60 protein-coding genes and 1 tRNA gene (1 of these 61 cut by a window edge) are annotated in these 54,856 nt (G+C 67.7%); 25 read left to right on the top strand and 36 right to left on the bottom strand.

All coding sequences use genetic code 11. From position 1 onward, the window contains the following. From ON39_RS27785 to ON39_RS27760, 6 genes are all read left to right on the top strand, one after another. On the top strand, window positions 1-1,287 hold the 3' portion of the coding sequence (locus tag ON39_RS27785; protein WP_051187205.1) for an ABC transporter ATP-binding protein. Its footprint begins 423 nt before the window's first position; the window shows 1,287 of its 1,710 coding nt (coding positions 424-1,710); the start codon falls outside the window, past its left edge; the stop codon is at window positions 1,285-1,287. A 28-nt stretch (window positions 1,288-1,315) separates the two neighbouring features. Next, window positions 1,316-2,053, top strand: coding sequence for a lytic transglycosylase domain-containing protein (locus ON39_RS27780; protein ID WP_040738865.1), 738 nt, complete (start codon window positions 1,316-1,318; stop codon window positions 2,051-2,053). A gap of 111 nt (window positions 2,054-2,164) precedes the next feature. Further along, window positions 2,165-3,451, top strand: coding sequence for a phosphopyruvate hydratase (gene eno, locus ON39_RS27775; protein ID WP_040738818.1), 1,287 nt, complete (start codon window positions 2,165-2,167; stop codon window positions 3,449-3,451). 14 nt (window positions 3,452-3,465) lie between these two features. Beyond that, complete coding sequence (locus ON39_RS27770; RefSeq protein WP_040738817.1) at window positions 3,466-4,143, top strand: FtsB family cell division protein; 678 nt, start codon at window positions 3,466-3,468, stop codon at window positions 4,141-4,143. Then, on the top strand, window positions 4,140-4,691 hold the full coding sequence (locus tag ON39_RS27765) for a DUF501 domain-containing protein (RefSeq protein WP_040738816.1): 552 nt from the start codon (window positions 4,140-4,142) through the stop codon (window positions 4,689-4,691). The genes ON39_RS27770 and ON39_RS27765 overlap by 4 nt, the downstream gene beginning before the upstream one ends. After that, a complete protein-coding gene (locus ON39_RS27760) occupies window positions 4,688-5,635 on the top strand; it encodes a Ppx/GppA phosphatase family protein (protein ID WP_040738814.1) in 948 nt (315 codons plus the stop codon). The genes ON39_RS27765 and ON39_RS27760 overlap by 4 nt, the downstream gene beginning before the upstream one ends. 11 nt (window positions 5,636-5,646) lie before the next feature. On the opposite strand, the gene ON39_RS27755 is transcribed toward ON39_RS27760, so the two are convergent. Beyond that, window positions 5,647-6,102, bottom strand: a complete 456-nt coding sequence (locus tag ON39_RS27755; RefSeq protein ID WP_040738812.1) for an SRPBCC family protein — start codon at window positions 6,100-6,102, stop codon at window positions 5,647-5,649. A 202-nt stretch (window positions 6,103-6,304) separates the two neighbouring features. Here ON39_RS27755 and ON39_RS27750 point away from each other — a divergent pair, with 202 nt between their 5' ends. The 4 genes from ON39_RS27750 (at window position 6,305) to ON39_RS27735 (ending at window position 10,458) form a co-directional block, all read left to right on the top strand. Continuing rightward, window positions 6,305-7,771, top strand: a complete 1,467-nt coding sequence (locus ON39_RS27750) for a peptide MFS transporter (protein WP_040738811.1) — start codon at window positions 6,305-6,307, stop codon at window positions 7,769-7,771. A gap of 35 nt (window positions 7,772-7,806) precedes the next feature. After that, window positions 7,807-9,330, top strand: coding sequence for an APC family permease (locus tag ON39_RS27745; protein WP_246002769.1), 1,524 nt, complete (start codon window positions 7,807-7,809; stop codon window positions 9,328-9,330). A 25-nt stretch (window positions 9,331-9,355) separates the two neighbouring features. Beyond that, complete coding sequence (locus ON39_RS27740; RefSeq protein ID WP_040738807.1) at window positions 9,356-10,273, top strand: ribonuclease Z; 918 nt, start codon at window positions 9,356-9,358, stop codon at window positions 10,271-10,273. A 111-nt stretch (window positions 10,274-10,384) separates the two neighbouring features. Next, a tRNA-Leu gene (locus ON39_RS27735) sits at window positions 10,385-10,458 on the top strand. Window positions 10,459-10,573: 115 nt separating this feature from the next. On the opposite strand, the gene ON39_RS27730 is transcribed toward ON39_RS27735, so the two are convergent. From ON39_RS27730 to ON39_RS27720, 3 genes are read right to left on the bottom strand one after another with little or no spacing between them, the layout of a single operon-like run. Continuing rightward, entirely contained in the window at window positions 10,574-11,422 is an 849-nt protein-coding gene (locus ON39_RS27730) for an LLM class flavin-dependent oxidoreductase (RefSeq protein WP_040738806.1), read from the bottom strand. After that, window positions 11,423-12,613, bottom strand: coding sequence for an epoxide hydrolase family protein (locus ON39_RS27725; protein ID WP_051187203.1), 1,191 nt, complete (start codon window positions 12,611-12,613; stop codon window positions 11,423-11,425). It abuts the gene before it with no gap. Window position 12,614: 1 nt separating this feature from the next. Then, on the bottom strand, window positions 12,615-13,067 hold the full coding sequence (locus ON39_RS27720; protein ID WP_040738805.1) for an SRPBCC family protein: 453 nt from the start codon (window positions 13,065-13,067) through the stop codon (window positions 12,615-12,617). Between the two features lie 91 nt (window positions 13,068-13,158). Between ON39_RS27720 and ON39_RS27715 the strand changes: the two genes are divergently transcribed. Beyond that, window positions 13,159-13,686 carry a MarR family winged helix-turn-helix transcriptional regulator gene (locus tag ON39_RS27715; RefSeq protein ID WP_051187201.1) on the top strand — a complete coding sequence of 176 codons (528 nt, stop codon included), beginning with the start codon at window positions 13,159-13,161 and terminating at the stop codon, window positions 13,684-13,686. Window positions 13,687-13,955: 269 nt separating this feature from the next. Here ON39_RS27715 and ON39_RS27710 read toward each other — a convergent pair whose 3' ends face one another. After that, the gene (locus ON39_RS27710; protein WP_169335923.1) at window positions 13,956-15,638 is read right to left on the bottom strand and encodes an alpha/beta fold hydrolase; all 1,683 of its coding nucleotides are present in this window, start codon (window positions 15,636-15,638) and stop codon (window positions 13,956-13,958) included. A 562-nt stretch (window positions 15,639-16,200) separates the two neighbouring features. Further along, window positions 16,201-16,575: a VOC family protein gene (locus ON39_RS27705; RefSeq protein WP_040738804.1), complete on the bottom strand. Its 375-nt coding sequence runs from the start codon at window positions 16,573-16,575 to the stop codon at window positions 16,201-16,203. A gap of 67 nt (window positions 16,576-16,642) precedes the next feature. Between ON39_RS27705 and ON39_RS27700 the strand changes: the two genes are divergently transcribed. After that, window positions 16,643-17,008 carry a winged helix-turn-helix transcriptional regulator gene (locus ON39_RS27700; RefSeq protein ID WP_040738802.1) on the top strand — a complete coding sequence of 122 codons (366 nt, stop codon included), beginning with the start codon at window positions 16,643-16,645 and terminating at the stop codon, window positions 17,006-17,008. A 29-nt stretch (window positions 17,009-17,037) separates the two neighbouring features. On the opposite strand, the gene ON39_RS27695 is transcribed toward ON39_RS27700, so the two are convergent. Further along, complete coding sequence (locus ON39_RS27695; RefSeq protein WP_040738800.1) at window positions 17,038-17,427, bottom strand: winged helix-turn-helix transcriptional regulator; 390 nt, start codon at window positions 17,425-17,427, stop codon at window positions 17,038-17,040. Window positions 17,428-17,521: 94 nt separating this feature from the next. On the opposite strand from ON39_RS27695, the gene ON39_RS27690 reads away from it, so the two are divergent. Both ON39_RS27690 and ON39_RS46175 read left to right on the top strand, forming a co-directional pair. Further along, on the top strand, window positions 17,522-18,394 hold the full coding sequence (locus tag ON39_RS27690) for an alpha/beta fold hydrolase (RefSeq protein ID WP_040738799.1): 873 nt from the start codon (window positions 17,522-17,524) through the stop codon (window positions 18,392-18,394). A gap of 325 nt (window positions 18,395-18,719) precedes the next feature. Then, complete coding sequence (locus tag ON39_RS46175) at window positions 18,720-19,532, top strand: pentapeptide repeat-containing protein (protein WP_157195523.1); 813 nt, start codon at window positions 18,720-18,722, stop codon at window positions 19,530-19,532. Window positions 19,533-19,673: 141 nt separating this feature from the next. Here ON39_RS46175 and ON39_RS27680 read toward each other — a convergent pair whose 3' ends face one another. From ON39_RS27680 to ON39_RS27650, 7 genes are all read right to left on the bottom strand, one after another. Next, on the bottom strand, window positions 19,674-20,087 hold the full coding sequence (locus tag ON39_RS27680) for a DUF2690 domain-containing protein (RefSeq protein ID WP_157195522.1): 414 nt from the start codon (window positions 20,085-20,087) through the stop codon (window positions 19,674-19,676). A gap of 106 nt (window positions 20,088-20,193) precedes the next feature. Then, on the bottom strand, window positions 20,194-20,487 hold the full coding sequence (locus ON39_RS27675) for a hypothetical protein (RefSeq protein WP_040738797.1): 294 nt from the start codon (window positions 20,485-20,487) through the stop codon (window positions 20,194-20,196). A 92-nt stretch (window positions 20,488-20,579) separates the two neighbouring features. Continuing rightward, the gene (locus tag ON39_RS27670) at window positions 20,580-23,903 is read right to left on the bottom strand and encodes a WD40 repeat domain-containing protein (RefSeq protein WP_146251033.1); all 3,324 of its coding nucleotides are present in this window, start codon (window positions 23,901-23,903) and stop codon (window positions 20,580-20,582) included. Further along, entirely contained in the window at window positions 23,900-24,763 is an 864-nt protein-coding gene (locus tag ON39_RS27665; protein ID WP_040738794.1) for a hypothetical protein, read from the bottom strand. Before ON39_RS27665 ends, ON39_RS27670 begins: the two co-directional genes overlap by 4 nt. 6 nt (window positions 24,764-24,769) lie before the next feature. After that, entirely contained in the window at window positions 24,770-25,948 is a 1,179-nt protein-coding gene (locus tag ON39_RS27660) for a hypothetical protein (protein ID WP_040738793.1), read from the bottom strand. Window positions 25,949-26,073: 125 nt separating this feature from the next. Continuing rightward, the gene (locus tag ON39_RS27655) at window positions 26,074-26,562 is read right to left on the bottom strand and encodes a DUF6973 domain-containing protein (RefSeq protein WP_040738792.1); all 489 of its coding nucleotides are present in this window, start codon (window positions 26,560-26,562) and stop codon (window positions 26,074-26,076) included. A gap of 387 nt (window positions 26,563-26,949) precedes the next feature. Continuing rightward, entirely contained in the window at window positions 26,950-27,549 is a 600-nt protein-coding gene (locus ON39_RS27650) for a TetR-like C-terminal domain-containing protein (RefSeq protein WP_040738790.1), read from the bottom strand. A gap of 102 nt (window positions 27,550-27,651) precedes the next feature. Between ON39_RS27650 and ON39_RS27645 the strand changes: the two genes are divergently transcribed. Beyond that, the gene (locus tag ON39_RS27645) at window positions 27,652-29,103 is read left to right on the top strand and encodes a glycoside hydrolase family protein (RefSeq protein ID WP_040738789.1); all 1,452 of its coding nucleotides are present in this window, start codon (window positions 27,652-27,654) and stop codon (window positions 29,101-29,103) included. Window positions 29,104-29,107: 4 nt separating this feature from the next. Here the strand turns inward: ON39_RS27645 and ON39_RS27640 are convergent, their stop codons facing one another. From ON39_RS27640 to ON39_RS27600, 9 genes are all read right to left on the bottom strand, one after another. Next, entirely contained in the window at window positions 29,108-30,526 is a 1,419-nt protein-coding gene (locus tag ON39_RS27640) for an ABC transporter ATP-binding protein (protein ID WP_040738860.1), read from the bottom strand. Further along, window positions 30,523-31,290 carry an energy-coupling factor transporter transmembrane component T gene (locus ON39_RS27635; protein ID WP_083894721.1) on the bottom strand — a complete coding sequence of 256 codons (768 nt, stop codon included), beginning with the start codon at window positions 31,288-31,290 and terminating at the stop codon, window positions 30,523-30,525. Before ON39_RS27635 ends, ON39_RS27640 begins: the two co-directional genes overlap by 4 nt. After that, window positions 31,287-31,901, bottom strand: coding sequence for an MptD family putative ECF transporter S component (locus tag ON39_RS27630; protein ID WP_246002770.1), 615 nt, complete (start codon window positions 31,899-31,901; stop codon window positions 31,287-31,289). Before ON39_RS27630 ends, ON39_RS27635 begins: the two co-directional genes overlap by 4 nt. 11 nt (window positions 31,902-31,912) lie before the next feature. Next, entirely contained in the window at window positions 31,913-32,728 is an 816-nt protein-coding gene (locus ON39_RS27625) for an SDR family NAD(P)-dependent oxidoreductase (protein WP_246002771.1), read from the bottom strand. Further along, a complete protein-coding gene (locus tag ON39_RS27620) occupies window positions 32,725-34,278 on the bottom strand; it encodes a class I adenylate-forming enzyme family protein (RefSeq protein ID WP_040738786.1) in 1,554 nt (517 codons plus the stop codon). Before ON39_RS27620 ends, ON39_RS27625 begins: the two co-directional genes overlap by 4 nt. Window positions 34,279-34,281: 3 nt before the next feature. Next, window positions 34,282-35,508: a thiolase family protein gene (locus ON39_RS27615; protein ID WP_040738784.1), complete on the bottom strand. Its 1,227-nt coding sequence runs from the start codon at window positions 35,506-35,508 to the stop codon at window positions 34,282-34,284. A gap of 36 nt (window positions 35,509-35,544) precedes the next feature. Then, window positions 35,545-36,378 carry a dienelactone hydrolase family protein gene (locus tag ON39_RS27610; protein WP_040738783.1) on the bottom strand — a complete coding sequence of 278 codons (834 nt, stop codon included), beginning with the start codon at window positions 36,376-36,378 and terminating at the stop codon, window positions 35,545-35,547. A gap of 151 nt (window positions 36,379-36,529) precedes the next feature. After that, entirely contained in the window at window positions 36,530-36,976 is a 447-nt protein-coding gene (locus tag ON39_RS27605; protein WP_040738782.1) for a YybH family protein, read from the bottom strand. Further along, a complete protein-coding gene (locus ON39_RS27600; RefSeq protein ID WP_051187193.1) occupies window positions 36,945-37,568 on the bottom strand; it encodes an NADPH-dependent FMN reductase in 624 nt (207 codons plus the stop codon). Before ON39_RS27600 ends, ON39_RS27605 begins: the two co-directional genes overlap by 32 nt. Window positions 37,569-37,701: 133 nt before the next feature. Between ON39_RS27600 and sigJ the strand changes: the two genes are divergently transcribed. Both sigJ and ON39_RS27590 read left to right on the top strand, forming a co-directional pair. Continuing rightward, window positions 37,702-38,592 carry an RNA polymerase sigma factor SigJ gene (gene sigJ / locus ON39_RS27595; RefSeq protein ID WP_040738781.1) on the top strand — a complete coding sequence of 297 codons (891 nt, stop codon included), beginning with the start codon at window positions 37,702-37,704 and terminating at the stop codon, window positions 38,590-38,592. Window positions 38,593-38,800: 208 nt separating this feature from the next. Beyond that, a complete protein-coding gene (locus ON39_RS27590; protein WP_051187191.1) occupies window positions 38,801-39,220 on the top strand; it encodes a helix-turn-helix domain-containing protein in 420 nt (139 codons plus the stop codon). An 8-nt stretch (window positions 39,221-39,228) separates the two neighbouring features. Here ON39_RS27590 and ON39_RS27585 read toward each other — a convergent pair whose 3' ends face one another. The 3 genes from ON39_RS27585 to ON39_RS27575 form a co-directional block, all read right to left on the bottom strand. After that, entirely contained in the window at window positions 39,229-39,813 is a 585-nt protein-coding gene (locus ON39_RS27585; protein WP_083894720.1) for a CAP family protein, read from the bottom strand. 11 nt (window positions 39,814-39,824) lie between these two features. Continuing rightward, window positions 39,825-40,211, bottom strand: coding sequence for a hypothetical protein (locus ON39_RS27580; RefSeq protein ID WP_040738779.1), 387 nt, complete (start codon window positions 40,209-40,211; stop codon window positions 39,825-39,827). A 206-nt stretch (window positions 40,212-40,417) separates the two neighbouring features. After that, complete coding sequence (locus tag ON39_RS27575; protein WP_040738854.1) at window positions 40,418-40,903, bottom strand: tellurite resistance TerB family protein; 486 nt, start codon at window positions 40,901-40,903, stop codon at window positions 40,418-40,420. A 182-nt stretch (window positions 40,904-41,085) separates the two neighbouring features. On the opposite strand from ON39_RS27575, the gene ON39_RS27570 reads away from it, so the two are divergent. Next, window positions 41,086-41,976 carry a LysR family transcriptional regulator gene (locus tag ON39_RS27570; RefSeq protein WP_040738852.1) on the top strand — a complete coding sequence of 297 codons (891 nt, stop codon included), beginning with the start codon at window positions 41,086-41,088 and terminating at the stop codon, window positions 41,974-41,976. 1 nt (window position 41,977) lies between these two features. Here the strand turns inward: ON39_RS27570 and ON39_RS27565 are convergent, their stop codons facing one another. The 4 genes from ON39_RS27565 to ON39_RS27550 form a co-directional block, all read right to left on the bottom strand. Beyond that, the gene (locus ON39_RS27565; protein ID WP_040738778.1) at window positions 41,978-42,721 is read right to left on the bottom strand and encodes an SDR family oxidoreductase; all 744 of its coding nucleotides are present in this window, start codon (window positions 42,719-42,721) and stop codon (window positions 41,978-41,980) included. Window positions 42,722-42,753: 32 nt separating this feature from the next. After that, the gene (locus tag ON39_RS27560; protein WP_040738777.1) at window positions 42,754-43,512 is read right to left on the bottom strand and encodes an oxidoreductase; all 759 of its coding nucleotides are present in this window, start codon (window positions 43,510-43,512) and stop codon (window positions 42,754-42,756) included. Window positions 43,513-43,671: 159 nt separating this feature from the next. Then, the gene (locus ON39_RS27555) at window positions 43,672-44,484 is read right to left on the bottom strand and encodes an MBL fold metallo-hydrolase (RefSeq protein WP_040738851.1); all 813 of its coding nucleotides are present in this window, start codon (window positions 44,482-44,484) and stop codon (window positions 43,672-43,674) included. 5 nt (window positions 44,485-44,489) lie between these two features. Beyond that, window positions 44,490-45,053, bottom strand: coding sequence for an ester cyclase (locus ON39_RS27550; protein WP_040738776.1), 564 nt, complete (start codon window positions 45,051-45,053; stop codon window positions 44,490-44,492). Between the two features lie 122 nt (window positions 45,054-45,175). Here ON39_RS27550 and ON39_RS27545 point away from each other — a divergent pair, with 122 nt between their 5' ends. Beyond that, entirely contained in the window at window positions 45,176-45,868 is a 693-nt protein-coding gene (locus tag ON39_RS27545; protein ID WP_040738848.1) for a TetR/AcrR family transcriptional regulator, read from the top strand. A gap of 28 nt (window positions 45,869-45,896) precedes the next feature. On the opposite strand, the gene ON39_RS27540 is transcribed toward ON39_RS27545, so the two are convergent. Together ON39_RS27540 and ON39_RS27535 are read right to left on the bottom strand one after the other, a co-directional pair. Next, a complete protein-coding gene (locus ON39_RS27540) occupies window positions 45,897-46,385 on the bottom strand; it encodes a hypothetical protein (RefSeq protein WP_040738775.1) in 489 nt (162 codons plus the stop codon). Window positions 46,386-46,772: 387 nt separating this feature from the next. Continuing rightward, window positions 46,773-46,976: a hypothetical protein gene (locus ON39_RS27535; protein WP_040738774.1), complete on the bottom strand. Its 204-nt coding sequence runs from the start codon at window positions 46,974-46,976 to the stop codon at window positions 46,773-46,775. A gap of 225 nt (window positions 46,977-47,201) precedes the next feature. Between ON39_RS27535 and ON39_RS27530 the strand changes: the two genes are divergently transcribed. The 4 genes from ON39_RS27530 (at window position 47,202) to ON39_RS49050 (ending at window position 49,244) form a co-directional block, all read left to right on the top strand. Continuing rightward, a complete protein-coding gene (locus tag ON39_RS27530) occupies window positions 47,202-47,939 on the top strand; it encodes a glutamine amidotransferase (RefSeq protein ID WP_040738773.1) in 738 nt (245 codons plus the stop codon). Between the two features lie 169 nt (window positions 47,940-48,108). After that, complete coding sequence (locus ON39_RS27525) at window positions 48,109-48,528, top strand: Hsp20/alpha crystallin family protein (RefSeq protein WP_040738846.1); 420 nt, start codon at window positions 48,109-48,111, stop codon at window positions 48,526-48,528. A gap of 351 nt (window positions 48,529-48,879) precedes the next feature. Continuing rightward, window positions 48,880-49,035, top strand: coding sequence for a hypothetical protein (locus ON39_RS49055; RefSeq protein ID WP_157195521.1), 156 nt, complete (start codon window positions 48,880-48,882; stop codon window positions 49,033-49,035). A 41-nt stretch (window positions 49,036-49,076) separates the two neighbouring features. Further along, the gene (locus ON39_RS49050; RefSeq protein WP_157195520.1) at window positions 49,077-49,244 is read left to right on the top strand and encodes a hypothetical protein; all 168 of its coding nucleotides are present in this window, start codon (window positions 49,077-49,079) and stop codon (window positions 49,242-49,244) included. Window positions 49,245-49,285: 41 nt separating this feature from the next. Here ON39_RS49050 and ON39_RS27520 read toward each other — a convergent pair whose 3' ends face one another. Both ON39_RS27520 and ON39_RS27515 read right to left on the bottom strand, forming a co-directional pair. Next, on the bottom strand, window positions 49,286-49,900 hold the full coding sequence (locus tag ON39_RS27520; RefSeq protein ID WP_083894726.1) for a C40 family peptidase: 615 nt from the start codon (window positions 49,898-49,900) through the stop codon (window positions 49,286-49,288). Window positions 49,901-50,244: 344 nt separating this feature from the next. Then, window positions 50,245-51,156, bottom strand: a complete 912-nt coding sequence (locus ON39_RS27515) for a LysR family transcriptional regulator (protein WP_040738772.1) — start codon at window positions 51,154-51,156, stop codon at window positions 50,245-50,247. Window positions 51,157-51,242: 86 nt separating this feature from the next. Between ON39_RS27515 and ON39_RS27510 the strand changes: the two genes are divergently transcribed. Continuing rightward, entirely contained in the window at window positions 51,243-52,580 is a 1,338-nt protein-coding gene (locus ON39_RS27510; protein WP_040738771.1) for an aspartate aminotransferase family protein, read from the top strand. A gap of 202 nt (window positions 52,581-52,782) precedes the next feature. Here ON39_RS27510 and ON39_RS27505 read toward each other — a convergent pair whose 3' ends face one another. Together ON39_RS27505 and ON39_RS27500 are read right to left on the bottom strand one after the other, a co-directional pair. Next, the gene (locus ON39_RS27505; RefSeq protein ID WP_146251034.1) at window positions 52,783-53,328 is read right to left on the bottom strand and encodes a hypothetical protein; all 546 of its coding nucleotides are present in this window, start codon (window positions 53,326-53,328) and stop codon (window positions 52,783-52,785) included. Between the two features lie 89 nt (window positions 53,329-53,417). Further along, window positions 53,418-53,831 carry a hypothetical protein gene (locus ON39_RS27500; RefSeq protein WP_040738769.1) on the bottom strand — a complete coding sequence of 138 codons (414 nt, stop codon included), beginning with the start codon at window positions 53,829-53,831 and terminating at the stop codon, window positions 53,418-53,420. A gap of 326 nt (window positions 53,832-54,157) precedes the next feature. On the opposite strand from ON39_RS27500, the gene ON39_RS27495 reads away from it, so the two are divergent. After that, a partial coding sequence (locus tag ON39_RS27495) for a serine hydrolase domain-containing protein (RefSeq protein WP_040738843.1) occupies window positions 54,158-54,856 on the top strand: 699 nt, incomplete at its 3' end.

The raw sequence follows: 54,856 nt of genomic DNA, 5'->3' as shown, positions 1-54,856 counted from the left end.
CACAACCTGGTGCGCGAGGTCGCCGGACACGCCTCCCGCGCCGAGGTGCTCGAGACGCTGGAGCTGGTCGGCCTCTCCGCCGAACACCTACGCCGCCGAACCGCCGAACTCTCCGGCGGCCAGCAACGCCGAGTCGCCCTGGCCCGCGCCCTGATCCGCCGAACCGGCGTCCTGATCCTCGACGAACCCCTCGCCGGCCTGCACGGCGCACTACGCACCGACATCGCCCACCTACTCACCGAGATAGCCGCAGAACGCGCCACCGCCATCCTCCTCTCCGGCCACGACACCACCACCGTGCACGCGATCGCGACCGACGTGATCGAACTCGGCAGCGCGGTCGCCGTGCCGAGCCTCGTTCCCGACAGTCGTGCCCCCACAGAAGGAACGGCAGACAATGGGTGCCGGTCGCCGGAACTCGCTGCGCCGGTGCGAGTTACAGCGACTCGCGACAGGTTGCCCCGCGAAGTCCCAACACCGCTCAGTGCGGACTCGCGCCGGGGGTTTGCCGACGAGGTGCTCCGAACGGATTCCTCGGCCACGGCTTCCAGCCCACTACTACTGCGCGCCAACAACATCAACGCGCGGATCGGCGACCGGGAAATCCTGGCGGACGTCGACCTGGAGCTGGCAGCGGGCACCGCACTGGCCGTCGTCGGCGTATCCGGCGCGGGCAAGACGACCCTCGCCAGAGCCGTCGCCGGCCTGCACCGCACCGCGACGGGCTCCCTCGAACTGAACGGCACATCTCTCCCGCTCACCGGCCGCAAGCGAACAGCCAACGGCGGCAACGGCATCCAACTGGTGACCCAGAACCCACGCTCCGCACTCAACCCACGAAGAACCGTCGCCCAAACTCTCGGCCGCCCACTGCGCCGCCTCGCCGCGGTGCCGCGCCGCCGAGTGGCGCAGGAGATCGAGGCCCTGCTCGCCTCCGTCGAACTGTCCCCGGCGCTGGCCGTCCGCTACCCCCACGAACTCTCCGGCGGCCAGCGGCAGCGAGTCGCCCTGGCCCGCGCGCTCGCCGCGCGACCCACGGTCCTGATCTGCGACGAGATCACCTCCGCCCTGGATCACACCACCGCGGAGTCGATCATGACTCTGCTCGACCGCCTCCGCGCCGAGCGCGCCATGGGCCTGCTCGTGATCAGCCACGACATGGCCCTTGTGGCCGCCTACTGCCCGCGCCTGCTCGTGCTCGATCACGGCCGAGTGGTCGAATCGGGTGCGACCCGCGCCATCCTCGCGGCCCCCGCGCACCCCGCGACGCGCGAGCTGCTCGGCTGAGTTCCGCGCGCCGCCCCGCCGGATCTGGATGATTGGTGGAGTGCTCCTGAAGAAGACCGGCGCGTTGGCCGCCGTCATGGTGACCCTCGCGCTCGCCGGTTGCGGAACCGACCGCGATCTCCCGCCGATCCCCGAGGGCATCCCGCCCGGCCCGGGCACCCCGCTGCCGGTGATCGACCTGGACGGCCCCGGCCGCACGGCGGTCCAGCTGCGCGGCTGGGCCGAGGAGCAGGCCGAGCGCATGGCCATCCCGCCGATCGCGCTGGAGGCCTACGGCTACGCGGCGGGCGTGCTCGCCCGATCCAGGCCGGACTGCGGCATCGCGTGGACGACCATCGCCGGCATCGCGAGCGTGGAGAGCATGCACGGCACCCATCGCGGCGCGCACGTCGACGAGGACGGCACGGTGCGCCCGCCGATCATCGGCATCCCGCTCGACGGTGCGCCGGGCGTGGCGCTGGTCAAGGACACCGACGGCGGCGCGCTGGACGGCGACCCGGAGTTCGATCGGGCGATCGGCCCGCTGCAGTTCATCCCGGAGACCTGGAAGCGCTGGGGCGTCGACGCCAACGGCGACGGCGTGGCCGACCCGCAGAACATCGACGACGCGGCGCTCACCGCGGCCCGCTACCTGTGCGCCAGCGGCGGCGACCTGACCTCCGAATACGGCTGGCAGAAGGCGCTGCTCACCTACAACCAGTCCAGAGGCTACCTGTTGACCGTGCGCGACCGTGCCGCCGCCTACAGCGTCGGCCGCCGGGTATGACCTGCCGCACCGGAGTGCCGGTTACCCGCCGAGCTCGGCGGACGCTAGGCTCGCAGCGCACGGCAATTCCCGTACTACTCACCGTGCCCGCAGCCGAAGGAGTTCGTTTTCGTGGCCATCATCGAACAGGTCGGAGCTCGCGAGATCCTGGATTCTCGCGGAAACCCCACTGTCGAGGTCGAGATCGCCCTCGACGACGGCACCCTGACCCGGGCGGCCGTGCCCTCCGGCGCGTCCACCGGCGAGCACGAGGCCGTCGAGCTGCGTGACGGCGGCGAGCGCTACGGCGGCAAGGGCGTACAGAAGGCCGTCGAGGGCGTGCTCGACGAGATCGCGCCCGCCGTCATCGGCCTGGACGCGGTCGAACAGCGCACCGTCGATCAGGTGCTGCTCGACCTGGACGGCACCCCGGACAAGTCCCGCCTCGGCGCGAACGCCCTGCTCGGCGTCTCGCTCTCGGTGGCCCGCGCGGCGGCCGAGTCCTCCGGCCTCGAGCTGTTCCGTTACCTCGGCGGCCCGAACGCGCACGTGCTCCCGGTGCCGATGATGAACATCCTCAACGGCGGCGCGCACGCCGACACCAGCGTGGACGTCCAGGAGTTCATGGTCGCCCCGATCGGCGCGCCCACCTTCAAGGAGGCGCTGCGCTGGGGCGCCGAGGTCTACCACGCGCTGAAGGCGGAGCTGAAGTCCAAGGGCCTGTCCACCGGTCTCGGCGACGAGGGCGGCTTCGCCCCCGACGTGGCGGGCACCCGTGAGGCGCTCGACCTGATCAGCGGCGCCATCGCCAAGACCGGCCTGAAGCTGGGCAGCGATGTCGCGCTCGCGCTCGACGTCGCGGCCACCGAGTTCTACACCACCGGTAGCGGTTACAAGTTCGAGGGCAGTGTCCGCACCGCCGCCGAGATGACCCAGTTCTACGCCGAGCTGCTCGGCTCCTACCCGCTCGTCTCCATCGAAGACCCGCTCTCGGAGGACGATTGGGACGGCTGGGTCGCGCTCACCGACGAAATCGGCGAGAAGATCCAGATCGTCGGCGACGACCTGTTCGTCACCAACCCGGAGCGCCTGGAGGAGGGCATCGCCAAGGGCGCCGCCAACGCGCTGCTGGTGAAGGTCAACCAGATCGGCACGCTCACCGAGACTTTGGACGCCGTCGAACTCGCGCACCGCAACGGCTATAAGACGATGATGAGCCACCGTTCAGGCGAGACCGAAGACACGACCATCGCCGACCTGGCGGTCGCGGTGGGCAGCGGCCAGATCAAGACCGGCGCGCCCGCCCGCAGCGAGCGGGTGGCCAAGTACAACCAGCTGCTGCGCATCGAGGACGCGCTCGGCGACTCCGCCCGGTACGCGGGCGATGTCGCGTTCCCGCGCTTCGCCTTCGAGGGCTAGTCGAGGAACGCGGAATGAGCGAGCGACGTGCGCGCGGGACCAGTCCGGCCGGACGCGGGGACCGCCGCACGTCGCGCTCGGCGCGCTCGGCGCGCTCGCGCCCCAAGGCCGGGTCCGATACGGAGACGGCCGCCAGGCCCGCCGCGGTAAAACGCACCGCGCGCAGGCGATCCGACGACAAGAAGGCCGAGCCGAAGAAGGTCGGCGCGCGCGCCGCCGGGTCCGGCGGGGACCGGCACGACCGCACGATCCTCGGCCTGTCCACCGGCAAGGCGGTCATCCTCGCGATCGTGGTGTGCGCGCTCGCGCTCACCCTGGCCGTGCCGATGCGCACCTACTTCACCCAGCGGGCCGAGGCCGCGCAGCTGGCCCAGCAGCGCAAGGACCTGGAGGCCGATCTCGCGCGGTTGCGGGATCGTCGTGCGCAGCAACAGGATCCGGCCTACATCCGTTCGGAGGCCAGGGACCGGCTGCGGCTCGTGCTGCCGGGCGAGACCCCGTACATCGTGCAGGTGCCCGGCATGGAGGCCGCCGCCCCGCCGACCGCGGTGACCAGGTCGCGCGAGCCCGACCCCTGGTACACCGAGCTGTGGCGCAGCATCTCCGAACCGCAGCCCACCCCCTCGGCCGACAAGACGCCACCGCCCGCCGCGCCGGTGGCGCCGCCGCCAGCATCGGAAGGACCCAGGTGACCGAGCCCAGCGAGACAACGGTAGCGGCCGAGGATCTCGCGATCATCGCCACGCAGCTCGGCCGCGAGCCACGCGGCGTGCTCGCCGTCGCCTATCGCACCCCGGACGGCATTCCGGCCGTCGTGAAGACCGCACCGCGCCTGCCCGACGGCACGCCGTTCCCCACGCTGTACTACCTGACCGACCCGCGGCTCACCGCCGAGGCGAGCAGGCAGGAGTCCGCCGGCGTGATGCGCGAGATGACCGAACGTCTCGGCGCCGACGAGGATTTGGCCGCCGCCTACCGCGCGGCGCACGAAAGCTACCTGGCCGAGCGCGACGAGATCGAGTCGCTCGGAACAGATTTCACCGGCGGCGGCATGCCGGAGCGGGTGAAGTGCCTGCACGTGCTCATCGCGCACGCGCTGGCGAAGGGACCGGGCGTGAATCCGCTCGGCGACGAGGCGGTGGCCCTGGCCGCCGACAATGGGTTGCGCGGCACCGCGATTCCGGCCGACTGGCCGAGGTACGCGCGGTCCGGCGCGCCGGAGAACGGAGCGCGGGCATGAGCGACCGGGTAGCCGCCGTCGATTGCGGAACCAACTCCATCCGACTGCTGATCGCCGACGTGCGCGACGACGGCACGCTGGCCGACGTGCACCGCGAGATGCGGATCGTGCGGCTCGGCCAGGGCGTCGACGCCACCGGCTCGCTCGCGCCGGAGGCCATCGAACGCACCAGGGTCGCGCTGGCCGAGTACACCGCGCTCATGCGGGAGACCGGCGTCGCCCGGGTGCGCATGACGGCCACCTCCGCCACCCGCGACGCGGCCAACCGCGAGGACTTCTTCGCCATGGCCCGCGCCGAACTCGGCACCGTCGTGCCGGGCGCCGAGGCCGAGGTGATCAGCGGTGACGAGGAGGCGCGCCTGTCGTTCGCCGGCGCGATCGGCGAATTGTCCAGCGAGGCCGGGCCTTTCGTGGTGGTCGACCTCGGCGGCGGCTCTACCGAGCTGGTCTTCGGCGACAGTGACGGCGTGCAAGCCGCGTTCTCCGCCGACATCGGCTGTGTCCGGATCACCGAGCGCTGCCTGCCCGGCGACCCGCCCACCGCCGAACAGGTCTCCGCCGCACGGGAATTCGCCGCCGAGCGACTAGCCGAGGCCTTCGCCCGTGTGCCCGTCGAGGGTGCGCACACCTGGGTCGGTGTCGCGGGCACCATGACGACGCTCGCCGCCGTGGCCCTCGACCTGCCCGAATACGACTCGGCGAAGGTGCATCTCAGCCGCCTGGGCCTGGATCAGCTTCGCGCCGTGAGCGATCGGCTCGTCGGCATGACCCATGACGAGCGCGCCGCCCTCGGCCCCATGCACCCCGGCCGCGTCGACGTGATCGGCGGCGGCGCCGTCATCGCCCAGGTGCTCGCCGACGAATTGGCCCGTCGCGCGGGCATTTCCGAGCTCGTCGTGTCCGAGCACGACATCCTCGACGGCATCGCGCTGTCCATCGCCTGACCGGATCGGGTCTACTGGGCTTTGCCCTCGCGGGCCCGGCCCGCGACCAGATCGGCCAGCCTGGACAGTGACTCCTTGTTGCGCGGCGTGAGCGCCATCTGCTGAACCGCGCCGGGCACCAGTGACACCGGGCCGCTGATCGCGCGCTCGAACATGGTGACCCGGGTGCTGTGCGGGCCGATCTCGGTGAGCTCCAGGCGAATCAACGCCGAGCCGACCGGCCACAGCCGGGCCTCCAGCTCGAGCATCCTCGGCTCGTCCACGTCGCGCACCTTCGTGGTGTCCGACAGCGTCATCGGCCACGGGCCGACGCTGTGGTGGATGCGGGTGCCGACGGCGGGCCAGCCCTCGTCGACGTCGCGGATGTGCGAGGCGCCGACCACCCACAGGGCGTACAACCAGCCGTCGGCCAGCACCGTGAACGTTTCCTCCGCCGAGGCGGGCACCGTGATTTCTACCGGATCCATCCGTGCGTCACTTTCGTCGAGTGGCTTGGTGTCGGGACTGGGACCGCTGGGCGGCGCTGCTCCCCGGATGCCCAGACGGGGTCTGGGGAAACGCGCCGATATGCAGTCTGGCACGATCCGTCTCCAGGAGCGACGCTGCGATGATCTTCGAAATTTCGGCATTGATGCCGAAGAATCGTCGCAAACATGGGAAGGTCTGAGGATGTCGGAAGTGAAAACGGCTGATTCACCGATTGCCGGACGGACCATCTTCGGCCACCCGATCGGGCTGACCAACCTCTTCGGAGTCGAACTCTGGGAACGGTTCTCGTACTACGGGATGGTCTCCATCCTCGGCTTCTACCTCTACTACTCGACCACCGACGGCGGGCTCGGGCTCGCTAAGAGCACCGGCGTGGGCATCGTCGGCGCCTACGGCGGCCTGGTCTACCTGTCCACCGTGCTCGGCGGCTGGATCTCCGACCGGCTGCTCGGCATGGAGCGGACGGTGTTCTACGGCGGCGTGGTGGTGATGGCCGGGCATATCGCCCTGGCCGTGCTGCCCGGCCTGAGCGGCGTCGGCGTCGGCCTGGTGCTCGTCGCGCTCGGCAGCGGCGCGCTGAAGGCCAATGCCTCCTCGTTGCTCGGCACGCTGTATGAGAAGGGGGACGCGCGTGTCGACGGCGGATTCACCCTGTTCTACCTCGGCATCAACCTCGGCGCGTTCAGCGGTCCGCTGATCACCGGCCTGCTTAAAGACAACCTCGGATTCCACTACGGGTTCGGCGCGGCGGCCGTCGGCATGGCGCTCGGCCTCACCCAGTACGTGGTGTTCCGGCGCAACCTCGGCACCCACGGCCGCGAGGTGCCCAACCCGTTGCCGCGCGACGCGTTCGGCAAGCTGGCCGCGGTGCTCGTCGTCGCCGTCCTCGTGGTCGCGGTGGTGGCCATCACCGGGCTGGTGACGCTGGACAACCTGCCGGACGTGACCACCGGCGTCATCGCCGTCGCCACGATCGTCTACTTCTGGGTCATGCTCACCAGCGCCAAGGTGTCGCCGGTCGAGCGCAGCCGGGTGCGCTCGTTCATTCCGCTGTTCGTCGCCAACGCGGTGTTCTGGTCGCTGTTCCAGCAGATCTTCACGGTGCTCACGGTGTACTCCGACGAACGGATGAACTGGAACATCTTCGGCTGGACCGCTCCGTCGAACTGGATCAGCTCCGTCGAGCCGGTCTGGGTCATCGCGCTCTCGCCGCTGTTCGCCATCCTGTGGACCAAACTCGGCTCGCGCGCTCCCAGCACCCCGCGCAAGTTCGCGTTCGGCGTGATCGGCATGGGCATCGCATTCCTGCTGTTCGTCCCGCTGGCCGGCTTCAGCGGGGCCACCGTGCCCGCCCTGCTGGTCTTCGTCGTCATGGGCGGCTTCGCCATCTCCGAGCTGCTGCTCTCGCCCATCGGACTTTCGGTCACGACCCAGCTCGCGCCGGAAGCTTTCCGGGCGCAGATGATGGCGCTGTATTTTTTCTCGCTTGGCATCGGCACCTCGATGTCGGGTACTTTGGCTCGGTTCTATGACTCAGACCACGAGGTGGCCTACTTCGGCATCACCGGCGCGGTCGCGATCTGCGCCGGGCTGGTCGTGGCCGTCATCGCGCCGCGGATCAGCAGGCACATGGAGGGCGTGCACTAGCCTGCGTGCCGGACACAGAGGACAGAGTCGACAGCATGACCAGAGATAGAGGAGAAGGCGTGGCGATCCGGGAGCCGGAGAACGCGACGGGACAGGATCCGCGTCGATGGGGCGGGGTGTTCCGCACCAAATCCGTCGAGCAGTCCATCAAGGACACCGACGAGCCCGACTCGAAACTCCGCAAGGACCTGACCGCGTGGGACCTCACCGTCTTCGGCGTCGCGGTGGTGATCGGCGCGGGCATCTTCACCCTCACCGCGCGCACCGCGGGCAATGTGGCCGGGCCGTCGGTCTCGCTCGCGTTCGTCTTCGCCGCGATCGCCTGCGGGCTCACCGCGCTCTGCTACGCCGAGTTCGCCTCGACCGTGCCGGTGGCGGGCAGCGCCTACACCTTCTCCTACGCCACCTTCGGTGAACTCGTCGCGTGGATCATCGGCTGGGACCTCATCCTCGAATTCGCCCTCGCCACTTCGGTCGTCGCCAAGGGCTGGTCGCAGTACCTCGGCGAGGTGATGGGCACGGCGCCGATCCTGCACATCGGCTCGGTGTCCTTCGACTGGGGCGCCGTGCTGCTCATCGCCGTCCTCGGCGTGCTGCTCGCCACCGGCACCAAGGTGTCCTCGCGCGTGTCCGCGGTGGCGGTCGCCATCAAGCTGGCCGTCATCGCGCTCGTGCTGATCGTCGGCCTCACCTACTTCAAGTCGGAGAACCTGACCCCCTACATTCCGCCGTCGCAGCCGGGCGAGGCGGGCGACGGACTGCGCCAGTCGCTGTTCTCCTTCCTTACCGGCGGCGGACACAGCACCTTCGGCTGGTACGGCCTGCTCGCCGCGGCCAGCCTGGTGTTCTTCGCGTTCATCGGCTTCGACGTCGTCGCGACCACCGCCGAGGAGACCAAGAACCCGCAGAAGGCCGTGCCGCGCGGCATCCTCGGCTCGCTGCTCATCGTCACGGTGCTCTACGTCGCCGTGTCGCTCGTGCTCACCGGCATGGTCTCCTACACCGAGCTCTCCGGTGACAACGCCACGCTCGCAACGGCTTTCGCCATCCACGGCGACACCTGGGTGAAGAACATCATCTCCATCGGCGCGCTCGCCGGCCTCACCACGGTCGTCATGGTCATGTTTCTCGGGCAGACCCGCGTGCTGTTCGCGATGTCGCGCGACGGGCTCATGCCGCGCAAGCTCGCCCATACCGGCAAATTCGGCACGCCCGTGCGCATCACCGCCATCGTCGGCGTCATCTGCGCCGTGCTCGCCGGCTTCGTCGACTTCGGCACGCTGGAAGAGATGGTCAATATCGGCACGCTGTTCGCGTTCGTGCTCGTCTCGGTCGGCGTGCTCATCCTGCGCCGCACCCGCCCCGAGCTGCCGCGCGGCTTCCGCGTGCCGCTCGTGCCGCTGGTCCCGATCCTCGGCGTGCTCGCCTGCCTGTGGTTGATGCTGAATCTCTCGGTGGAGACCTGGCTGCGCTTCATCGTCTGGATGGCCGTCGGCTTCGTCATCTACTTCGCCTACAGCCGGCGCCACTCCGTCCTGCGCAACACTCCCGCGGAGTAGGGCATGCCGTCAGGACGGGTTTAGCGTGTCGCCGCGGGAGCTCGTCGTCCTCGGGACCGCCAGCCAGGTACCGACCAAGCAGCGCAACCACAATGGGTATCTGCTGCGGTGGGACGAGGAAGGGGTGCTGTTCGATCCGGGCGAGGGGACACAGCGGCAGATGACCTACGCCGGCGTGTCCGCCACCGACATCACCCGCATCGCCATCACCCACTTCCACGGCGACCACAGCCTCGGCCTCGCCGGCGTGGCGCAGCGGATCAGTCTCGACCACGTGCCGCACGCCGTCGACGTCTGCTTCCCCGCCTCGGGCGCCGAGTATTACGACCGGCTCGTCAACGCCACGTCGTACTACCGGCGCGCCGAATTGCGGCCTCGCCCAATCCATCACGCGGGCGCGGTCGACTTCCCCGGCGCGCCGTTCGCGGTCTCGGCCGTCCCGCTGTCCCACCCCGTCGACACCTTCGGCTACCGGCTCACCGAGCCACCCGGCCGCCGCATCCTGCCCGACCGACTGCGCGACGTCGGGCTGTCCGGCCCCATCATCAGCCGCCTGCAACAGCACGGCGAGGTCGAAGTCTCCGGCCGCACAATAACTCTCGACGAGGTCAGCGAGCCCCGCCCCGGCCAAAGCTTCGCCTTCGTCATGGACACCCGCGTCTGCGACGGCGTCCACGAACTAGCCGCCGACGTCGACATGCTCGTCATCGAGGCCACCTTCCTCGACGCCGACGCCCACCTCGCCGCCGAATACGGCCACCTCACCGCGGGCCAGGCCGCCCGCGCCGCCGCCACCGCCGGCGCCCGCACCCTCGTCCTCACCCACTTCTCCCAGCGCTACCGCGACCTCTCCGCCCACCTGACCGAGGCCCGCCACCACTTCCCCGGCCCCCTCCACATAGCCACCGACCTAACCCGCATCCCCCTACCGCCGAGGCGCTAGTCACTTTTTGGTCAACTGCCCGACTTTCCCCAGGAGGACCCCGACACATTGCACAGCTAGATCACTCGGAATTCCGGTACACCCGTACGACTCGGTACGCTGTCCCGGACGGCCCCCATAGCCCAATTGGCAGAGGCAGTGGACTTAAAATCCATCGAGTGTCGGTTCGAGTCCGACTGGGGGCACTGACCAGAGGCGCACCTACTGTGTGTGGGGTGCGATGAATCCAGGCCACGCCATGGTCCCGTAGTCGGCGACCGTTTCGGTGGGGAAGCGCCGCAACGACTTCGGTCGGGCCGTTCAGTTGACGGCGTCGGCGAGGCGGGTGAGTTCGTCGAGGTCGTCGGTGGCGGGGGTGAAGATGATCTCGTCGACACCGAGGTCGGTGTAGTCGGCGATGGTCTGTTCGATCATGGTCGGGGTGGTGCAGAGTGTGACGTTGCCTGCGATGGGTTCGGGGGCCAGCCGGTAGAAGTCCCGGATGTTCGATCGTCCGGTTTCGGTGTCGCTCAGGGCGAAGTAGGCGAGGGCGACAAGTCTCGGAGTTCCCTGGCGTCCAGCCTCCTGCCAGGCTCGCCGTGCCGCGGCGAAGCTGGGTGCTGTCATGGCCGGTGGCAGTGCGCCGCCGATGTAGCCTTCGCCCCAGCGCGCCATGCGGTCCAGTGTGGGAGCGGAGTATCCGCCGAACAGCAGCGGGACTTGCCGGGTTCCTGAGGGCACGGCAGGGTTCAGTGCGTTGCCGACGGGATTGCCGCCCCATACGTCGCGGTAGAGCGCCAGGTCGGATTCCAGGCGAGCGCCGCGACCGGGGAGGTCATGCCCGGGTACAGTGAATTCTTCTGCGCGCGAACCGATTCCGATGCCGAGGGTCAGGCGGCCGCCGGAGATTCCGTCGATGTCCGCGATCTCCTTGGCCAGCAGGGCGGCTGGCCATGCGGGGGCCAGCAGGACCGCGCTGAGCAGGCCGATCGTCGTGGTCGCCGCGGCTGCGGCCGCGAGCGCGACGGTGTCGCTGATGCCCGGGTAAGCGTAGCGTCCGGTGGTGGCCATGGTGGAAAACCCGGCGTCCTCGGCCCGCGCTGCCCAGCGCGGGATGGTCGTCGGGTCGAGATTGCGTACCTGGTTGGGAAGTCCGACGCCGATTCGCATTCAGTGATTCCTTTCCGCGGTTGGAGTATTCGTGCGCCGAGGCGTGTCCGTAAGGGGACGGAAGAATTCCCGGATGTCGGCGATGAGTTCCTGTGGTGCTTGCAGCGCGGGAAAGTGTCCGCCACGGTCGTAGTCTCGCCACCGGGTTATCACATGCGACAGTCGTGCAAGATCCTGAATCGCGTTGTCTCCGGGGAAGTTCGCGACAGCCGTCGGAACCCCCGAAGGAGACGGCCTGCCCGCTCGGAACTCGGGTCCGAGTTCGAAGTAGAGCCGTGCCGCGGACCCCGCGGTCCCGGTGAGCCAGTAGATGGTGACGTTGGTGAGGATCGCGTCTCGATCGACGGGGGTCTGGCGTGTCTGTGTCGGGTCGTAGTCGACGAACCATTCCAGGTTCCAGGCCAGCTGCCCGACCGGGGAGTCGTTGAGCGCGTAGGCGATCGTCTGCGGACGGGTGCTCATCTGGTGCATGTAGCCCGAGCGTCCATACCACCAGCGTTCCTGGTTCAGCGCCCGTTCGCGGTCCGCCTCGTCGAGCAGTTCTAGCTCGTCGGGAGTCATGGGTGAGGCGGCGAAGGCCAGTGCGTTGACGTGGATGCCGATCACCCGCTCGCGGGCGACGCGGCCCAGCTCGGGCGCGATGAGGCTGCCGAAATCCCCACCCTGGACCGCGTAGCGTTCATACCCCAGCTTGGTCATCAACTCGGCCCAGGCACGGGCGGTGCGATGGACGCCCCAGCCACGTTCGCGGGTCGGGCCGGAAAACCCGTAGCCGGGCAGCGACGGGGCGACGACGTGGAAAGCGTCGGCCGGATCGCCGCCGTGCGCGCGGGGATCGCTCAGCGGTCCGAGGATCGCTCGGAAGTCGGCGATCGTGCTCGGCCAGCCGTGGGTGATGATCAACGGTGTCGCGTCCGGCTCGGGAGAGCGGACGTGTAGGAAATGGATGTTCTGCCCGTCGATGTCGACGGTGAACTGCGGGTGCGCGTTGAGTGCGGCTTCGTGCGCTCGCCAGTCGTAGCCGTCGCGCCAATAGTCGGCCAACTCCCGCAGCCACGTCTTGTCGACGCCGTAGGACCAACCGGCCCCGGGTATTTCATCGGGCCATCGAGTGCGGTCCAGGCGCTGAGTCAGGTCCGCGAGGTCTGCGTCGGGGATGTCTATCCGGAATGGTCGAGGTGCGGACGGCATGTCAGAGGCCGCTCTCGACGAGAGTGCCGAGCCGCGGCAGCGTCTTCGCGATGCCTTCGGCGTTCCAGCGCGGCCATGGTGTGCGCACGAGCAGTGCGCGGACCGGCGAGGTGGACAGGTCGAAGGTCTCGGTCACCTGGGTTCCGCCGTCGACCTCCTCGAGTTCGTAGCGCCAGCGGTGCTTGCCGGGATGGCACCAGGCGATGCGCCGGTCGGCCTCGAACTCGACGACCGTGTTGAGGATCCGGTAACGCACACCGAACAGCTTCATCGCGACCCTGAACGTGGCGCCCATGCTCAGCCGGTCCGGTCCCGAGACCACGTTCTGTACGGTGCCGGATCCGTCGAAATCCGCGTGGCGATGCGGATTGGCCAGCACCGAGAACACCGCCGACGGCGGTGCGGCAATGACGATGTCACGGGAAATCCGGAGTGGGCGGGGCGCGGACGACATTCGATTCTCCTGGCGCAGAACGTATTACGTTGACTGTCCAAACAGTACGACCCGAGATAGTTTGAGTCAAGATGATTGGGGTTGAACTAATATGAACTTGGCTCAACTGGCCGGACTGGCTACGATGGCGACCATGGAGACCTCGCGACCACTCGCCGCCCCGGAGAACGGTCAGGCCTCCGGGGCGCACAGCCGTCCGAACGACCTCGCTTTCCTGCTGCACGCGGCGAACGCACGCATGGCGGACCATCTCGACCGCGCCGCGGTCGAGATCGGGTTGCGGGACATGCGCGACTGGCTTGTACTCGCGGCACTCGCCGACGGCGAGCAAGCGAACCAACTCGAACTGAGCCGCATCGTGTGCGTCGACAAATCGACGCTGATCAGCGTGCTCGATCGCCTCGAAAAGCAGAAGCTCGTCACCCGCACGGTCGCCCCGACCGACCGGCGCGTGCGGATCCCCCGCATCACCTCCGCGGGTAAACGCGTCCACGCCCAGTTCGCCGTTGCCCGCGACGCCGCTGAGACTCGCGCGTTCGACGGGATCCCCAGTGCGCAGCGAAAGCTGATGCTGAGCATGCTGGCTCGGGTTGCCGAGTGTGACCTCGCCGAAGCCTGATCACCCGACCGGTATTCGCTCGAATCGGCATTATGAGTGCTTCGCTGAAGCGGAAACGATCTCGGCCCGTTGATCTTCCGGCGACGCAGATGACCGTTGTGACCGCCGCGGCGTCCGGTGGCGTGCCGGCATTGTGCGAAGCACATCGAGCAGGTCGGCGTGCGGGAGTGGGCCGCTTGTCTCGACGGCCCGAAGTGCTCCAGGTGGCTGTATTGATTCCGCGACCGCGCACCGGACCGGTCCTTGGTGCGGACCGGTCCGGCCAGGGATCAGGAGGCGAAGGCTCGCGGACTCGGGATCATCGGGATGTCCAGGTAGGCAGGGCCTTTTACGTCGGACAGTTCGACGGCGCCCGTGGTGATGGTGTGGCCGTCGTCGTAGAGGGGGTCTCGGGTATCGGTGATCAGGACGAGTTGGTGGTCGGCTGGGACGTGGTAGTCGGCGGCTTGGAGCCGGAAGGTGATGTCGGTCGGGGCCGGTTCGAGGGTGTCGAGGGTGGTGGCGGCGTGGGTGATGAGGGTGAGGGTGTCGGCGGCGGGGTTGTGGTCGAAGAGGTAGGTGATGAGGGTGATGGTTTTGTCCGGTGGGGTGACGGTCAGCCGCATTGTCGGGATGCCTGCGATGTGCTGGGCTTCGGTGAAGAGGGATGGGATCTTCCACACCGCGGCCTCGCGGCGTTTCACCGCTGCCAGTGACTGGTGGTCCGGGAAGCCGAAGCGCTCGCGCCAGCCGCCGAAGATCAGCGCCGAGGTCATTTGGACCTGTTGGGTTCCGGCCTGGAAACTTTGCAGGTAGGACGTCGGCTGGGTCGGCTCCAACAGGCCGTCGGCTTCCTCGTCGGTGGGGGCGACCAGAAACAGGCGCTGTGGCGTCTTCGACCATGTCGCCACGTCCGGGGCGGTGGAGATGGCGAAGGTGTGCATGGTTTCGGTGTGCAGGATGCCGTCGCGGTCTATGCCGTTGTCTATCCCGCGCAAGTGACGATCGAACCAGGCGTAGCCCGCGTCGGGGGTGCGCTGGGGGATGCCGGTGGCCGTGCCGAGGACGTCGACCGCGCCGTGGTCACCGACGGCGCTGTCCACCCGCTTCGGACCGGGATAACGATCGATATAGTCGAGCAGCTGGTTCGCCGGGAAGATCGTCTCGTGCCAGTAGGTGGTGAAGAACGTGGGCGCGTAATGTCCCTCGACCGCCGGTTTGTGGGCGGGGGAGCGGTCCCGCGCCCAGGTCAGCACCTCGTCGATGTTCTCGTTTTTCTCGAAGTTCTCCAGCACCTTGGTCAATCCGGCGCTGGGCTCGGTGCTGACTTCGGCGAGTTCCCTTGCGGCCTTCATGTGCCGGGTCGAGTTGTCGTAGAGCGCCTCGCCCAGGTCCGCCCATGTGCTCAAGGCGACAACGGCTTTGACCCGTGGGTCGGCGAGTGCGGTGAGCTGGCTGATGCCCGAGCCGTAGGACAGGCCGAGCATCCCGATGTTGCCGGGGTCGGCGCGCAGATTGTCTTGACCCAGCGTCCAATCGATGACCTCGCGGGCGTCGGTGATGTCCTCGGGCCCGGCGACGGTCAGCTGCCCGGTCGAATCCCCCAGGCCGCGTTCGCTGTACGCGACGATCGCGTAGCCGCGCAGCAGCAGCCGCACAATGGCGCCGTAGTACATCTTCCAGCCGATCTTGGTCAGCCCGGCGGGCAGGATGACGACGGGGTGCGTGCGGCCGAGCAGGGGTGCCGCGGCGAAGGCGTCGAGCTCGACGTCTCGGCCGTGGTCGTCCTTGGTGGTCACGGGAATTCGCGCCGCTCCCAAGGTGCAGTTGTTGCGCACCTCGGCGATATCTCCGGCGAGGACCGAGGGGGTCGTGCCGACATCGCCGGTCAACAGGGCGTGCCCGACCTCCAGGGCTTGGTTCTCTTGCTCCTCGGTCAGAAAGCTGGTTTGGTTCGAGCTGGATTCCGGCATTTTCCGTTCCTTCCCGATCTGGTTCGTTCCGAAGGATTTCCGCCGGCCGGGCATACGGCCCGGCCGCCCGTGTGTTCGCGCGAGGAAGAACATCGAGCACGTGCGGGTGCATCTTTACGGCTTGCGCAACGCAGAATGGTGTAGGTGAAACGGGGATGGCGCGACAGGTGATATCAGCAGCGAAGCGTGCGGAAGATGTTGTCGCACAGACCCTTTGAGCTTCGCGATATCGAGGATACTCGGACAGCGATCGATTGTTCAGGCGTTTGCGAGGATTCGGTGACGATCCGTGCTCGGCCAGACCGTGTCCGACATCGACGACTGAACGCCGAAAAGCCGCCAAGCGGTTGCGCTTGGCGGCTTCGAGTCTTCCGACTTCGAGGTCGACGTCCCACAAGCGCCTCTCGGCGAGTGGTCGCTCTGAGCGACTAAGGGGTGAGGCCCGGGGCTGTCCGGACGTCGACAGGGTGTTCAACGGTCAGTTCGCCCGGGGTATTCCAGTCCCGCTATGACCTGGGAAACAGCTGTGTGACACGTCGGGAAAATGCCTGGGACGGCTGTGTTAAGCGAGCACCCGGGTGCGCACCTCTGGTGACCATTCCACGTACTCGACCTCTGTTCCGTCGGGGTGGCGTAGGTAGGCGAAGCGGCCGGTTTCGCTGTGGAGGGGGCCGGCGGTGAGGGTGGCCTCGGCTGCGGTGAGTTCGGTGATCAGCTGGTTCAGGTCGTCGACGATTACCGGGCCGATCGTGGTGCGGAATCGGTCGGTGTGTTCGGGTGAGCCTGCGATGAGGAGGAAGTCGCCGATGGCGGCTAGTTCGGCTTGTTCGAAGGGGAATCGGAGGTCGGCGGGGGTGCCGACGAGTTTCTCGTAGGTCGGTAGGGCGGTGTCGAGATCGGCGACGAACAGGCGGGCGTAGGTCTTCAATATCTGCACGTCGGCGAAGCTACTGTGGGATTGCCGGGACCGGCAGTACGCACTTCGAGGTGAGCGGTGGTTGTCGATGCGGGATGCGGAACAACTCGGGCGTGAGGTTGCCTGGCGAGTCTTCGCCGCGGTGTCGACGAAGTGGGGTCTGCGGGTGCTCGAGGAAATCGCGGCAGGCCGGTATCGGTTCCGCGAATTACACCGTGCCGTCGAGGGCATCAGCTACAAAATGCTCACCCAGACTTTGCGTGAACTCGAAAACCACGGTCTGATAACCAGATTCGACCACCGCACCGCCAACCCGCGCGTCGACTACCACCTCACCGCGGCCGGGGAGGGGCTCGTGCAGACGATCCACGGACTGTGCGGATGGTCGAGTGCTCACCTGGACCATCTCCTCACCGCCCCGGCGCACCGATCCGACTCCACGGCGCGCGTCTGACCGCGCAGACAACTTCCGCTACGGCGGCTTCAATCCCGCGCGGCGGCGGTGTCGCGCGCCGCGTCGATCTCGGCCATGTGATCCTGCGCCCAGGCGCGCAGGGCGCCCAGCGGAACCTCGAGGGACAGCCCCAGCTCGGTGAGTCGATAGTGCACCCGCGGGGGCACCGTGGATTCGACGCGGCGGTCGACCAGCCCGTCGCGGGTCAGGTCGCGCAGCGTCACCGACAGCATCTTCTGTGAAACGCCGGGCATGCGCCGCTGGAGTTCGGCGAAGCGCACCTCGCCCGGCGCGGCCTCGGCCAGCAACTTGACCACCATCGATACCCATTTGGTGCCCAGCCGATCCAGGAGGCGACGGGTCGGGCACGCCGGAGAGAACAGATCGCCGCGGGGGCGTTCGCCGGTCGGGGCAGTCACCTCGAGCTCACCACCTGTGTCGAAAGTGCCGTCTTGGCAGGTTGCCGCAGCTTACTTATGTTCACGTAGTAACCATAGGTAACTGGAGGCTCGAATGGCCAGGGAACAACCTGACATCGCCGTGCGGCAGATCACGGCCAACGGCATCGATATCACCGCCGCCATCGCCGGCACGGGTCCAGCGGTCCTGCTGCTGCACGGATTCCCACACACCTGGCAGGTGTGGCGCGAGGTGATCGGCCCACTCGCGCAACATCATCGGGTGATCGCGCCCGACCTGCGCGGGCTCGGCGCGAGCACCCGCACACCCGGCGGCTACGACGCGGGCACGCTCGCCACCGACGCGGAAGCCCTACTGGATGCCCTCGGCGAAACGAGGGCCGCCGTTGTCGCAATGGATTTGGGAGCGACCGCAGCCTTCCTACTGGCAATGCGGCGACCGGACCGCGTCTCGCGCCTGGTCCTCATGGAAGCCGTCCTGGGCCCGCTGCCCGGCGCCGAAGCCTTTCTCGCGGGTGGCCCACCGTGGTGGTTCGGCCTCCACGCCGTGCCGGGCCTGGCCGAAAAAGTCCTTCTCGGAAACGAATCCGACTACATCGACTGGTTCCTGTCCATCGGCACCCGAGGCCGCGGCGTGCCCCCGGCCATCCGCGACGCCTTCACCAGCGCATACACCGGCCCCGACGCCCTGCGATGCGCTTTCGCCCACTACCGGGCGATGCCCGAGACCGCCGATCAGATCCGCCAGGCCGTCGCCGCCACCCGCCTCACCGTCCCGACCATGGCGATCGGCGCCCGCCCCGTCGGCGACGCACTGGCCAACCAACTACGCCCGATCACCGACACCCTCACCGAGCACGTACTCCAAGACTGCGGCCACATCATCCCCCTCGACCGCCCGGACCTCCTCGCCCCCCTGCTGACCGAATTCCTCAGCGGCGCGGCCGGGAGTGGTCGGTGCCCGTAGTCTGGCGCCGTCCCGGCGCAGTGGTGCGGAGGTTGGTACCCCGACGGCGGTTTATCGGGATATGTGACGACAAATGGGGGCTGCCCATGATCATCGGTACGTTCGATCTCCAACTCGCTGGGCAAGTGGTAAATCTCACTGCGTGAGCCCGGATTGGCGGTGGCGGTCGCCCAGATCAACTCGCAACATCAGGATGCTGGCGGCCGTTGCTGTCCTAGGGCTCGGCGGTGTCATTCTTGCTATAGCGCTCGTAGTGCCCTCTTCTTCGGAGTTCTGGAAGGTTACGGCGCAGCCGCTCGCAACTGCGTTCGCTGGGCTGGGGGCAATGATCGCTGGTGTTCTCGCCTATGCGAACGGCCAACGGACCCGGGTGTTGCTCGATGCTCATCATCGGGAAGATGCGGACCGTGAGCGTGAGAGGTATCGAGATGACAGCCGGCGAGCGCGCGAGTCCGCGTTACGAGAGCGCTATGCGACGATCGTCAACCAGGTCGCGCATGATTCGGCAGCGGTTCGCCTCGGCGGTGTCTATGCGCTGAGTTCGTTAGCCGATGATTGGCACGCCTTCGGTGACGATGACGAACGGCAGGTGTGCATCAACCTCTTACGCCTGTACCTCCGTGGGCCATGGCCCGGGCAGGTGGGCGGTGAGGAACCGACGATGGTCGAACTCGCCGAGCGGGACGTCCGGCGGACAATACTTCGTCTGATCGCTGACCGGCGAAATAGTTCTGACGAAGAGAAGTCATGGTCGACCGCTTACACAGTCGTCGAGCGATCGGTGATCATCGGGTGTGATCTCGGCAATTTTCTGCTGGCGCAGGCGAATTTGAACCGCGCTGACCTCCGCCGATCGAACCTGGGTAACGCGAATCTGAGAGAGGTACAACTGGAGCGGGCAACGATGGACGGCACCGATCTGACGAGTGCAAACCTTGCGGGTGCCAATCTCTGTCATGCCTCGCTCATCGGCGCACTGCTCACTGGTTCGAATCTAGCCGCCGCTGACTTCACCGGAGCGGACTTGTCCGATGCCGATCTGACCGATGCTGTCATCGCGGGTGCTCATTGGGGCGAGATCAAGTATTCGGTTAATACGAAGTGGCCCAGTGGTTTCCGGCCGCCGGTCTCGCGATAGCTCTGATGCGGGGGCTCGGTAGCGAGGCTTTCCCTGAGTCTCCCTTGTCACATCCGCAGTCACCGATCGCCATGGAGTAAGCGGATAGCGATGGGTCCTGGTTGTCACAACCAGGACCCATCGTTCGCATAGCGATTCGGATCAGATGTAGGTGGTTTGGGTAACCCCCCAAGCGCCAGAAATAACCGCCTTCACGTGGTGCACGGGCGAATAGATCATCTTCGACCAGGACTGGGCTCCGTCGAAACCGCCGTAGCCCTGCTCGTAGCCGGTGTCCTGCACAGCCTTGATGGACGGGGCGTAGTGGTTGGCGGTGGCCCAGTTCGTCTTACAGGTGGCGGACCACCACAGTTGAACGTACGACTCACCGTACGACCCATAAACGGACGCACCGTCTTCGAGATGGGCGTCTGCGGCGCAGCCGGACGCGAAGGGATCCTGGCCTGAACAGTAGTCGCCATAACACGTGACTGCCTGTGCCTGTGGGACGTGCAGGAGTTGGCCGCCGAGTGCCATCACCGCCGCAGCGGCTGCGATGAGGATCAGCTTGGCCAACGAGAACGGCCGGGGGAAGAGTCGATGAGAGGACATCGGAGGTATCTGCTTTCGGAGAGATGATTCGGGTGGTTGTTGCGGTGCTGTCGGCGAAATGCCTTGTGGGTCAAGGTGTCTGAGCGGTGTCGGTTTCGGTCTCCTTCTGGTCGGCGCTGGATGCGATGGTCAACAGACTCGGGACGAAGTCGAACGGATTGGGCCACGCCTTCACCAGCTCCACGGCTCCCGCGAGGCCGCTGACGCCGTGGCTGTCGAGGATCTTGCGTCCCCAGCGGAGGAAGAGCAGGAAACCGAGCAGAGCCAGCGCCATGACGGCGACGACGGCTACGCAGATGACCGATACGTCGTCGAGGTAAGGGTGGGCCAGGACGGCGGTGTCGGCGGGGCCGTGTCGCAGCACAGTGAGCTCCTCATCGTCGATCGTGGAAGGCGATCGATGATGAGACGAGCGAGCAGCGCATTCGTTGCGCTCCAGGCCCTGCCGCTATCGGTTCACGGGCACAAACCCTGGTAGGGAATCGTCGCGAGGTAGCGCTCCCATTCCTCGTGCGTCAGTTGGCTGGTCCCGCTCGAACACAGCGCCGCCGCAACGGATTCCGGATCTGTCGCCCAGATGCGTAGCACCTTGTCGGGGCCCGCGCCGACCAGGATGCGGCCGCCGAGACCGTATCCGGCGTCGTTGACCCGACCGTTGTACGCGCGCAACTCGGCATAAAGCGCTGGGGCGTCGATATTTTCGATATTCCACACCCATGCGCCACCGTTGGATCCGCCCGCGACGACCCGATCGGTCGCCGGACTGAAGTTGACGGTGAGCAGGTCGTCGGCGGGGCCACGCAGTGTCGGAAGCATGCGTGGCCGATCGCGATCCGTGATATCGACCAGGTGCACACTGTGGTCGGCGTCGCCGGCCGCGAGCAAGCGACCGTCTCGGCTGATCGCGACGGAGAGCACGTCGCGGCCGCCGAGGTCGGTGAGCGGTGGGCGTGGTCGAGGGTGCCGCGGGTCTGTCACGTCCCACAGCAGGACGCGGTCGTCGGAGGTGGCTATCGCCAACAGATCGCCTTGCGGCGCGTACGCGAGCATCGTCGGAAGCCCCGGGCCGCTGTCGATGTCACCGATCCGAACGGGAGTATCCGGCCCGGTCACATCCCACAGCGTGACGATGTCGTGGTCTTGACTGGCGACCGCCAGCACCGACCCGGAAGGATCGAACGTCATCGCGGCGACGATTTTCTCGACGGCGGCGAAGGGCGCGCCCCGTCGTCGCGGGCTCTCGGGGACGCCGACGTCCCACAGGTGGACGTGCCCCGTTGTCGTGCCGACGGCCGCGAGACGGCCGTCGAGCGAGAACGCGGCGGCGCCGGAGTTCCGCAGTCCGTCCGGAGTGGGCAAGCCGGGGAATTGGCGTGGCGCTGCCGGGTCGGTGAAGTCCCAGTGGTGCGTCGTCGGATCCGACGCGCCGGTGCCGCTGAGCATGCGTGTTCCGGCCCGGTCCCACCAGGTCTGGAAAACCACCGTCGTCGACGCGGGCAGGATCGGTCCGGGTCGCGGCCAGAAGCGCAGCACTCCATCGGTGCCCGCGGTGACCAGAGTTCTGCCGTCCGGGGTGAACTCGACCGAGCTGACGATAGCGGGATCGGGCAGCACGGCCGGCTCGGGCGGCGCGACGGAGTCGGAGACGGTGGTCAGGTTCCATACCCTGGTCGTGTTGTCGGAACTGCCGGCGGCGAGCGAACGGCCGTCCGCGCTGAACGACACATCGTTGACGTAGCTGCGGAATCCGGTCAGATCGCGCAGCCACCGCGGCTCGCCGGCGGAGATGCGCCACAGCGCGACCCGGTCGTTGCGGCCGCCGACGGCGAAAGTGGTCCCGTCCGGCGAGACGGCCAAGGCGTGGACCTGTGCCTCCGTTCCGCTGTCGGCCGGATGGCTGACTCTCAGGGCAGGCTCGGTCTGCGGATCGGTGTAGTCCCAGAGGCGAAGTTCGCCCTGTGCGTCTCCGGTCACGAGAAGATCGCCTGCCGCGTTGAACGTCACGATGACATCGCCGGAAGTGGCCCGCAGCGGGGCCAGTACTCGAGGCGGGGTCGCGCCGATGTCCCACCGCTGGATTTCTTGTCGGTCCGTGCCGACGACGAGGTGAGTCCCTCGGCCGCCGAAGGCGACACTGCGTACGACACCGTCCACGGCGATCTCGGCGCGCGGGCGCAGCTGCTGTCCGTCGACGATGTCCATGACGTGCACAGCACCCGCCAGGGCCACCGCGAGTGTGCTGCCCGTGCGGTCGACCGCCAGCGCCGTCGCGCGGCCGGACACCGTGCGCTGTGCGAGGACGGTGCTGTAGTGACTGGTCGAGGACAGCCGCAACACCCCGTCACCGCCGATCGAGCAGACCCACCGACCGGCGACCGGGTCGACGACAGCGACCGTCTCGGCGGCGCCGGTGATGAAACGTCCGGGAGTCGGAACCGCCGTCGAGTCCAACAGCGCCGACCGCGCTTTGACCGTGGGATCGAGCCGATACGCCGCCAGTGCCATGAGCTGAGCGACCGCGGGATCGGTCGGACGGAAATCGCTTGCGGCACTGGCGATCAAGCGCGAATGCGATTCGGTGCGCGTGCGTTGCGCCTCCTGTTCGGCCGCTTGCGCGTCGAGTCTCGCGTTCACCAGCGCGGCTCCGCCCACCGTGACGACGACCACCAGGCCGAACGCGAGCAGTGCCATGCCGAACGCGTGCCGGTTGTAATTCCGCCGTGTGCACTTGATCGCTTCGGGCACCGTCGCGGCGCCTCGCACCGATTCACCGAAGCCGGCCGGCGCGATGTCGCGCACCCGATCCAGTTCGCTCTTCGCGACTATCACTCGCAACGCCGCCGCCTGCGCGGCTTTCAGCTTCTCGCCGTAGTAGCCCACCCGGGTGAGGGCCAGCCCGTCCAATCCCGCAGTGACAGAGCTGTGCGGATCGAGCTCACGCCAACGCCAGCGGCCGGTGCGCGGGCGCGGCAACAAGTCGTCGAGACAGACCGCCATGGCCGCGCCCATCGAGGGGCCGCGCAGAATGGTGGCGGGAACCCCATGGTCTTGGATTACCGACCAGACGACGCAGGCCTTGCCGACGCCACGACTGCACCGCCACGCCTGCGCGAAACTGTCCACGAGTTCCTGATCGGCTTCGAGAAACAGCATCGTCGCCGGGTCGGGGTGCAGACCCACTGGGCCGTCGGCCAGATGACGCAAGTGCAACGTCGCGGTCTTTCCGCACCCGCCGACCTCGACCAATACCGTGGTCTGTGCGTGGTGCCGAGTCTTGAGCGGCCGCCCCGCGAATTCCAGAGCCAGCAGCAGGGTGAACCCGCGGACCCGCTCGAATCCGCGGGCCCGCTTGCCGCCATCGCCGACGAGCAGGTATCGGATGATCGTCGACAGCGGCTCTGCCTCGGTCACCAGCGGCAACCGCGGATCTATCAACTGGAGGTCGGTCGAGACGAGGCCGGCCCGGTCGGCGTGCTCGATGAGCGGCTGAATCGCCGCAGCGACATCGGCGCAGGAAAGGTCCTGGGTCGTCAGGGCCACGGCGAGCGCCTTGCTGGCGCGGGCCGCGCTGAGATGGGTGGGATTGTCCCGCAGGGCCGCGTTGTCATCGGCGCTCAGCAGCTGGGCGGTCGCTTCCGGGCCTGCGAGAACGGCGTTGCGGCAGATCTCCAGCCACTGCTGCTCCTTGCCGGTGAGCTCCACCCTGCGTTGCTGTCTTTCGGCCTGGACTGGCGGCCTACGATCGGCGAAAAAGTCCTCACCACTGTGGTTCTCGGTCACGGCATGCCCTCCGCTATCGCCGCTCTCGCCCAGTGATCGGTGGGCAGCGAAGACGCCAGTCGCGCCCACACCGGGTGGACCCCCGGAGGGCACGCGGCGGCCGAGCGACTGAGATCCGCCGCCTGGGCTTCCGGAATTTTCTGTACCACAACAGGTTCGGTGACCGCGATCTCGCCCCAGCCATGTGCGATATCGATGAAGCTTTCCCCCACCGCGAGTGGGCCCTGCTGCTCCAGGACGATGAACAACCTGATGGCCTCGGCCCCGATGAGCAACGTGGCAATATGCAGATCCGCGTCTCGGACGAACTCGATCACAACATGGAGCCGCCCCTCCTCGGGCAGCGCCGTGCGGGTCAACCGAAACTGATGCTCGGAGTCGATCTCACTGTGCGACCGCACCGGTGACCCGCCCTCGGCGGCGGCGGATATCGGCAGATCGCTGCGTGGCTGGAGCACCCGCAACGTTCGCAAGCGCGCCGTCACGTCCTCGGCGGCGGGCTCGGCGGAGACGGCCGAGAGCAGATGAGCGTGCAGCCTGCCTCGTTCGTCGGCCGCCGCCGCGATCCGATGGATTCGTGCACTCGGAGGCTTGCCGTGCCAGAGCCGGCGCAATTGGTCCAGGAGCCGAGGGGTTCCCAGGACGGACTCGGCCTGGAACACCGTGAAACCGAGCACGGCTCCCTCGGCGATCTCCAACGGATGCAGGCCGGGCAGTACGCCGCCGCGGTAGGCCGACAGGACATACGACACCTGCCGGTGGAGGTCGTCGTCCGTGTCGCCGGTCGAGTCCACGTCGGCGGCGAAGTACGACCGGAGATCGTCGAGGGTTAGGTGGGTTCGGAATTCGTTGTCAGACATATGGATTCATTGCTCCCAGGTTCGGGTGCGGTCAGGGTTGTGTGGTCCACACACGGCCACGCAATTGGGGTGCCGGTTCTCGATGGAGATCGCGAACCGGGTCTCCTCCGCGTGTACGCGAGCGATCTCCGCCGCGCGGCGTTCGGCGATGTCGCCCGCGGGCACAGGTGACTTGCTCGCTGCGAGGAATCGATCGATGTCTACGCGACTTCCCGTCGCCTCGGTCGTACGCACCGCCCCGGCCGCCGACCCGAGCAGTTCGATCGTGGTGGAATCCGCTGTACCGCAGAATTTCTCATAGCCGTCGAGGACGGCGTGAATGGTGTGTGGGTCGTGCAGGGTCCCCGGTGCCGCGAGTATCCCGGCGAAGTAGATCGCCTGACGCAGGATGGTCAGCAGCGTGGAGTTGCGGCGGGAGACCGTCGTCGTGCTTGTGCCGATCTTCGCCGCCACCTTCGTGATTCGGCCTCGATTGGGATCGCGCCGGTGCCGTGCGCGCACTCGTGCCTCGCGCTCCCGGCGGATGGATGTCGCGTCGGGTATCGGCGGCTCTTCCAGCTCGTCGTCGGCTTCGGTGAACAGGTAGATCTGATCGATCAAATCCACGCCGTCGCGGGTGAGCCGGCCGCGTTCGACCAGGACGCGAATCAGCGTTCGCAGCGCACTGTGTCGCTGTGCCGAGGCATACCCCGTGATGACGATGTCGGCGGGGTCGACACCGTACATTTCGTCGGTGATCGTCCCGACTCGATCGTCGACAGAGTCTATGACCGAGCCGGAAGTGTGGTCGCTCGCCACGGCCGCCTCGAACGGCACGGGTTCGTTCGGAGCGGGCTCAGCCACCGGTATCGGCCGCACCGAACGCGCAATGCTGATGTGGCGATGCTTCACCGCCTCGAAGAGCAGTCCCCGTCCCGGCCGAGTCGTCAAGTGCTCGACCAGTTCGCGAGATCGGCTCTCGCTCTGCGCATCCGGTTCCCGACGTCGTAACTCATGCAGCTCGTCACGAGCGTCGGCCAGCTTCTCGAGCATGACCTGATACGTGTGCCAGGTGATGTCCTCGGCGTCGGCGTGCTGCGCACCACGGCGGCGGAGGAAGGCGACCGAACCCTCGTAGTTGGCGTAGAACAGCTCGCTGAGGAATGCGCGGGCTCGGATGTACAGCTGATCGGTATCTGTGGTCATTACCGTTGAATGCCTATCGATTCGAATGCCGGTGACGGCAGGGTGTTGCTGCGGAATCGGCGCTGGACCGGATCCGCGAGCCGATGGACGAGCACAACGGAGTAGCGGCGCACACCCGCATGGGCTCAGCGGAGCGTTCTCAACTTGCCGCCGTCGGCGAGAGCGCCGCAGCGGTTCATGATCCAGCCCCAGGTGTCGCCGCCGCCCTTGCTGTTGGACTCCACACCGAGACGGACACCGGTCTCGTTGTTGGCGGTGTCCATCAACCACTCATCGAGCGGATTGTCGTCCTTGTTCTCGTGGATGCTCAGGATCGTGGCGGCGCGGTCCGCCCCGATCCGCTGGGCGATGGCACCCGCCCAGATGCAGTGTCGGAAAGCGTCGCCCACCCCGTTGTGCAGCGAGCGCGGATTGTTCTGGTAGCGCCATTCGGCGACACCTGTCGCCCAATTCTTGGCGTCGTCGGCGGCCAGGCAGTCGCCCGCGTTGGCCATGCAGTAGTCCCGTTCCGACTGGGTGGTGCCCTGCCCGGGATAGGCCTGGGCGGCACCGAGAGAGCAGAGAAATGCTGCGGCGCAGAAGATTACGCTGATGCCGAGACGAGTCGTCTTCATCGCTGAGTTGGTCCCTTCGAGAAAGTGTCGGCACATCGGATTGCGCCTACTCCCACACGACGGGAAAGCGCCGCATTCGTTGCGTCGGCGGTGAAGCGGGTCCCCGGCTGGTGCCTGCGGTAGCGGCGCTGCCCCGCGTGGAAACCTCGTGTCGACCGAAGGGGCATCGGGCAGTGCGCCGCCGGATGCACCCCGCGGAAGAAACGGTCACTGCTGCCAGTGTCGTGAGCGTGCGATCCGTGCGGTATCGGCTGTGTGACCGACAGTCATCGGCGGTTCGACGGTGCTCACTCGGGGCCCGCGCGAAGGCGACTGGGCAACGGCTCGGGTCTTGTCGGCAGCAGTTCCAAAGTGCCGCAACGTTACTCGTAGGCTGAGAGCCCTTCCCTATTCGACTCCTCGCACAAGAGGTAGGTAGATGGTGTCGATTATTTCTTCGAGGGTGGTGTCGGGGATTTGGGTGATGCCGCGGACCAAGTACTCGTTGCGGAGGAGGTCTACCGCGACGGTCGCGATGCGCGGGGCGAGTGCTTCGGGGCGGGCTTGCCCTCGGGCGACGGCTCGCTTTAGGACGGTGAGCCATCGGGTTGCGGCGGCGTCGAGGAGTTGTGCTCGGGTGGCGCGCAGGAGGTTTGGGTCGGCGGCCATTTCGGTGGCGAGAATTCGCAGGATCTCGCCCTGGGGGGAGGCGATGCGGTCTGCGGCGTTGCGGAGCATGGTGAGGGCGTCGGTGCGCAGGTCGCCGGTGTCGGGGAGGTCTTCGGCGAGGGCGGCTTCGCTGTGCGCGGCGACCGCGAGGGTGGCTCGGTTGGGCCAGCGGCGGTAGATGGCGGTCTTGTTGGTGCGGGCTCGGGCCGCTACTCGATCGATGGTGAGGCCGGGATAGCCGGTCTGTGCGAGTTCCTCGCGTGTCGCTTGCAGGATCGCCTGCTCCAAGACCTCGCCGCGCCGCCGTGGGGCCTTCCGGGGATCTGACTGCTCCGGCACTCTCGCTCCTAAGTTAAGGGACGGTGAGTCCCCTACTGCTGCTATCCTCGCAGACAGCTTAGAGGACGATCCGTCCCCTAAGTGTGAGCAGAGGAGTTTGATATGACCGCTACCGCGCCGTTCGAGGACTTGCTACCCGACATCCGTTTGGGCGTAGTTCGCGCCACTTCTTTCGGATTATTCGGTCCGCCAGAGACTTTCGTGCCGCAGGCGCGCTCGATGGGCGCGGGCATCGTGCGGGTGAACATCTTCTGGTCGCAGGTGGAGCCGGAGCCCGGCCGATGGGTGTGGGAGGCCGTCGACAGCCTGCTGGACCAACTCGAGGACGGCGTCGAGGCGTGGGTCACGGTGTGCGCGGGTTCGCGCTGGGCGACGCGGCACGCCACGGGGTGGCTGCCGGCCTCGCCCGCGGTCGACCTGGATCGATACCGCCGCTTCGTGAGCGAGCTGGTGGGGCGCAGGCCGGGCCGAATTCGCTTCTGGCAGTGCGAGATCGAGCCGTGCCTGCGACTGTTCTGGGCGGGCACGGCGGAGGAGTACGTGACCCACCTGCGCGAGTTCTACGGTGCGGTGAAGGAGGCCGACCCGGACGCCTTGGTGGTGCTGGGCGGCGCGGTGCCGGGCGCGATGCTCGGTGACGGCGCGGCGGGGGCGAAGACGTGGGCGTCGTTCTTCGGCGAGGTGCTGCGTGCGACGGGGGAGTACTTCGATGTATTCGACGTCCACCCTTACGGCGACCCGTACCTGGTGCCGGCGCTCATCGACGCGAGCCGATCGCAGATGGCGATTTACGGGTATCAGAAGCCTGTTGTCGCGGGCGAGCACGGCGGCCCGCTGCCCATCGAGTTCCGCGAGAACCTGCCGCATTTGAAAGACGTACTCGTGGCGAATCAACAACAGTTTCAAGGTGAGGTGCCCATGCCCGACACCGCAGAGGAACTGGTGGCCGCGGAAGACGCTGCCGTGGTGGAGCTTTACGAGCGCATGGACGAATTGGCGCCCACGCTACAGATGTTCATGGTCGACTGCCCCGAGGAGTTGGCGGACCGGCGTCATCGGCTGGCGTGCCGGGATCTGGTGATGCGCACCATGCTCGCGCTCTCGACGGGCGTGCGGCGCACCTTCCACTATCCGCTCGCCCCCGAGCGCCCGCTTCGCCGCGACGGCCGCTTCGCGGGAGCGCTGCTGTTCGGCAAACTCGCACTGATGGACTGTGACGGCGACGCTCTCGGCGATCGGTACCCGGCCGCCGACACTTTCGAGCTGCTGGCACGCAAACTCGCTGGCGCCGACCGGGTTCGGAGACTCACCGTTCCGGACCTTCCTGACCTGTACTTGTTCGAGGTCCAGCGCGGCGACCGCGCACCGTTGCTGGTCGTCTGGGAACGTCGCGACAGCGAAGAAGACAAGCCGCCCACCGAGTTCACCTGGAACTGGCCGCACCCTCAGGCGATCGCCGTGGACGTCTTCGACTCCGAGATCCCGAGCGAGGCACGCAACGGCGTGCTGCGAGTAGAGGTCACGCCCACACCGATTTTCATCGACGTCGCGTAGACCCTCAGCCGATCGGCCGCAGCCGCAGTTCCTGATCCGCCGCGCGAGTGAGCAACTCGGTGTCATGACTGATGAGAACCACGACCGCCCCACCCGCGGCGACATCGCGCATGGCCCGCGTCACCCTCCGCAGGTGGCGGCGGTCGACTCCCGAACTCGGCTCATCGAAGATGACGATACGACGGCCGCTCAGCCCGGCCACGGCGACGGCGAGGCGTTGCTGCTGGCCGCCGGACAACGACAGCGGGTGGCGTTCGCCGAGGCCATCCAAGTCGAAACCCGTTAGTACATCGGCGATTTCGGCACGATCAGCCATCGTTCCGAGGCGCAGTTCGGCAGTGACGCTGTCGGTGAACAACTGCCGCTGCACATCCTGCATCACGATCGCGGACTCACGCTGGCGCCGCGAACGCGACAGCGGTCGACCATCGAGGAACACCTCTCCCGCGTGCCGTTGCAGCCCGGCGAGGATTCGGGCCAGGGTGCTCTTGCCGACACCATTGGGTCCGGTAACAGCGGTAATGACACCGGCGGGCAGTTGCGCCTCCGCGATATCCAGAATCGGGCGGCCCCGAAAACCGCAACGGATATCTCGCAGTTCGACACCCGTCGTCGCGACGGCATCCTCCTCGCTCCCCGACGGTACGACGCTGAGCCCATGCGCGAAAGCCGCAGCGATCTTGCCACATTCGGGTTCGTCGAGGCTGCGCAACCCCAGCCCACGCAACGTATCCTCCGTCAAAGCTGCGAAATCTCTTCTGTCCCAGTCCTGTTCGACCCGCCCATCGCCGACCATCACGATTCGATCGGCGAGGTCGCGCAAGTAATGCAGGCGATGTTCGGCGATGACAAGGGTCGCACCCTGCTCCCTGAGGTGACGGAGTACCGCACCGAGTTCGGCGACGGCGGAGGCCGACAGATTGGAGGTGGGCTCGTCCAACAGCACCAGCGGCGGTTCATGAGCGACGGCCCCGGCACACGCCACCCGCTGCTGCTGCCCGCCCGACAACTCCCGCAGCCGTCCGGTGAGCTCGCCGAGCCCGAACTCGGCGATCACCGCATCGACGCGCGCACGGATAATCTGCGGTGGCACCCCGAAATTCTCCAGCGCGAACGCCAATTCGGTGTCGACCGCATCGGTGAAGAACTGGCGGCGCGGATGTTGCAGCACACTGCCGGTCACCCGGCCGACCTGCGCGAGATCGGTGATCGGCGCCCCGCCGACGCGCACCCGCCCGTGCAGGGCCCCGGCGTGAAAGTGCGGGATGAGCCCGTTCATCAGCCGCAGGACCGAACTCTTGCCCGACCCGCTTCGCCCGCACAGCACCACGGTCTCCCCACGCTCGATACGCAGGTTCAACCCGTCGAGGACGGCGGTGTCACCACCCTCGTACACCCAGCGAACGTCCTCGAGCCGAATCATCTCGCGGGCCTCCACCGCAGTGTCACGATGCCGAGCGCCGCAACCACGAGACCCGCCACCACGTCGCGAAAACCGAAGCGCGGCGGCCGCATCGACGTGGGTCGCGCCTGCGAGCCCAGCCCCCGCAGCAATGCGGCGGCCGAAAGGTCCTCGGCCGCACGCAGACTCGAAGCCATGAGCGGAACCGTGAAGTACTCGACACTGCGCACCGGGTGCCGCAGCATCGTCGCCCAGCCGCCGAGACCGCGCAGCCGCATGGCATCCCGCACCGCCCGCGCCTCGGCGACGACGGTCGGCACGAACCGCAGCATCACCGCGGCGGGCACGGTGAGCGCCGACGGCAGCAGCGCCGCCCGCAACGCGGCGGTGAAGCGCGTCGGCGGGACGGTCTGAATCAGGTACGCCGCAATGCCGCCCACCGCCACGAGGCGTAGCGCGTACCCTGCCATGACGGCGATGAGGCCGAATACCGGCCACGCCGCCGCCGACGGCAGGAGATAGGCCGCCGCAGCCAATGTCGTTGCGGCTACCGGCAATTCGACCGCCCGACGCCAGGCGCGCTCCGAAAGCGCCAGCAGCACGCCGACGATCAGCGTCGCCGGAACGAACCGCATCCCGCCGGGCGCCATGATGACGACGTTCGCGCCCAGCAGCAGCGCCAGCGTGGTTCGCGGATCCAGCGTCCATCGCGCGACGGATCCGTGCGGTTCGGCGCGGATGGCCTCCGATGCGGCTGGGCCCGGTCGCGAGACAGTGTCGGTCACGCCAGCCCGGCTTTGCGAAAGTGCTTGTCCAGCAGCCGAACTCCCAACGCGCCGCCGATCAGGCCGAACACGGCCAACGACAGATCGAAGGCGAGCAGCACGGCCGGAGACAAGAGGCTGTCCAACTGCTCGATGTAGTCCGCGCCCATGCCGTCCATGTAGGGACTCGACAGAAACTCTTCGCGCGCATAGAACATCGGCAGGAACAACCCGGCGAACCACACACTGAACACGGCATAGGCGAGCACGCTCAACCGCCGCGAACGATATCGCCCCACCCACAGCAGCACCTCGGCGACCAACGCCGCCGCCACCGCGATGACGAGACAGATCGCCGGGCTGCCGATGAGCGCCATGAAACCGCCGACGATGACGGCGAATACGGTGACCATGCCTGCCCGCCGCACCCGGGTGAGGAACAGCATGAACGGCACGCCCGCCGCCACGATGCTCGCCGCGCTCCCTACCAGCGTCACCAGCGGATTGATGAATTCGAGCAGATTGAATATGCCGATCGTCACGATGTAGAGCGCACCGAAGATCCCGATATTGACGAGATCCTTCGGGTGGAGTCGGAAGTCGATACGGCGCTCGATGGATTCGACGGTCACGTTCACTGTCCTCACTGCGCGGGGCCGAGCGCGACGCCGCCGTCGACGACCAGCTCTATCCCGGTGATGTACTTCGACCGATCGCCGGCGAGGAACAGCGCAGCCTGCGCCACGTCCCACGCCGTGCCCATGCGGCCCATCGGCACCTGGGCGTCCCGTTTCGCCCACATGGCCTCGACGCTGGAGCTGTCGTAGGCGTCGCCGAGACCGTTCGTGGTCACCATGGGCGTTTTCATCAGGCCGGGCAGCACCGCGTTCACTCGCACCTGATGCCGGGCCCACTCCCGCGCCGTCGTCCGGGTCAAATGATTCAGCCCCGCCTTGCTGGCAGAGTAGCTCGCGTAAGGCACTCCGCTCCAACGGATTCCGGCGACCGAGGAGATGTTGACGATGGCGCCGCCACCCTGTTCCACCATCCGGGGGATGACATGCTTCATCGTGAAGAACGTCCCCTTGAGGTTGACCGCGAAAACCCGATCCCATTCGGCCTCGTCGAGCTCGGTGACCCCGCCCACGCTCGCGATGCCGACATTGTTGTCGAGCACGTCGATCCGCCCGTATGTGTCGATGACGGCGTCGACCACGGAACGGACCTCGGATTCGAGGGTGACGTCGAGCGCCACCGCGTCGGCGAGGCCGCCCTCGTCCCTGATCAACCGGACGGTCTCGCGCGCCGACGCGATATTGATGTCGGCGCAGACCACGACGGCGCCCGCGCGGGCGAAGGTCAGTGCCGTGGCGCGGCCGTTGCCCATCCCGTCCCCGACGCAGCCCGCGCCGACGACCAGCGCGACCTTGTCCGCCAGTTCCCGCATGGTTTCTCTCATATCTTCGCGTCCTGACCCGCCCAGAACTCCTGCCTTACTTGCTGTTTCAGAACCTTGCCGTTGTTGCTGCGCGGCAGCCGATCCACGAACACGACCTTTTTCGGCGTGCGCACCGGGCCGAGTCGCTCGCGGCACCGCGCGATCAGCTCAGCCTCCTCGACATGCTGCCCCGCGTTGAGTTCGACAACGGCTGTCACCGCCTCACCCCAATCCGGGTGAGGAGCGCCGACCACAGCACAGTCCTGCACGGCGGGATGACTCCAGAGCACCTGCTCGACCTCGCTGGGGTAGACGTTGAAGCCGCCCGAGATGATCATGTCCTTCTTCCGGTCGGTGATGTGCAGATAGCCCTGCGCGTCGAGGTGGCCGAGGTCGCCGGTGTGCAGCCACCCGTCGACGATGGTCCGCGCCGTGAGCTCGGGATCCCGGTAGTAGCCCTTCATCAGCAGGTCGCCGCGCACACAGATCTCGCCCGTGACACCCGTCGCGACCTCGACGCCGCCCTCATCGCGGATCGAGACCGTGATCAACGGGCTGGGGCGTCCACAGGAGCTCAGCCGATCGTCGGGCGCGGGCGCACCGTCGATCACATGCTCGTCGGCGCGCAGGAACGAGATGGCGGCGGGCGCCTCCATCTGGCCGTAACCGCCCACGAACACCGGCCCGAGCCGCTCGAGGCCGGCGCGGAGTTTCTCGACCGACATCGGCGCCGCACCGTAGGCCAGGTAGCGCAGCGACGAGGTGTCCACGGCGCGGTGCTCCAGCACCTCGAGCAAGCGATAGACCACTGTCGGCGGGAGGAACAGCTCCGTGACGCGGTGTCGTTCGATGGCGCCGAGAACCAGGTCGGGAGTCGCGCCCGGCACGATGACGACCTCGCCGCCGCGGACGGTGGCCTGCAAGCTGAACAGTCCGGCCGTATGCGTCATGGGCGCGGCCGCGAGGTTGACGGCCGTTGCGCTGGAAGGGTATTCGAACGCCAACAGCTGGTGGGCGACCATCACCGAGAGGTTGCGATGGGTGTGCGTCACCCCCTTGGGCTCGCCGGTCGTGCCGCCGGTCGGCGCGACGGCGACCACGTCGTCCATGGCGAACCGCACGGGCGGCGGCGTGTCCGGCCGGTCGACGGTCCAGCGCCGCAGGGCGATGTCGTCGGCGCCCGCCGCCAACGCCACGTAGTGGCGAACCCCCGTCGCCGCGGACTTCATCTCGGCGACCTGAGCGGCGAGGTCGGGGTGGTAGAACAGCACCTCCACCTCGAAACGCGCTAGCAGCCGGACGTTCTCGTGCACCGGGTTCGCCGGATTCAGCGGGACCCAGGCCGCTCCGGCGCGCCAAGCCCCGAGCACGCAGATCCAGGCCAGCGGGGCGTTCGGGGAGAGGACGGCGATCTTCGACTCCCGCCGGACTCCCGCGCTGAGCAGCGCGTGCGCGATCCGGCAGGACATCGCCCCGGCCTCGTCGAAGGTCCAGGTCTCGTCGTCGGTCCGGTAGGCCACCCCGGTGGGGTTGATCGCGCGACCGCGATCGAAGAAGTCGATGACGGCCATCTCTTACACCTTTCCCAGTACGGTCACGGCCGCGACGGCTTCCTCGCCACGGTGGAAGCCGCCGCCATTCTCCGCCAGCGCGATTCGCGCGTGCGCTATCTGTCGCGGGCCCGCGGTGCCGCGCAATTGCTCGGTGAGTTCGAAGATCTGGCCGAGTCCGCTGGCTCCGATCGGATGCCCCTTGGACTCGAGCCCGCCGGAGGGGTTCACCGGAATCCGCCCGCCGCAGGTGGTTTCGCCGCGCAAGGCCGCCGGTCCGCCCTCGCCGAGCGGGACGAGCCCCAGCATCTCGGTCTGCATGATCTCGGCGAAGGCGGTGGCGTCGTGGACCTCGGCCACATCGACGTCGTCCGGACCGATCCCCGCCTGTTCGTAGGCCCGCCCGGATACCGCACGGGTCAGATGTTCGTCGAAAGTGCTTGTGTCGCGGTCGCTTCCCGTGCCGATAACGGTGGCCAGGACCTGCACCTGCTTCGCCGCGCCGATCCGGCGCAGCCCCGCCTCGCTACACACCACGACCGCGGCGGCCCCGTCGGTGATCGGCGCGCACATCGGCACGGTGAGCGGATACGACAAACGCCGCGCCGCCAGCACTTCCGCCACCGTCATCGACTTCCGGTAGTGCGCACGGGGATTGGTGGACGCGTGGTCGTGGTTCTTGGCCGCGACGGCCGCGATCTGCTCCTGGGTAGTCCCATAGAGCCGCATGTGATTCCGCGCGACCGCGGCGTAGATGTCCATGAAGATGGAGCGACGCCCGAGACCGGGCTCGTCGACCTCGCCACCCAGGTTGAGCAGCGACCGCGTGAGCGCCTCGGGATCGGACACGTCATAGGCACTGTCGAACACCGACATGGTCCGCTCGGGATCCCCGACGTTCATCCGCTCCACCCCGACCGCGAGTGCGACGTCGGCGGCGCTGGCCCGGACCTGGTTCACCGCGAGCGCGAACGCCGAAGCGCCCGTGGCACAGGCGTTCTCGACGTTCACCACCGGTATCCGCTGAATCCCCATGGCGCGCAGCGCGATCTGCCCCGAGATCATGTGCTGGCCCTCGAGGGCGCCCTGCGTGGCGGTGCCGAAGAACGCGGCGTCCAGCGCGCCGAGGTCGGCGCCGCAGTCGCGCAACGCGTCGGTGACGGCCCAGCGGGTCAGCTCACCGACGCTCTTGCCGGAATGCCTGCCGAACGGCGTCATGCCGATCCCGGCTATCCAGACGGCGGTTGTCATTGTCGTCCTTTCGATTCGCTTGCGGCACTGCGAAGTTCACCGAGTGGTCGGTGACGTCACTTCGAGCCGCTCGCCGAGGAAGTTCAGCACCCGATGCAGTGCGGCCTGGGTCGGCTGGCCCGGCTCGTCGATGAGGTGCTCGGTCAGCACCGAGTGCGCGCTCAGCACGCCCTCGGGGTTCGCGTCCTCGTCGTTGAGCTCGATCGCGAGGAACGCGTCCCCGAGCTGCTCACGCAGAAAGGTGAATCGCTCGGCGGGAGACCGCTTGTCGCCGCGGAAGCGCAGCCCCATCACCGAAAGCCCTTCGGCGCAGCGCTGTTTGACGCGGTTCAGGTCGTCGGGTGAGAGGTCGATGGTGCACCGCTGCTTGGCCGTGAGCCCGAGCGGCAGACCCGGCTGCGACAGCACCGGCGCGACCAACCGGTCGTCGACCGCCATCGCCAAGGCGAACCCGCCGGTGAAGCACATGCCCACCGCGCCGACACCCGGTCCGCCGCAACGGTTGTGCTCGTGCTCGGCCAGCGCGCGCAGCCACTGCACGACCGGCGAGGTCCGGCCGGTCGCGAACACCACGAATTCCCGGCTGATGCAGATCGGCCCGGCCTGACTGAGGATGTTCGTAGCGGCGGCGAGAGCGCCGTGCGCGGCCGGGTCCGGGTCGCGGCCGGGGTTCCCGTAGAGGTGCGGAACCACCGCCGTGCACCCGATATTCGCGACGCGGCGCGCGAAGTCGAAGACCTCCGGCGAGATGCCCGGGAACTCCGCCATGACGATCACGGCGGGTCCGGAGCCTTTCCGGAAGATCTTGCGGGTCTTGCCTTCATGGGTGAAGACGTCGTGCTGGAAGTCGAGTAGATCGTCGTCGGACATGTGCGGCCCTCCTGAAGAATGGGCCCTCACTATCGGCCGGTCGCCCTCGCCCGGTCTTGTAAAAATTTCCCTGCGCCGCTGGTTTCCGACTGGCCCAGGGGCGCGGATCGGCGGGCTCGCGCCGATCGAGCGAGGGCTCTTCGGTGGCCCGTCAGGGCTCGAGATCGACCGCGCTCGTGCCGCTCTGGACGTCGAACGGCACCGAGACCTGGTCGTGTGAGATCAGCCACGCGCCGTCGATCTTCCGCAGGCCGAAGGTCGCCCGGACCCACATACCGTTCGTCGCCGCGCCGTTTCGCAGCGTGCCGCTGAGCCGAGCGAAGGCGTGACCGAACGCCACGTCCTCGCCCACGGTGAACGTCAGGTCGCGCAGCTCATAGCGCACGGTCTCGAAGAACTGGAACACCTTCGCCCAGTTCTCGAGTTTCGCCGCGATCCCGACGTGTTGCAGCGGCGGCTCGACATCGAAGGACACGACGTCCGCGGTGTAGAGGCGCCGCACGGCCTCGAGGTCCTTGGCGCGCAGGCCGTCGATCAGCTGGCCGATGTGCTGGCGCAGCTCGGCCTCAGTGGGTGACCGAAAGTCGTTCGTCGACATGATGGGTTCCTTCCTCATCGATCTGCGGGGTGACGGGCCGGCGCAGCGGCTCGAGGGCGGTGCTCCACGCGAGGAGCTGATCCAGCGTCTTGTGCAGGGCGGTCTCGTGATGCTCGCGCGGGGTGAAGGTGGTGTGATTCTCGAAATCGGTGAGCAGCGAGATCGAGACCTGGTAGCCCACGTCGGCCATGCCCAACGTGCCGCAGACCGTTCGCAGCTGTACTACCGCGCGGGCGCCGCCGTTCACGCCGTAGGAGACGAAGCCGACCGCCTTGTCGGTCCACTCGCCGCACAGGTGGTCGATGGCGTTCTTCAACACGCCGGGGACGCCGCCGTTGTACTCGGGGGTCACCATCACGAAGCCGTCGAACGGGGCGATTCGCTCGGCCCAGGCGCGGGTGTGGGCGTGGACCGAAGGGCCGAACATCGGCGGCGCGGGCTCGTCCAGATGGGGGAGCGGATGGTCGCGCAGGTCGATCAGTTCGAACTCGGCGTCGCCGCGTTTCGCCGCCGTGTCCAGCACCCACTGGCCGATCTGGGGTCCGTTGCGGTTGGGCCGGGTGCTGCCGAGGATGATGCCGATTCTGGTCATTGTTCGAGCTCCTGGTTTGCTGAAAGTGTCACGACCTTTCCGACGGAGCAGCCGCCGGGAATGTCAGGCCGCCTCACAAATCCGGTCGCTGATCCGTCGATTCGGTGAGAGACACAGACCGAAGGAGCCGATCATGAACGACCCGCGACAGCCCGCCGTGCTCGGCGAACGCCGGCAGCTGCTCAACCTCGCCTACCGGCTGCTCGGCTCCCTGGCCGAGGCCGAGGACGTGGTGCAGGAGGCCTACGCGCGCTGGTACGCGATGTCCGAGCGGCAGCGGCAGGAGGTCGCCGCGCCCGGCGCGTGGTTGACGACGGTCGCCAGCCGGATCTGCCTCGATCTGCTCGGCTCCGCGCGGGCCAGGCGGGAACAGTATGTGGGCGAATGGATTCCGGAGCCCGTGCCCGGCCACTCCGAATCCCTCGGCGGCCCCGCCCCGGCCGACCCCGCCGACCGGGTCACCCTCGACGAGTCGATCAGCATGGCCTTTCTCGTCGTGCTGGACTCCATGACACCCGCCGAGCGGGTGGCCTTCGTCCTGCACGACGTGTTCCGCTACTCCTTCGCCGAGGTCGCCGAGGTCCTCGGTCGTTCCCCCGCGGCCTGCCGCCAGCTCGCCTCCAGCGCCCGCCGCCGTATCGACACCTCCCCGCGCCCGTCGAGCACCGAACGCGCCGAGGTCGTCCGCGGCTTCAAGAAGGCTTGGGAGGCAGGCGATCTCGAGGCGCTGGTCGGCCTGCTGGATCCGCAGGCGACCGCGACCGCCGACGGCGGCGGACAGGTATTGGCCTTCCTCGAGCCGATCACCGGCGGCGAGCAGATCGCCCGCGCCTGGATGGAGATCGCCGCCCGCACCGCTCCGATAGATCTGGAGGAGCGCGTGGTCAACGGCCAGCCCGGGCTGGTGGCGCGGCTCGACGGCGAAATCATCTCGGTCTACGCCTTCGACATCGAGGACGGCCGGATCACCCGCATCTGGGTGATCCGGAATCCTTCGAAACTGCGGCCCTGGACGGTCGGCTGAACTGGGGTCACCCGTGTGCCGGGCATCCGACCCCCTAACGAGACTCTCCCGCGCCGAAATCCCCGTAAAATGAGGTCGATTGGTGACCGGGTCCGCCGGTTCCGTGACGAGCGTGGGGAGCGCTCATCACCTGCGAGGAGGCGGCGGTATCGGACACCAGACCGGGGAGTGCGGCTGTCGGCTCCCCGCACAGGGAGGGAAATCATCGATGAATCACGACCGCGAACCCGACCGCCCAGCGGGACGGGGCGTACTCGAAGGCGCATTCCTGCTGCTGGACGTGCTGGCCCGGGTGGACGAATCCGGACCGAGCCGACTGGCCGCCGCCAGCGGCCTACCCAAGCCGACAGTGCACCGACTGCTCCAGCAACTGGTCGCCGTCGGCGCCGTCCAGCGCCGAGCCGGCCGCTACCGAATCGGCCCGCGCCTGTTCAGCCTCGGCCAGGCCTGGAACCCCGCGCCGACTGCGGCCCAGCGTCCGGTGCGAGCACTAGCCTTCGCCCCCTTCGCCTCCCGATTTCCGCAGTCCCCCAACGCGCAGCCACCATGGCCGGCGCGAAACTTGCCCGCGACCCCGGGCACTGTTCCCGCCGGCCGACGCTCGAACGCGGAGGTGATGTCGCGATAGTCAACCGGTCAATTGGGTGGCCGTACGTTATCGCGGTACTGCCCTAGAATGTTGCCGGCGGGATCGTAGTCGGCGACGGTATACATTGTGGGGAAGCCATTTTCGGGGTTGATGCCGCAGGCGACTCCGACGCCCAGTCTCTTGGTGGAGGCCCAGACCAGCTGAGTGAAATTCGGTGCGTCGGATCCGAGGCCGTCATAATTGTATCGGGCTTCCTCCGCGTACCACTGTACGGTGATGTCCTCTGCGGTCGGAAAACTCCTTCTTGCGGTGTCCTGTGAGATGTTCTCGCCGTAGCCGGATGCTCCTGAGTGCTTGAATTCGCCGGTCTCGGCCAGATGGTCGGCCCACTCTTGTGCGTCGGCGCTTATCTCTTCGTCGAGCTTCAATGGCGGCGAACCGTGCAGTGCGCGGAACCGGTTGTGGGCGCGCAGCATCGAAGCGGCGAAGTCTTCGGGGTCTGGGCAGTCGTCTATCGACGCCGTGGCGCGGTCAGGTTTCTGCGCATGGGCGATGGCGAGGGTGACCGATCCCGTGCACAGCAATGCGACAGCGGCGGCGACTGAACAGACGCGTCTCGAGTGATGTCCCATATGGCGTACCTCTACCTGCGGCGGGTGGGTGGATGGACGGTTACCCCGGTCGCCGCTCGTTCGGTGACGACCTTGCACTTCTTGCCTGTGATCCGCTCTACTTCACCCGATTCCTTATTGGCTGAAATCTGCTCTTCGGCACATACCCAAACCTTTTCTCGCGACTTGCTCGCCGCCGGCACGATAACGCTGACGCCGCCGATAGTTCCCTCGGATTGCAGCCGACACGTCTCGAACTCGACTTTCTTCGTGACTTTGTCGGTCCGCCCTTCCTTGTCGGCCTCCTGGCATCGATACTGAGTCACCTCGTCTTCCTGAGGTGCCGCAGTGGCAGCGGACGCGAAAAATACGCCGGCGAAAAGGCCGACGGCGCAGAGCGGCAGAACCGGGTATCTCATGTAAACCTAGCTCCTCGACAGCGATTGGGATGATCATCGGTTGCCACGATCCGGCGGTGCGCTTCGGCGCTCGACAGCCGGCGCTGGATAGTACTACGGCGATGATGCCCTGCGAGGTGCCTGCCCGATTCGAGTACCGCGCATGCCGAAATTCGGGCGCGGCAGGGCAGCCCGACGAATTGCCGGGCTGCCTACGGCCCCCGAACTCAGTCGAGGGTGTGGATGTGGAAGATGGCGGCGCGCATGTTGTAGACGGCCTTTTCCATCGCGATGAGCGCCTCCAAGGTCAATACGACATCGGAGGGCACGGCCAGGTCTTTGGCGGCCTGTGCGACCTTGGCTCGTTCGGCGTCGGCGTACACTCCGTCGGCGCCGCACATCTGGATGGCGTGATAAATCAAATGCGGTCCGGACGACCAGGTCTCGACATCGACCTTGATCTCGGCGAGCAACTCGCCCAGGTCGGCCGAGCGGTAGTCGAAGTCCTCGTATTCGGCGAGGATGTCCTCGGTCGCGCCGAATTTCCGCTGGTGGGCGACGAGCCAGTCGTACTCCGGCTTGCTGACCTCGCCGTCGGCCCCGGCGATGGCCATCAGCACCCGGCCGTAGTTGATCATCGCTTGTCGCGGCGCGCCGGAGATCCCGTACGCCTCTCGCCCGAAATCGCTCACCGGCAACATCTGTTCGCTCATGGTTTCGCTCCAGAGATTCACCTGCACGGATCGATCACGACACTGAACAGTGTTGCACCGGAACAAGATTGATAGCGCCGAACGCGGAGAACCGCCGATCCGCGGGCACCGATCGAGATCGAGGAGCAAATCCGCAGGCTACCGCGTTGTAGTTGTCGATGCCGGTCCGGAAAGAGGAGTCGATGAGCCTTCGTCAGTACGAGTACGCCCTGGCCGTCGCGGAGGAGGGCTCGGTGACGGCGGCCGCGGAATTGCTGCGGGTCGCTCAACCCTCGGTGTCCCAGCAGATTCGCGGGCTGGAGCGGGAACTGGGCGTCAGCCTGTTCACCCGGACGCCGACCGGATTGGTGCCGACCGCGGTAGGCCGCGCGTTCCTGCGGGAGGCCGAGGTGGCGGTGAACGCGGCACGGCGGGCGCGCGCGACCGCGCGGGCCGGCGCGGACGAGCTGGTCGGTGAGTTGGTCGTCGCGGTGCAGCTGGGATTCGGCGCGCGACAGCTGCCGCGCGCCCTCGGCGAGCTGCGCAGGCGCTTTGCCCGACTCGAGGTCACCATCCTCGAGGAGCCGAGCGCCGCCGAGCTGGAACGGCTGTGCCGCCGCGGCGTGCTGGACCTGGCCTTCATGGCCGAGTGCACCCGAACTCCCGCGAGCGCGCACAGGCTCGGCGACGAGGAGTTCGTCGTCGTGCTCGGTGCGGAACACCGACTGCTCGCCGCGGACCGAATCGACCTGCGCGACCTGGCGGGGGAGCCGTGGGTGCGGTTCGACGCCGACAGCGCCCTCGACGGCGTGCTGCGAACCGCGCTGCGCGACAACGATCTCACCCCGACCACCGCCGCCCGCGTGTCCCAGACCGCGACGGCCGCGCGCTGGGCCGCCGGCGGCCTGGGGGTGACGCTCGTCCCGTCCGCCGCGGTGCCCCAGGACTACGAGCACCTCGCGCGTCCGCTGTCCCCGGTCGTGACCCAGCCCGTCGTCGCCGTGCTCCGCCCGGCGCCGGGCCCGGTGGAGACGGCCCTGCTCGACCTCCTGCGTCAGGAAACCTGGCACGGCCGACGGCTCGAGCACAGCTGACTCACAGCTGCGTGGCCCCTCCGTCCACCACGAACTCCGCACCGGCGGAGTAGGTGGCCTCGAAGGCGAGAAACACGGCGGCCCTGGCGATCTCGTCGGGCGTGCCGAACCGCCGCATCGGATTGTCCGCCACTCGCTGCGCCTTGAACTCCGCCGCGGCCGCCTCGGTCATCGTGAGCTCCAGGATTCCCGTGTCGATGGGCCCGGGACTCACCGCGTTGACCCGGATTCCGCGCGGCAGCAGCTCGCCGGAGAGACTGCGCGCCATCGAGCGCAGCGCCGCCTTGCTCGCCGCGTAGACGCTGGTCTCCGGCAGCCCGGTCACGTTCGCGTTCGAGGTGGTGAGGACGATGCCCGCACCCTCGCGCAACAGCGGCGCCAGCTTCTGCACGGTGAAGAACGCGCCCTTGACGTTGGTCGCGAAAAGCTCGTCGTAGAGCTCCTCAGTCGTCGTGGCCAGGGGAGTGAGCGCGGCGAGTCCGGCGTTGACGAACAGCGCATCGATCGTGCCCAGTTCACTGCGCACCCGCTCCGCCAACGCGGCCACATCGGACAGCGCGCTCACATCGCCGCGCACGGCGATCACGTTCGCTCCGAGCCGTTCTCGCGCACCGTCGAGCGTGGCCTGTGAACGACCGGTGATCACCACCCGGGCTCCCTCGTCCACGAGCAGCTTCGCCGTCGCGAATCCCATTCCGCTGCCGCCGCCCGTGATCACCGCATTTTTACCGCTGTATTTACCCATGCCAATTCTCTCTCGAATGTCGGTGAACGGATTCAGCCCCGGGGGAATTCGCCGCCGTCGACGAACAGATTGCTTCCGGTCAGCCAACTGGCCCGCTCGGACACGAAGAACATCACCGCGTCGGCGATGTCGTCGGGCCGGCCGTCGCGCCCGAGAGGCGGACGCGAATTGTCTTGTCCCGGACCCTCACTCAGGCGCGCCCACTGTTCCCGCGTCGCCTCGCCACCGGGAGTGGCGGTCCGGCCGGGCGACACCGTGTTGACGCGCACTCCGAACGGCGCCAGTTCCGCGGCCAGCCCTCGGCTGTAGTTCTCCAACGCCGCCTTCGCCGCCGTGTAGTGCAGAAACGGCGGCGCCACGGCGGGGACCGCGGCCGAGGACACGTGCACGATCGCCCCCGAGCGGCGTTCCCGCATGCCCGGCGCCAGCAGTGCGTCCAACCGCACGGCCGCAAGGTAATTCAGGTCCAGCGCGTCTTGCCACACGTCGCCGGGGATGGCCAGCGCACCCTGGTACGGCTCCGCCCCGCCCGCATTGTGGACCAGGACATCCACCCCGCCGAGCACGTCCCGCACGGCCGCGGCGAGCGTCTCCGCGCCGGCCGCCGTCCGTACGTCTGCCGCTACGAAAGTCGCCCCCGCCGGGACCGTGCTCGTCTCCGCTCTGGCGGTCGTGATGACCTCGGCGCCCGCGTCCAAGAATTGGCGCACGATAGCCGCGCCGATTCCGCGCGTGCCGCCCGTGACAAGGGCGCGCTTGCCCGCGAGTGTTCCCGTCTCGATTGTGGTCATGCCACCCGTCCTTCGATTCCGTGGATTGCGCGACGAAATGAGAGGTGCGCACGGGGAATTCGAATAACTTCGGTGCGCACCTCGTCGAACTGTTTCACGGTATGTCCGGAAAAGGACGAGAGGCAAAGACGAATAATCAGTAGCCCCTATAGGGCATTCCTATAGCGCCCGCTTCGCGGTGTCGAGCTCTCGGGCGCGGCGCAGCAGCACGGGATCGTGCGCGTTCACGAGGACCAGATCGGGCGCGGGCTGGGCCCAGAGCTCGCTCAGGCGTTCGTGATTCGCCCGGACCGCGGCGGTGTCGTGGGCGACGAGACGCTCCATGGCGGTCAGCGCCCGAGGCGCCCGGCCGGAGCCGTCGATCTGGCCGCGGTGATAGAACGCGTCGCCGGCGTGCAGGATCCACCGTTCGCCCGTGTCGACGGCGACGGCGACGTGGCCGCGGGTGTGTCCGGGGAGCCCGATCATGACGAGGCCCGGCGCGATCTCGGTGAGTTCTTCGGTGGCGGCGAAGCCACGCCACGGCTCGCCGGAACCGGGTGTGTGCAGCACGAATGTCGGGTCGTGCGCGCGTTGCGACGCCAGGTACCGGCCTTTCTCGACGAAACTCCGCGGCTGCAGCGCTATCTCCGCCTCGCTCGCGCAGAGATGCACTCTGGCCCACGGGAAGTCGGCGAGCCCGCCGCTGTGGTCGGCGTCGAGATGAGTGAGGACGATATCGCGCACCTCGCGCGGGTCGAACCCGAGGCGCTCGATCTGCCGGATGGCGGACTCGTGCTCGTCGAACCGGGGACGGACGAAGAACCGGCTCGGCCCGAACCGGCCCGCCGGATCGGCGGCGTCGCGCAGACCGAGCCCGCTGTCCACCAGCGCGAGTCCGGTGTCGGTCTCCACGAGCAGGACGTGGCACACCAGTCCCTCGGGGACGGTCAGCGGCCGCATCGTGCCGCAGTTGAGGTGATGAACGCGCATGGCCGTCACTCGCCGAGGCTCGGGGGCGTGGTGGTGAGCAGGCGCGGATCCGGCGGCGCGCCCGCGGTGGCGACGGCGCCGGCGACCGCTCGCGCGAGCGTGACCAAGTCGCGCGGGTCGCGTTTGTCCAGCCCGCCCAGCAGTTGCTTCAGAATGGTGAGCTGGTCGAAGTAGATCCGCTCGACCGTCAGGTTCTCGTGCTCGTCGAACACGAAGTACGCCGTCATCCTGGTCCGATGGGCCGAGCCCGTCGGCGGGATCTTGCCCAGCGGGCCCAAATGCGTTCCCAGCAGCCAGAACTCCACGATCACCGCGTCGTGGCTGTGGCGCAGCGCGATGATCTCGTGGTCCTGGTCGGGAAAGGCCCGGCGGGTGTCGCGGTAGTAGTCGCGCACCTCGTCGTCGCCGTCGTGCACGATCATCGGCGCGATCAGCTCGTAATGCGGGTGCGGGAAGGTCGACAGCGTGGCGTCCCAGTCCTGGCGCACCTCGTCGTGGAAGTGGTCGAGGACCAACTTCTCCCGTGCGCGCAGGACGTCCTCGGGTGGCATCGTGAATCGACTCGGCATCAGGCTGGCTCCCGCCGCGAAAACGCATGGTGGACGGCAATATCCACAGCGTGGGTTTAAAGTGCCCGCCAGCATATACCCACGATGTGGATTAAAACAATGGAGTGCGGCAGGATGGCCGCATGACCGACCGCACCCCCGCGGCCCGCCGCGGACGACCGCCCAAGGGCGCCGGCCAGCTCACCCGCGCCGGAATCATCGAAGCGACCCTGAAGGTCATCGGCAGCGACTGTGTCGGCGCGGTGGGCGTGCGAGCGGTCGCGCGGCAACTCGGCGTCGATCCGAAAAGCCTGTACAACCACGTCGACGGCAAGGACGGCCTGCTCGACGCGGTGGCCGAGCATCTCCTCGGCTCCCTCGAATTGCCTTCGCGCACCGGCGATCTACGCGTAGACCTGCGCGCCATCGCGGACGCGTTCCGTCGGCGCGCCCTTCGGCATCCCGCGGCCGCGGCCCTGGTGCTCACGCGGCAACTGGGATCGGCGGAGGGTTTGGCCCCGGTTCAGGCGGTGCTCGAGGTGCTGCGAAGCGCGGGGTGCTCGCCGGAGGAGGCGGTCCATCTCTTGCGCACGGTGCTGGCGACCCTCGTCGGCACGCTGCTGCGGGAGGTGAACGCCGGGCCCACCTACGGAACCGGCGACCTGCCCGGCATCGCCGCCCGCCGAGCGACCCTGGAGCGGTCAGGACTGCCCGCCGTCGTCGAGGCGGCGCCGTACCTGGCGCGATTCGACAGCGAGGCCGAGTTCGATTACGCCATGGAGCTGGCGCTCGACGCGGTCGTCGCCCGCATCGAGGCGGTCACGCGGGACGGCTGAAATCGTTGTGCCACCCGGTGACTCGGTATCAGCAGGCCAGCTCGGCGAGGAGGCGGTGGCGGCTCGGGTTGGTGGCGTGGACCGCGGCGGCCAGGGCCACCAGCGGCGGTATCCAGCGGGCCTCGGTGGGGGAGACGGCCCACTCGGGGGAGCCGGCGGACAGGCGGGTCGGCGGCAGCGGGATGCTCGCGCCGTCGGAGTGCACGGTCACGCCCGCGCCGCGCAGCGCCTCGATCGCTCTGGCCGCCTTGGCGATACCGACCACCAGGTGGATCTCGCGACGCTCGGCGCCGGGGAACTCGAGGATCGGGCCGGAGAGGTTGTTCGCGCGCAGATAGCGGCGCACGTCGGCGGCCATGGCGCCGGTGAGCTCGACGGCGGCGACGCGCTCGTCGGTGATCAGGCACGCGCCGTTGGCGGTTTCGGCGACGGTCCACTCGCGGTCGCGGTAGTCCCCCGCTTCGGGGGTCACCACGGTGCGAGAGGGGGGAAACGTCGCGGGCACAGTCTTCTCCATTCACGGGTCGAGATCTCACGTCGGTCTGCGCGGGAACCCCGCTACCCGCGCCTGTGCATCACACCGCTCGCGGCTAGGAATTTCCCAACGGAATGCTTGTGATCGCCAACCGCCCCAGCGATTCTGCGCGGCCCGCCCGCCGACGGCATCGGCCCGCGGTCGCGTCCCGTGTCATCCTTTGGGCGGACCTATCCCGGTATCCGTCGCGTCTTGACCCTGAGATCATGCCCTACAACGGCTTCGGACGCGTACCCGAGCCGGTGACTGTGACGCGAAGAACGGCAGCCGCGGTCCGATGTCCGCGGCTGCCGTTGCTGAAAGCCGATCCAACCCCTCGGTGCTCGGCCTCGTTCGTCTCGAAGAGCTGTGCTCAGCTCGAAAATTGTGTCAGCCCAGGAAGATCATCCACCCGGTCGTCCAATAGAGGATCGCGAGCCCGACGGCGACGGCGATCACCACGAACCCGATCCCGGACGGCGCGAGGAACACGCCCACGGCGCCGATGCCGAATAGGAACACGTGGTAGACGATGACGACGAATGCGTCGATCACGAAGCCGAGCGCCTTGCCGATGCCCTTGAGTATGTCCACTGTCGACTCCCGAAAGTATCCGTCGTACGCCGACGAGCTTGGCAGCCGCGCGAGGCGAGGGGTATCGGCTGTCCGACCGTCATTCGAACAGATGACATCTCGATGTCCGTCGATCGATGGACTGCCGTCACGAATTACCGACGGCGAGAGTGGGTACGGACTATCGAACACGCCATTTATCACGCAACGCCCTGCCGATCGGAGCCCATCTTGCACAATCGGTGCATGCCGAAGCCCTGCCTTCTGCTCCAGTTACGGCCCGAGCATCCCGCCGCGGACGACGAATACCGCGCCGTGCTGCGCGCGGGCGAGCTCGCGCCCGCCGACATGGTGCGGGTGCAGATGGACCAGCAGGGACTGCCCGACGTGGTGCTGGACGATTACTGCGCGGTGATCGTCGGCGGCGGGCCGAGCAATGTCGGCAACGCGGAGTCCGAGAAGTACGACTACCAGCAGCGGTTCGAGCCGGCGTTGAAGAAGCTGCTCGCCGAGATCGTCAGCCGCGACTTCCCGTACCTGGGCGCCTGTTACGGGCTGAGCATCCTCGCGGACGTGCTCGGCGGGACGGTGAGCGACAAGCGATACAGCGAGCCGCCGGGCGCGCAGACCATCGAATTGACCGACCGCGCAGGCGAAGACCCGCTGTTCGACGGGATCCCGCGTGCCTTCAGGGCGTTCGGCGGGCACAAGGAGGCGTGCCAGGAGGTACCACCGAACGCCGTGCTGCTGGGTACCTCGGCCACCTGCCCGGTGCAGATGATCCGCGTCGGTCAGAACGTGTACGCCACCCAGTTCCACCCCGAACTCGACGGCGACGGGCTCGCGCTGCGCATCGAGATCTACCGCCACGCAGGCTATTTCGACCCCGAAGAGGCGGACAGTCTCACCGCGCTCGGTCACCGGGAGTCCATCATCGCGCCCAAGGAGATCCTGCGGCGCTTCCTCGCCAAGTACCGCGGCTGACTCTGGCGCGAGAAGCGCTCTGCCCACGGCCCACCGCCGCGACTCGCGGAGATTTTCTGGCTCGGGTACTTGCACTCGCCTGCGTCAAGTGCTAAAACAAATCTATGCCAGATGGCATAGGTTATCTGGGACCTACGATAGAGAATGGAGTGAGTTGGAGGTGGCGACCATGCTGATGCGTACCGATCCGTTCCGCGATCTGGACCGTTTCACGCACCAGGTGTTCGGCACGGCGGCCCGCCCTGCGGTGATGCCGATGGACGCCTGGCGCGAGGGTGACGAGTTCCGGGTGGAGCTCGACCTGCCGGGCATCGACCCCAAATCGCTGGATCTCGATATCGAACGCAATGTGCTGACCATCCGGGCTACCCGCCCCGAGCTGGACGCCAACCGGTCGATGCTCGCCGCGGAACGCTCGCGCGGCGTGTTCAGCCGTCAGCTGTTCCTGGGCGAGAGCCTGGACACCGACCACATTCGAGCCGATTACACCGACGGCGTGCTCCGGCTGAGCATTCCGGTCGCGGAGAAGGCCAAGCCCCGCAAGATCGAGATCGAGCGCGGCGAGCAGCGGCAGGCGATCAACGCCTGACGGCCGTGCTCGCGCGATCGATCGGCGGGACCGGTCGAGCCACCCGGCGAGGGCCGCCGCACTGCGGGCGGCCCCGCCGGTGCGGCCGAATATCAAGTGCGACAGGAGAAAGCGAGGTGATGCCCGTATCGCGACAATGAGCAGGAACTCCGCGGTGGTGCCGCCGTCACTACCGAGTATCCCGCGCGTTCGAGAGCACAGTGCGACCAGTTGAGCAAGCACCCTCAGCGCGCACCGGGGTGGTGCGGTACCGCCGCCGCGGATGAATGAATGTCACGTATCTCTTCCTTCGGGCGGGCCCGGGTCGGTAACCGGGCCCGCCCCTTCTACGCAGGCGCGGAAAGGAGTCAGATGGCAATTCAGCACGCCCACGGCCTGGTCCTCACCGTCCTCACCGCCGTCGCCGCGCTGGCGGTGCTCGGCGCCCCGCCGATCCTGCTGCTCCTGCTTCCGCCGATGGCGGCCTGCGTGATGCTCGCGGCGGTCTTGCGCGACTCCGCCACCTGACCAGCCGTCCTCGCGTGGGCTCCGGGTCTATCGTGGAGTTCATGGCCGTCATGGGCGAACTGTTTCCGGGCAAGAAGCTGGTCGACGAGGGCAGCGAGGACAGCGCCGGTCAGGCGCACAGCCCCCGCCTCGCCCTCGATCTGGATGCCGGAGTGATCCGGATCGCCAATCCCGCTGCGACGGCGGACGAAACGGCCGAACGCGACTGATTCGCGGCTGCCTGCCTGGGCGGGACGGCGAAACTCCGGCGCTAGTCCTGGAATCGGCGGGCGCCGGCGAACGGCATGGACGACATCGGCGACGTGGTCACGCCTTCGCCGTAGGTCGACGCGTGGATCACGTTGCCGTCACCGGCGTAGAGCCCGGAGTGTCCTCCACCGTAGAACGACACCAGGTCGCCTGGGCGCAGTTCCCCCTGCGATACCGGAGTTCCGGTGCCGAGCTGTTCGTAGCTGGTACGCGGCAGAGACACGCCCGCCTGCTCGTAGGACCACTGGACGAGGCCCGAGCAATCGAAGGCGTCTGGGCCCGCCGAGTTGGCGCGGTAGTCGGCGCCGAGTTTGCTGCGGGCCGCCTCGATGGCCACCTCGCCGGTGGTCGTCATCGGTGCGACCTGAGGGCGCACCGGGTGCGGCAGCTTGATGCCGGGAATACCGGTCAGGCCGGAATAGTCGACTCCCGGAATGTCGGGGAGGGTGAATTCCATTCCGGCGGAAGTCAAATCGGTGGAGGTGGGAGCGGGGCTCTGGCGCGGTGCGGACAATACCAGCGCGCCGGAGAAGGCCGTGCCTACGGCGAGGGTCCAGCAGAACGCTCGACGCAGGGAGCGCGTAGTTCGGACGTCGTCGTCGGTCTTCGATGCCATGATCAAGTCCTCCGATCGTCATGTCGAAGGCCTCGGCTCGGCCATGCAACGCCGTACCTGCCGGCGCACCGGACTTCACCAAAGTCTTCGAATAGATTCGAGAACATCACGGTGATGTGTCAGTCCAACGATTTGTCATCCTTCGGCACATCGCGGCCGGACGAAATTCCGACACACGCGTAAGCAATAACGAAACGATAACTATATATTCGATGCTTATATAAAAGGCGCTTTGACCTGCGTGAAAGTGCCTCAGGCGCGAGTGAATTCACCTATCGAATCGATCGCATGTCGGGCATGTTTAATGTTCGTAGATGAGGGTACGAGGATTTCTTCGAGCATTTTCAGCGGCCGACGGGGGCGGTCGCTCCCGGTAGATCACCGTGCCTGCGCAGGGCGTCCAGCACCACGCTGACGGCGGCGCGCGGCGGGCCGCCGCGCCGGATGACAGCGGTGATCGTCCTGGTCACCGGGCTCGCCAGCTCCCTGGTCGCGACGCGGTAGCGCGGATCGATGGCGAGACCGGGCAGCAGCGCGATCGACAACCCGGCCTCCACGTGCTGCAGCGCCATCATGTAGTTGCTGAAGCGGCAGACTATGCGCGGCTCGAACCCCGATTCGCGGCAGAGTCGCGTCGCCAGATTCGCCATATAGGACCCCGGCGTATCGAAGGCCCACGGCTCGTCGGCGTAGGCGGACAGGTCGGCGGGCCCGCGGGCGGCGCGGTCGGGCGGCAGCACGAGCACGATCGGGTCGGTGGCCAAGGGCACGATGTCGATGTCCGGACCGAGCGGCTGCTCGACGAAATCGGTTGTGCTGATGATGATGTCGGCGTCGCCCGCGCGTAGCGCGCGCATGCTCTCGTGCGGTTCCAGCTCGTGCAGCGTGACGTCGAGGTGCGGGTGACTGTGCGCGAGCCGCGTCACCGCGGGCACGCACAGCGAGTGGATCGCGCTCTGAAAAGCGCCGAGCCGCACCAGCCCCGACGGTTCGTCCCCGAGACCGCGCAGCTCGGCCTCGATGTCGGCCATGTGGTCCAGGACGGCCCTGGCCCGGCGGGCGAGGATCAACCCGGCCGGGGTGAGCCTGACCCGGCGACCGGTGCGTTCCAGCAGCTGCGTGCGGGTCTCCGCCTCCAGCACCGCGAGCTGCTGGGACACGCTGGACGTGCTCAGTTGGGCCGCCTGCGCGACCGCCCGCACGGTGCCGAGGGAGTCGAGTTGGCTGAGCAGACGCAGCCGCCAAGGATTCAGCATCCCTCGATTCTTGTTCGGGCGAGCCGAACAGCACAGCCGGAATTGTGAGATAGACGCGTCGCTCGTCTCGGTCTTACCGTCGAACCATGGCTTCTCCCACTGTCACGCCGCGGTCCACCGACGACTTCTGGGCCGACACCGACCGTCACCTCGTGCGTTACGCGGGCGCGGGCGCCTTCACCCCCGAGATCATCGCGCGCGCCGCAGGCAGCTTCCTGTACACCGAAAGCGGCCGGGAGATACTGGATTTCACCTCCGGCCAGATGAGCGCGATCCTCGGGCACTCGCACCCCGACATCGTCGCCACCGTCCGCCGCCAGGTCGGCGAGCTCGACCACCTCTTCAGTGGCATGCTCAGCCGCCCCGTCGTCGACCTCGCCCGCAGGCTGGCGGGCACGCTGCCCGACCCGCTGGACAAGGCGCTGCTGCTGACCACCGGCGCCGAGTCGAACGAGGCGGCGATCCGGATGGCCAAGCTGGTCACCGGCAAACACGAGATCGTCTCGTTCGCCAAGTCGTGGCACGGCATGACCCAGGCCGCGGCGAGCGCGACCTACAGCGCGGGCCGCAAGGGGTACGGTCCGGCCGCGCCCGGCAACTTCGCCCTGCCCGCACCGCACACCTATCGCCCCGACTTCACCACGGCCACCGGCGAACTCGACTGGCGCAGGCAGCTGGAGTTCGGCTTCGACCTGATCGACGCCCAGTCGGTCGGCAGCCTGGCCGCATGCATTGTCGAGCCGATCCTCAGCTCGGGCGGGGTGCTGGAACCGCCGCCCGGCTACTTCGCCGCGCTGTGCGAGAAGTGCCGCGAACGGGGCATGCTGCTCATCCTCGACGAGGCGCAGACCGGCCTGTGCCGCACCGGGAACTGGTACGCCTTCGAGCGCGACGGCGTCGTGCCCGACATCCTCACGCTGTCCAAGACGCTCGGCGCCGGGCTGCCGCTCGCCGCCGTGCTGACCAGCGCCGAGATCGAGCAGGAGGCGCACGATCGCGGGTTCCTGTTCTTCACCACCCACGTCGCCGACCCGCTGGTGGCCGCGGTCGGCAACACCGTGCTCGACGTGCTCGTCCGCGACCGCCTGGACGTGCGGGCGGCGGACCTCGGCGGGTTCCTGCGGCGCGGGTTGGAGCGAATCGCTCAGCGGCACAGCGTCGTCGGGGACATTCGTGGTCGCGGCCTGCTCGCCGGGCTCGAGCTCGTCGTCGACCGGGAGACCAAGCGGGGCTCGGACGAACTCGGCGCGCTCGTCACCCGTCGCTGCCTGGAGCTGGGCTTGCACATGAACATCGTGCAGCTGCCCGGCATGGGCGGCGTCTTCCGGATCGCCCCGCCGCTGACCGCCACCGAGGACGAACTGACCCTCGGCCTGGACATTCTCGACGAGGCGATCGGTGATGCCGTCGCGCGGATGCGCTGAGCAGCGGTTCGCCTCAAGCGGTTTCGCCGAGCGCGGTCACGCGATTCCGCGGGGAAGTGGCCTGCCTCGGGCGGTTTTGCCGAGCGCGGTCATTGGATTCGGCTGAGAAGTGGCCTGTGTCGGGTGGTTTCGCTGAGTGCGGTCAGGTGGTTCCTCTGAGAAGCAGGTTGCGTCAGGCAGTTCCGCTGACGAGCGACGGAGGTCAGGTCAGATTGCCGTCGATGCAGAGGCTCGGCGAGCGCCACGACGGACCGGGGCGGGCGGCGTCGGAGTCGAACTGCCACTGGGAGATCGGCGCGGCGGCCTGCCAGCGCAGCGTGCCGTCGCGATGCGCGACCACCTGGTAGACGTCGTCATTGCCCTCGACGAGCTGGCTGCCGACGCAGTAGTCGTTGTAGTCGGTTCCCGGTTGCCGCGCGCCGGGGCTGAACAGGCCTGCGGGATTGGTATATGCCCCCGGATTGGGGACGGTGCTCTTCCCACCCGCGGCGGCCCCGCGCGACCAGGCCGCCATGCCGCGCTCGGTGCCGCAGCGAAAACTCTGCCCGCCCGCTACGACGGTCGCGCCCTGCGGATGGCTCGTGCCCGCCCACAGACAGCGGGCCCCGACGCCCGCTCCACTGGTGCGCGCATCGGCGGTGGCGGGCGCGGCACCGAACGCGAGGCCGGCGGCCAGTGCGGCCACCGCGAGGAGGGCGAGCGGCGCGCGGCGGACAGGGGCGGGTTTCGGCAGCGTTGCCGTGTTCATCGTCTTCTCTCTTTCGTCATCGATCAGCCACCGCTGGATGGTGCTGACCGGTAAAGCCAATGGCCGCAAGTTCTTTCGAAACGGGCCGATCAGCAATAGCTGGCGTTGGGACGGCAGACGACCCAGCCGTCGCCGTCGGTGCGCGGCACCGCGGCCCACGTCGCCGCGCCGTCGCCGCGGGTGTCCGTGTCGTCGGCCGGTTTCGGCCCATTCAGATACTCGCGCAAGGCGTTTCGATGCTCGTTCTGCCGCAGCGGGTTGGGGTCGGTGTGGTTGTAGCCGAACGGATCGATGTGATGCGCGCCGGTCGAGTCGCCGGAGATCGTCGATGCGGTGCGTCCGGATGCTTGGCTCGAGTGTGGTCCTGGGTCGGCGAGGGCGACGGCGGCGGTGAGCATCGTCGCCGCGGTGCAGGCGCCGACTATCAGTGCCAGCGCCGCGATGGAACGGCGGTGGCCGCTCGCGCTGCCGATCGATCGCAGGGGGAGAACGCGTCGCGTCATGGCTTCGTTGCCTCTCTGGTCTGATGCGCTCCGGTGATCCGGGCCAGCTCATCTACTGAGTCGAATAGTAGATATCGAAGCTGAGAGGCTGCTTATTGTTTGCGGACGAGCGGGCTGACTCGAACGATGAAAGCTGTAGCTCACCCGCTATAGAGGCTGTAAGCAGCTCCTCGGCAACGTATGAAGTGAGGTCACTCACGTAGGTGAGCAGTAGATGAGGCTTGTGGTGGGGTCGGCCCCGACAAGTGGGGGCGCGGGAAACGGTAACCGGCCCCTCGTCCTCCTCGATGTCCCCGGCAGAACCCGTTGGGGATTGGGGAAGTCGAATGCCTCGTTGGTCGAGAAGTGCCGCGCTGTCCGCGATCATGGCGATGGCCGTGTTGCTCGGCATCGAAATGTCTTGTGGCACAGCGAACGCCGCTCCTGCCGAGCTGACCAGATGCGCGGTCACCGACGGCCGCAAGCCGCAGACGGCGACGCCCGAGGAGGTCGGGATCGACTCGGCCGCGCTGCGCGACGCGGTGCGGTTCGCCGCCGATCCCACCCGCCGCAACGTCCAGGTGTTCCGCAACAACTGCCTGATCGCCACCGGACCGAGAAACGACCAGACCGGCGGCCTGCCGTGGAACCTGTGGAGCAGCACGAAGAGCGTGGTCTCGCTGGTCGCGGGCATCGCCATCGATGAGGGGCGCCTGCGGCTCGACGACCCCATCGACGCCTACCTCCCCGCCGGCCTCGGCGACGCGGCGCATCGCGCGATCACCGTCCGCAGCCTGCTCACCGAGACCTCGGGCGTGCAGGTGGCGGTCGCCTCGGAGGGCGTCACCGGCTTGGCGCAGCTCGACCCCAACGTGGTGGCGCAGGCCTTGGCGATGCCCATCGAGAAGCCGCAGGGCGTGGAGTGGAAATACAGTCAGCGGGCGGTGGATCTGCTCGTCTACGTCGTGCAGCGGTCGGTCGGCGCCGACTTCCAGGCCTACGCCCAGCGAAAGCTGTTCGACCCATTGGGCATTCGGCGCACCGAC

Origin of the sequence: Nocardia tenerifensis NBRC 101015, from assembly GCF_000308715.1 — a bacterium.
Taxonomy (GTDB): domain Bacteria; phylum Actinomycetota; class Actinomycetes; order Mycobacteriales; family Mycobacteriaceae; genus Nocardia; species Nocardia tenerifensis.
This window is presented reverse-complemented; position numbering and strand designations above follow the sequence as displayed.

What these genes read in the sequence shown, in the direction of transcription:
- ON39_RS27780 (WP_040738865.1), top strand. Translation starts at nt 1,316, where the DNA reads ATGATTGGTGGAGTGCTCCTGAAGAAGACCGGCGCGTTGGCCGCCGTC.
- ON39_RS27770 (WP_040738817.1), top strand. Translation starts at nt 3,466, where the DNA reads ATGAGCGAGCGACGTGCGCGCGGGACCAGTCCGGCCGGACGCGGGGAC.
- ON39_RS27760 (WP_040738814.1), top strand. Translation starts at nt 4,688, where the DNA reads ATGAGCGACCGGGTAGCCGCCGTCGATTGCGGAACCAACTCCATCCGA.
- ON39_RS27755 (WP_040738812.1), bottom strand. Translation starts at nt 6,102, where the DNA reads ATGGATCCGGTAGAAATCACGGTGCCCGCCTCGGCGGAGGAAACGTTC.
- ON39_RS27750 (WP_040738811.1), top strand. Translation starts at nt 6,305, where the DNA reads ATGTCGGAAGTGAAAACGGCTGATTCACCGATTGCCGGACGGACCATC.
- ON39_RS27745 (WP_246002769.1), top strand. Translation starts at nt 7,807, where the DNA reads ATGACCAGAGATAGAGGAGAAGGCGTGGCGATCCGGGAGCCGGAGAAC.
- ON39_RS27730 (WP_040738806.1), bottom strand. Translation starts at nt 11,422, where the DNA reads ATGCGAATCGGCGTCGGACTTCCCAACCAGGTACGCAATCTCGACCCG.
- ON39_RS27725 (WP_051187203.1), bottom strand. Translation starts at nt 12,613, where the DNA reads ATGCCGTCCGCACCTCGACCATTCCGGATAGACATCCCCGACGCAGAC.
- ON39_RS27720 (WP_040738805.1), bottom strand. Translation starts at nt 13,067, where the DNA reads ATGTCGTCCGCGCCCCGCCCACTCCGGATTTCCCGTGACATCGTCATT.
- ON39_RS27715 (WP_051187201.1), top strand. Translation starts at nt 13,159, where the DNA reads ATGAACTTGGCTCAACTGGCCGGACTGGCTACGATGGCGACCATGGAG.
- ON39_RS27710 (WP_169335923.1), bottom strand. Translation starts at nt 15,638, where the DNA reads ATGCCGGAATCCAGCTCGAACCAAACCAGCTTTCTGACCGAGGAGCAA.
- ON39_RS27700 (WP_040738802.1), top strand. Translation starts at nt 16,643, where the DNA reads ATGCGGGATGCGGAACAACTCGGGCGTGAGGTTGCCTGGCGAGTCTTC.
- ON39_RS27690 (WP_040738799.1), top strand. Translation starts at nt 17,522, where the DNA reads ATGGCCAGGGAACAACCTGACATCGCCGTGCGGCAGATCACGGCCAAC.
- ON39_RS46175 (WP_157195523.1), top strand. Translation starts at nt 18,720, where the DNA reads ATGATCGCTGGTGTTCTCGCCTATGCGAACGGCCAACGGACCCGGGTG.
- ON39_RS27665 (WP_040738794.1), bottom strand. Translation starts at nt 24,763, where the DNA reads ATGTCTGACAACGAATTCCGAACCCACCTAACCCTCGACGATCTCCGG.
- ON39_RS27660 (WP_040738793.1), bottom strand. Translation starts at nt 25,948, where the DNA reads ATGACCACAGATACCGATCAGCTGTACATCCGAGCCCGCGCATTCCTC.
- ON39_RS27655 (WP_040738792.1), bottom strand. Translation starts at nt 26,562, where the DNA reads ATGAAGACGACTCGTCTCGGCATCAGCGTAATCTTCTGCGCCGCAGCA.
- ON39_RS27645 (WP_040738789.1), top strand. Translation starts at nt 27,652, where the DNA reads ATGACCGCTACCGCGCCGTTCGAGGACTTGCTACCCGACATCCGTTTG.
- ON39_RS27640 (WP_040738860.1), bottom strand. Translation starts at nt 30,526, where the DNA reads ATGATTCGGCTCGAGGACGTTCGCTGGGTGTACGAGGGTGGTGACACC.
- ON39_RS27625 (WP_246002771.1), bottom strand. Translation starts at nt 32,728, where the DNA reads ATGAGAGAAACCATGCGGGAACTGGCGGACAAGGTCGCGCTGGTCGTC.
- ON39_RS27620 (WP_040738786.1), bottom strand. Translation starts at nt 34,278, where the DNA reads ATGGCCGTCATCGACTTCTTCGATCGCGGTCGCGCGATCAACCCCACC.
- ON39_RS27615 (WP_040738784.1), bottom strand. Translation starts at nt 35,508, where the DNA reads ATGACAACCGCCGTCTGGATAGCCGGGATCGGCATGACGCCGTTCGGC.
- ON39_RS27610 (WP_040738783.1), bottom strand. Translation starts at nt 36,378, where the DNA reads ATGTCCGACGACGATCTACTCGACTTCCAGCACGACGTCTTCACCCAT.
- ON39_RS27605 (WP_040738782.1), bottom strand. Translation starts at nt 36,976, where the DNA reads ATGTCGACGAACGACTTTCGGTCACCCACTGAGGCCGAGCTGCGCCAG.
- ON39_RS27600 (WP_051187193.1), bottom strand. Translation starts at nt 37,568, where the DNA reads ATGACCAGAATCGGCATCATCCTCGGCAGCACCCGGCCCAACCGCAAC.
- sigJ (WP_040738781.1), top strand. Translation starts at nt 37,702, where the DNA reads ATGAACGACCCGCGACAGCCCGCCGTGCTCGGCGAACGCCGGCAGCTG.
- ON39_RS27590 (WP_051187191.1), top strand. Translation starts at nt 38,801, where the DNA reads ATGAATCACGACCGCGAACCCGACCGCCCAGCGGGACGGGGCGTACTC.
- ON39_RS27585 (WP_083894720.1), bottom strand. Translation starts at nt 39,813, where the DNA reads ATGGGACATCACTCGAGACGCGTCTGTTCAGTCGCCGCCGCTGTCGCA.
- ON39_RS27580 (WP_040738779.1), bottom strand. Translation starts at nt 40,211, where the DNA reads ATGAGATACCCGGTTCTGCCGCTCTGCGCCGTCGGCCTTTTCGCCGGC.
- ON39_RS27575 (WP_040738854.1), bottom strand. Translation starts at nt 40,903, where the DNA reads ATGAGCGAACAGATGTTGCCGGTGAGCGATTTCGGGCGAGAGGCGTAC.
- ON39_RS27570 (WP_040738852.1), top strand. Translation starts at nt 41,086, where the DNA reads ATGAGCCTTCGTCAGTACGAGTACGCCCTGGCCGTCGCGGAGGAGGGC.
- ON39_RS27565 (WP_040738778.1), bottom strand. Translation starts at nt 42,721, where the DNA reads ATGGGTAAATACAGCGGTAAAAATGCGGTGATCACGGGCGGCGGCAGC.
- ON39_RS27560 (WP_040738777.1), bottom strand. Translation starts at nt 43,512, where the DNA reads ATGACCACAATCGAGACGGGAACACTCGCGGGCAAGCGCGCCCTTGTC.
- ON39_RS27555 (WP_040738851.1), bottom strand. Translation starts at nt 44,484, where the DNA reads ATGCGCGTTCATCACCTCAACTGCGGCACGATGCGGCCGCTGACCGTC.
- ON39_RS27550 (WP_040738776.1), bottom strand. Translation starts at nt 45,053, where the DNA reads ATGCCGAGTCGATTCACGATGCCACCCGAGGACGTCCTGCGCGCACGG.
- ON39_RS27545 (WP_040738848.1), top strand. Translation starts at nt 45,176, where the DNA reads ATGACCGACCGCACCCCCGCGGCCCGCCGCGGACGACCGCCCAAGGGC.
- ON39_RS27540 (WP_040738775.1), bottom strand. Translation starts at nt 46,385, where the DNA reads ATGGAGAAGACTGTGCCCGCGACGTTTCCCCCCTCTCGCACCGTGGTG.
- ON39_RS27530 (WP_040738773.1), top strand. Translation starts at nt 47,202, where the DNA reads ATGCCGAAGCCCTGCCTTCTGCTCCAGTTACGGCCCGAGCATCCCGCC.
- ON39_RS27525 (WP_040738846.1), top strand. Translation starts at nt 48,109, where the DNA reads ATGCTGATGCGTACCGATCCGTTCCGCGATCTGGACCGTTTCACGCAC.
- ON39_RS49055 (WP_157195521.1), top strand. Translation starts at nt 48,880, where the DNA reads ATGGCAATTCAGCACGCCCACGGCCTGGTCCTCACCGTCCTCACCGCC.
- ON39_RS49050 (WP_157195520.1), top strand. Translation starts at nt 49,077, where the DNA reads ATGGCCGTCATGGGCGAACTGTTTCCGGGCAAGAAGCTGGTCGACGAG.
- ON39_RS27520 (WP_083894726.1), bottom strand. Translation starts at nt 49,900, where the DNA reads ATGGCATCGAAGACCGACGACGACGTCCGAACTACGCGCTCCCTGCGT.
- ON39_RS27515 (WP_040738772.1), bottom strand. Translation starts at nt 51,156, where the DNA reads ATGCTGAATCCTTGGCGGCTGCGTCTGCTCAGCCAACTCGACTCCCTC.
- ON39_RS27510 (WP_040738771.1), top strand. Translation starts at nt 51,243, where the DNA reads ATGGCTTCTCCCACTGTCACGCCGCGGTCCACCGACGACTTCTGGGCC.
- ON39_RS27505 (WP_146251034.1), bottom strand. Translation starts at nt 53,328, where the DNA reads ATGAACACGGCAACGCTGCCGAAACCCGCCCCTGTCCGCCGCGCGCCG.
- ON39_RS27500 (WP_040738769.1), bottom strand. Translation starts at nt 53,831, where the DNA reads ATGACGCGACGCGTTCTCCCCCTGCGATCGATCGGCAGCGCGAGCGGC.